Source organism: Actinosynnema sp. NPDC091369 (genome assembly GCF_044757065.1).
In the GTDB taxonomy this organism is placed as follows: domain Bacteria; phylum Actinomycetota; class Actinomycetes; order Mycobacteriales; family Pseudonocardiaceae; genus Actinosynnema.
This window is the reverse complement of record NZ_JBIVUG010000006.1, coordinates 112,845-168,268: the sequence shown is the minus strand read 5'-3', so window position 1 is coordinate 168,268 and position 55,424 is coordinate 112,845. Positions and strand designations below refer to the sequence as shown.

The 55,424-nt window shown below is 72.0% G+C and carries 57 protein-coding genes (2 of these 57 cut by a window edge); 31 read left to right on the top strand and 26 right to left on the bottom strand.

Annotated features, from left to right (window positions below; all coding sequences use genetic code 11):
• The 6 genes from ACIQMJ_RS23895 to ACIQMJ_RS23870 form a co-directional block, all read left to right on the top strand.
• Positions 1-695, top strand: partial view of a VOC family protein gene (locus tag ACIQMJ_RS23895; protein ID WP_499763222.1) — the 3' portion only. It extends 16 nt beyond the left edge of the window; the window shows 695 of its 711 coding nt (coding positions 17-711); the start codon falls outside the window, past its left edge; it ends in the stop codon at positions 693-695.
• 116 nt (positions 696-811) lie between these two features.
• Positions 812-1,936, top strand: a complete 1,125-nt coding sequence (locus ACIQMJ_RS23890; protein ID WP_499763221.1) for a hypothetical protein — start codon at positions 812-814, stop codon at positions 1,934-1,936.
• Positions 1,906-2,313, top strand: coding sequence for a class I SAM-dependent methyltransferase (locus ACIQMJ_RS23885; RefSeq protein ID WP_499763220.1), 408 nt, complete (start codon positions 1,906-1,908; stop codon positions 2,311-2,313). The genes ACIQMJ_RS23890 and ACIQMJ_RS23885 overlap by 31 nt, the downstream gene beginning before the upstream one ends.
• Entirely contained in the window at positions 2,310-2,648 is a 339-nt protein-coding gene (locus ACIQMJ_RS23880; RefSeq protein ID WP_499763219.1) for a hypothetical protein, read from the top strand. Before ACIQMJ_RS23885 ends, ACIQMJ_RS23880 begins: the two co-directional genes overlap by 4 nt.
• An 81-nt stretch (positions 2,649-2,729) precedes the next feature.
• On the top strand, positions 2,730-3,374 hold the full coding sequence (locus ACIQMJ_RS23875; protein WP_499763218.1) for a GntR family transcriptional regulator: 645 nt from the start codon (positions 2,730-2,732) through the stop codon (positions 3,372-3,374).
• Position 3,375: 1 nt separating this feature from the next.
• A complete protein-coding gene (locus ACIQMJ_RS23870) occupies positions 3,376-4,371 on the top strand; it encodes a 1-aminocyclopropane-1-carboxylate deaminase (protein WP_499763217.1) in 996 nt (331 codons plus the stop codon).
• 367 nt (positions 4,372-4,738) lie between these two features.
• Here the strand turns inward: ACIQMJ_RS23870 and ACIQMJ_RS23865 are convergent, their stop codons facing one another.
• Complete coding sequence (locus ACIQMJ_RS23865) at positions 4,739-9,325, bottom strand: ATP-dependent helicase (protein ID WP_499763216.1); 4,587 nt, start codon at positions 9,323-9,325, stop codon at positions 4,739-4,741.
• A 46-nt stretch (positions 9,326-9,371) separates the two neighbouring features.
• On the opposite strand from ACIQMJ_RS23865, the gene ACIQMJ_RS23860 reads away from it, so the two are divergent.
• Positions 9,372-11,270 carry an Hsp70 family protein gene (locus tag ACIQMJ_RS23860; RefSeq protein ID WP_499763215.1) on the top strand — a complete coding sequence of 633 codons (1,899 nt, stop codon included), beginning with the start codon at positions 9,372-9,374 and terminating at the stop codon, positions 11,268-11,270.
• Positions 11,271-11,321: 51 nt separating this feature from the next.
• Complete coding sequence (locus tag ACIQMJ_RS23855; RefSeq protein WP_499763214.1) at positions 11,322-12,539, top strand: MFS transporter; 1,218 nt, start codon at positions 11,322-11,324, stop codon at positions 12,537-12,539.
• Positions 12,540-12,555: 16 nt separating this feature from the next.
• On the opposite strand, the gene ACIQMJ_RS23850 is transcribed toward ACIQMJ_RS23855, so the two are convergent.
• Together ACIQMJ_RS23850 and ACIQMJ_RS23845 are read right to left on the bottom strand one after the other, a co-directional pair.
• Positions 12,556-12,681, bottom strand: coding sequence for a hypothetical protein (locus ACIQMJ_RS23850; RefSeq protein ID WP_498773742.1), 126 nt, complete (start codon positions 12,679-12,681; stop codon positions 12,556-12,558).
• 9 nt (positions 12,682-12,690) lie between these two features.
• Positions 12,691-13,530, bottom strand: coding sequence for a LysR family transcriptional regulator (locus tag ACIQMJ_RS23845; RefSeq protein WP_499763213.1), 840 nt, complete (start codon positions 13,528-13,530; stop codon positions 12,691-12,693).
• 71 nt (positions 13,531-13,601) lie between these two features.
• Here ACIQMJ_RS23845 and ACIQMJ_RS23840 point away from each other — a divergent pair, with 71 nt between their 5' ends.
• The 4 genes from ACIQMJ_RS23840 (at position 13,602) to ACIQMJ_RS23825 (ending at position 16,074) form a co-directional block, all read left to right on the top strand.
• Positions 13,602-14,063, top strand: coding sequence for a cupin domain-containing protein (locus tag ACIQMJ_RS23840; protein WP_499763212.1), 462 nt, complete (start codon positions 13,602-13,604; stop codon positions 14,061-14,063).
• Positions 14,064-14,073: 10 nt separating this feature from the next.
• Positions 14,074-14,268 carry a DUF3046 domain-containing protein gene (locus ACIQMJ_RS23835; protein ID WP_141978196.1) on the top strand — a complete coding sequence of 65 codons (195 nt, stop codon included), beginning with the start codon at positions 14,074-14,076 and terminating at the stop codon, positions 14,266-14,268.
• 171 nt (positions 14,269-14,439) lie between these two features.
• Complete coding sequence (gene recA, locus ACIQMJ_RS23830; protein WP_387488434.1) at positions 14,440-15,483, top strand: recombinase RecA; 1,044 nt, start codon at positions 14,440-14,442, stop codon at positions 15,481-15,483.
• A gap of 114 nt (positions 15,484-15,597) precedes the next feature.
• Positions 15,598-16,074 carry a regulatory protein RecX gene (locus ACIQMJ_RS23825; RefSeq protein WP_499763611.1) on the top strand — a complete coding sequence of 159 codons (477 nt, stop codon included), beginning with the start codon at positions 15,598-15,600 and terminating at the stop codon, positions 16,072-16,074.
• A gap of 244 nt (positions 16,075-16,318) precedes the next feature.
• Here the strand turns inward: ACIQMJ_RS23825 and ACIQMJ_RS23820 are convergent, their stop codons facing one another.
• Complete coding sequence (locus ACIQMJ_RS23820) at positions 16,319-17,029, bottom strand: YqeB family protein (RefSeq protein ID WP_499763211.1); 711 nt, start codon at positions 17,027-17,029, stop codon at positions 16,319-16,321.
• Positions 17,030-17,083: 54 nt separating this feature from the next.
• Between ACIQMJ_RS23820 and ACIQMJ_RS23815 the strand changes: the two genes are divergently transcribed.
• Positions 17,084-17,725, top strand: a complete 642-nt coding sequence (locus ACIQMJ_RS23815) for an HAD family hydrolase (RefSeq protein WP_499763210.1) — start codon at positions 17,084-17,086, stop codon at positions 17,723-17,725.
• A gap of 46 nt (positions 17,726-17,771) precedes the next feature.
• On the opposite strand, the gene eda is transcribed toward ACIQMJ_RS23815, so the two are convergent.
• Positions 17,772-18,410, bottom strand: coding sequence for a bifunctional 4-hydroxy-2-oxoglutarate aldolase/2-dehydro-3-deoxy-phosphogluconate aldolase (gene eda, locus ACIQMJ_RS23810; RefSeq protein WP_141978186.1), 639 nt, complete (start codon positions 18,408-18,410; stop codon positions 17,772-17,774).
• The gene (gene edd, locus ACIQMJ_RS23805; protein WP_499763209.1) at positions 18,407-20,272 is read right to left on the bottom strand and encodes a phosphogluconate dehydratase; all 1,866 of its coding nucleotides are present in this window, start codon (positions 20,270-20,272) and stop codon (positions 18,407-18,409) included. The genes eda and edd overlap by 4 nt, the downstream gene beginning before the upstream one ends.
• A 225-nt stretch (positions 20,273-20,497) precedes the next feature.
• Here edd and ACIQMJ_RS23800 point away from each other — a divergent pair, with 225 nt between their 5' ends.
• From ACIQMJ_RS23800 to ACIQMJ_RS23785, 4 genes are all read left to right on the top strand, one after another.
• Complete coding sequence (locus ACIQMJ_RS23800; RefSeq protein WP_499763208.1) at positions 20,498-20,794, top strand: Rv0250c family protein; 297 nt, start codon at positions 20,498-20,500, stop codon at positions 20,792-20,794.
• A 118-nt stretch (positions 20,795-20,912) separates the two neighbouring features.
• Positions 20,913-21,674, top strand: coding sequence for a succinate dehydrogenase subunit SdhC (sdhC, locus tag ACIQMJ_RS23795; protein ID WP_499763207.1), 762 nt, complete (start codon positions 20,913-20,915; stop codon positions 21,672-21,674).
• A gap of 9 nt (positions 21,675-21,683) precedes the next feature.
• Positions 21,684-23,561 (top strand): fumarate reductase/succinate dehydrogenase flavoprotein subunit, encoded by a 1,878-nt coding sequence (locus tag ACIQMJ_RS23790; RefSeq protein WP_499763206.1) that lies wholly within the window; start codon positions 21,684-21,686, stop codon positions 23,559-23,561.
• 1 nt (position 23,562) lies between these two features.
• Positions 23,563-24,312 carry a succinate dehydrogenase/fumarate reductase iron-sulfur subunit gene (locus ACIQMJ_RS23785; protein ID WP_499763205.1) on the top strand — a complete coding sequence of 250 codons (750 nt, stop codon included), beginning with the start codon at positions 23,563-23,565 and terminating at the stop codon, positions 24,310-24,312.
• Positions 24,313-24,330: 18 nt separating this feature from the next.
• Here ACIQMJ_RS23785 and ACIQMJ_RS23780 read toward each other — a convergent pair whose 3' ends face one another.
• The 10 genes from ACIQMJ_RS23780 to ACIQMJ_RS23735 form a co-directional block, all read right to left on the bottom strand.
• On the bottom strand, positions 24,331-25,494 hold the full coding sequence (locus ACIQMJ_RS23780; RefSeq protein WP_499763204.1) for an MFS transporter: 1,164 nt from the start codon (positions 25,492-25,494) through the stop codon (positions 24,331-24,333).
• Between the two features lie 97 nt (positions 25,495-25,591).
• Positions 25,592-26,182, bottom strand: coding sequence for a TetR/AcrR family transcriptional regulator (locus tag ACIQMJ_RS23775; protein WP_499763203.1), 591 nt, complete (start codon positions 26,180-26,182; stop codon positions 25,592-25,594).
• Between the two features lie 29 nt (positions 26,183-26,211).
• Entirely contained in the window at positions 26,212-26,769 is a 558-nt protein-coding gene (locus tag ACIQMJ_RS23770; RefSeq protein ID WP_499763202.1) for a hypothetical protein, read from the bottom strand.
• On the bottom strand, positions 26,766-27,425 hold the full coding sequence (locus ACIQMJ_RS23765) for an ADP-ribosylglycohydrolase family protein (RefSeq protein WP_499763201.1): 660 nt from the start codon (positions 27,423-27,425) through the stop codon (positions 26,766-26,768). Before ACIQMJ_RS23765 ends, ACIQMJ_RS23770 begins: the two co-directional genes overlap by 4 nt.
• A gap of 47 nt (positions 27,426-27,472) precedes the next feature.
• Complete coding sequence (locus ACIQMJ_RS23760) at positions 27,473-28,309, bottom strand: ADP-ribosylglycohydrolase family protein (protein WP_499763200.1); 837 nt, start codon at positions 28,307-28,309, stop codon at positions 27,473-27,475.
• 57 nt (positions 28,310-28,366) lie between these two features.
• Positions 28,367-28,789 carry a type II toxin-antitoxin system VapC family toxin gene (locus ACIQMJ_RS23755; RefSeq protein WP_499763199.1) on the bottom strand — a complete coding sequence of 141 codons (423 nt, stop codon included), beginning with the start codon at positions 28,787-28,789 and terminating at the stop codon, positions 28,367-28,369.
• Positions 28,786-29,043 carry a type II toxin-antitoxin system Phd/YefM family antitoxin gene (locus tag ACIQMJ_RS23750; RefSeq protein WP_499763198.1) on the bottom strand — a complete coding sequence of 86 codons (258 nt, stop codon included), beginning with the start codon at positions 29,041-29,043 and terminating at the stop codon, positions 28,786-28,788. Before ACIQMJ_RS23750 ends, ACIQMJ_RS23755 begins: the two co-directional genes overlap by 4 nt.
• 272 nt (positions 29,044-29,315) lie before the next feature.
• Positions 29,316-32,168, bottom strand: a complete 2,853-nt coding sequence (locus tag ACIQMJ_RS23745; protein WP_499763197.1) for a vitamin B12-dependent ribonucleotide reductase — start codon at positions 32,166-32,168, stop codon at positions 29,316-29,318.
• Between the two features lie 110 nt (positions 32,169-32,278).
• On the bottom strand, positions 32,279-32,737 hold the full coding sequence (nrdR, locus tag ACIQMJ_RS23740; RefSeq protein WP_499763196.1) for a transcriptional regulator NrdR: 459 nt from the start codon (positions 32,735-32,737) through the stop codon (positions 32,279-32,281).
• Between the two features lie 278 nt (positions 32,738-33,015).
• Positions 33,016-33,513 (bottom strand): LysM peptidoglycan-binding domain-containing protein, encoded by a 498-nt coding sequence (locus tag ACIQMJ_RS23735; protein ID WP_499763195.1) that lies wholly within the window; start codon positions 33,511-33,513, stop codon positions 33,016-33,018.
• Positions 33,514-33,754: 241 nt separating this feature from the next.
• Between ACIQMJ_RS23735 and lexA the strand changes: the two genes are divergently transcribed.
• Complete coding sequence (lexA, locus tag ACIQMJ_RS23730; RefSeq protein ID WP_499763610.1) at positions 33,755-34,432, top strand: transcriptional repressor LexA; 678 nt, start codon at positions 33,755-33,757, stop codon at positions 34,430-34,432.
• A 4-nt stretch (positions 34,433-34,436) separates the two neighbouring features.
• Here the strand turns inward: lexA and ACIQMJ_RS23725 are convergent, their stop codons facing one another.
• The 3 genes from ACIQMJ_RS23725 to ACIQMJ_RS23715 are packed head-to-tail and all read right to left on the bottom strand — an operon-like array spanning position 34,437 to position 37,444.
• On the bottom strand, positions 34,437-35,462 hold the full coding sequence (locus ACIQMJ_RS23725; RefSeq protein ID WP_499763194.1) for a hypothetical protein: 1,026 nt from the start codon (positions 35,460-35,462) through the stop codon (positions 34,437-34,439).
• A gap of 4 nt (positions 35,463-35,466) precedes the next feature.
• Positions 35,467-36,912 carry a GTPase HflX gene (gene hflX / locus ACIQMJ_RS23720; protein WP_499763193.1) on the bottom strand — a complete coding sequence of 482 codons (1,446 nt, stop codon included), beginning with the start codon at positions 36,910-36,912 and terminating at the stop codon, positions 35,467-35,469.
• A gap of 43 nt (positions 36,913-36,955) precedes the next feature.
• Positions 36,956-37,444 (bottom strand): ArsR/SmtB family transcription factor, encoded by a 489-nt coding sequence (locus ACIQMJ_RS23715; protein ID WP_499763192.1) that lies wholly within the window; start codon positions 37,442-37,444, stop codon positions 36,956-36,958.
• Positions 37,445-37,516: 72 nt separating this feature from the next.
• On the opposite strand from ACIQMJ_RS23715, the gene ACIQMJ_RS23710 reads away from it, so the two are divergent.
• The 4 genes from ACIQMJ_RS23710 to ACIQMJ_RS23695 all read left to right on the top strand — a co-directional run bounded on the left by ACIQMJ_RS23710 (position 37,517) and on the right by ACIQMJ_RS23695 (position 40,798).
• Positions 37,517-38,734: an MFS transporter gene (locus tag ACIQMJ_RS23710; RefSeq protein WP_499763191.1), complete on the top strand. Its 1,218-nt coding sequence runs from the start codon at positions 37,517-37,519 to the stop codon at positions 38,732-38,734.
• Entirely contained in the window at positions 38,718-39,266 is a 549-nt protein-coding gene (locus ACIQMJ_RS23705) for an MFS transporter (RefSeq protein ID WP_499763190.1), read from the top strand. The genes ACIQMJ_RS23710 and ACIQMJ_RS23705 overlap by 17 nt, the downstream gene beginning before the upstream one ends.
• Positions 39,267-39,477: 211 nt before the next feature.
• Positions 39,478-39,948, top strand: coding sequence for a hypothetical protein (locus ACIQMJ_RS23700; protein WP_499763189.1), 471 nt, complete (start codon positions 39,478-39,480; stop codon positions 39,946-39,948).
• Positions 39,941-40,798, top strand: coding sequence for an SMP-30/gluconolactonase/LRE family protein (locus tag ACIQMJ_RS23695; RefSeq protein WP_499763188.1), 858 nt, complete (start codon positions 39,941-39,943; stop codon positions 40,796-40,798). Before ACIQMJ_RS23700 ends, ACIQMJ_RS23695 begins: the two co-directional genes overlap by 8 nt.
• Here the strand turns inward: ACIQMJ_RS23695 and dapF are convergent.
• Genes dapF through ACIQMJ_RS23680 form a run of 3 tightly spaced genes read right to left on the bottom strand, consistent with a single transcriptional unit; the run spans position 40,795 to position 43,211 of the window.
• On the bottom strand, positions 40,795-41,601 hold the full coding sequence (dapF, locus tag ACIQMJ_RS23690) for a diaminopimelate epimerase (RefSeq protein ID WP_499763187.1): 807 nt from the start codon (positions 41,599-41,601) through the stop codon (positions 40,795-40,797). The two genes, ACIQMJ_RS23695 and dapF, sit on opposite strands and share 4 nt — an antisense overlap.
• 10 nt (positions 41,602-41,611) lie before the next feature.
• On the bottom strand, positions 41,612-42,514 hold the full coding sequence (miaA, locus tag ACIQMJ_RS23685) for a tRNA (adenosine(37)-N6)-dimethylallyltransferase MiaA (RefSeq protein WP_499763186.1): 903 nt from the start codon (positions 42,512-42,514) through the stop codon (positions 41,612-41,614).
• 4 nt (positions 42,515-42,518) lie between these two features.
• The gene (locus ACIQMJ_RS23680; RefSeq protein ID WP_499763185.1) at positions 42,519-43,211 is read right to left on the bottom strand and encodes a class III extradiol ring-cleavage dioxygenase family protein; all 693 of its coding nucleotides are present in this window, start codon (positions 43,209-43,211) and stop codon (positions 42,519-42,521) included.
• 185 nt (positions 43,212-43,396) lie between these two features.
• Here ACIQMJ_RS23680 and ACIQMJ_RS23675 point away from each other — a divergent pair, with 185 nt between their 5' ends.
• Both ACIQMJ_RS23675 and ACIQMJ_RS23670 read left to right on the top strand, forming a co-directional pair.
• A complete protein-coding gene (locus ACIQMJ_RS23675; protein WP_499763184.1) occupies positions 43,397-44,731 on the top strand; it encodes a DUF349 domain-containing protein in 1,335 nt (444 codons plus the stop codon).
• 138 nt (positions 44,732-44,869) lie between these two features.
• A complete protein-coding gene (locus ACIQMJ_RS23670; protein WP_499763183.1) occupies positions 44,870-45,379 on the top strand; it encodes a hypothetical protein in 510 nt (169 codons plus the stop codon).
• A gap of 252 nt (positions 45,380-45,631) precedes the next feature.
• On the opposite strand, the gene ACIQMJ_RS23665 is transcribed toward ACIQMJ_RS23670, so the two are convergent.
• Together ACIQMJ_RS23665 and miaB are read right to left on the bottom strand one after the other, a co-directional pair.
• A complete protein-coding gene (locus ACIQMJ_RS23665) occupies positions 45,632-46,108 on the bottom strand; it encodes an Rv2732c family membrane protein (protein WP_499763182.1) in 477 nt (158 codons plus the stop codon).
• Complete coding sequence (miaB, locus tag ACIQMJ_RS23660; protein WP_499763181.1) at positions 46,105-47,574, bottom strand: tRNA (N6-isopentenyl adenosine(37)-C2)-methylthiotransferase MiaB; 1,470 nt, start codon at positions 47,572-47,574, stop codon at positions 46,105-46,107. Before miaB ends, ACIQMJ_RS23665 begins: the two co-directional genes overlap by 4 nt.
• A 57-nt stretch (positions 47,575-47,631) precedes the next feature.
• Between miaB and ACIQMJ_RS23655 the strand changes: the two genes are divergently transcribed.
• Together ACIQMJ_RS23655 and ACIQMJ_RS23650 are read left to right on the top strand one after the other, a co-directional pair.
• Positions 47,632-48,579, top strand: coding sequence for a TAXI family TRAP transporter solute-binding subunit (locus tag ACIQMJ_RS23655; RefSeq protein WP_499763180.1), 948 nt, complete (start codon positions 47,632-47,634; stop codon positions 48,577-48,579).
• Between the two features lie 329 nt (positions 48,580-48,908).
• Positions 48,909-49,763 carry a YVTN family beta-propeller repeat protein gene (locus ACIQMJ_RS23650; RefSeq protein ID WP_499763179.1) on the top strand — a complete coding sequence of 285 codons (855 nt, stop codon included), beginning with the start codon at positions 48,909-48,911 and terminating at the stop codon, positions 49,761-49,763.
• Positions 49,764-49,768: 5 nt separating this feature from the next.
• Here ACIQMJ_RS23650 and ACIQMJ_RS23645 read toward each other — a convergent pair whose 3' ends face one another.
• Together ACIQMJ_RS23645 and ACIQMJ_RS23640 are read right to left on the bottom strand one after the other, a co-directional pair.
• Positions 49,769-51,148, bottom strand: a complete 1,380-nt coding sequence (locus tag ACIQMJ_RS23645) for a HAMP domain-containing sensor histidine kinase (protein WP_499763178.1) — start codon at positions 51,146-51,148, stop codon at positions 49,769-49,771.
• Positions 51,149-51,820, bottom strand: coding sequence for a response regulator transcription factor (locus tag ACIQMJ_RS23640; protein WP_233819972.1), 672 nt, complete (start codon positions 51,818-51,820; stop codon positions 51,149-51,151). It lies immediately after the preceding gene.
• A 161-nt stretch (positions 51,821-51,981) separates the two neighbouring features.
• Here ACIQMJ_RS23640 and ACIQMJ_RS23635 point away from each other — a divergent pair, with 161 nt between their 5' ends.
• From ACIQMJ_RS23635 to ACIQMJ_RS23615, 5 genes are all read left to right on the top strand, one after another.
• On the top strand, positions 51,982-52,710 hold the full coding sequence (locus tag ACIQMJ_RS23635) for an amino acid ABC transporter ATP-binding protein (RefSeq protein ID WP_499763609.1): 729 nt from the start codon (positions 51,982-51,984) through the stop codon (positions 52,708-52,710).
• Positions 52,711-52,772: 62 nt separating this feature from the next.
• Complete coding sequence (locus ACIQMJ_RS23630) at positions 52,773-53,657, top strand: glutamate ABC transporter substrate-binding protein (protein ID WP_499763177.1); 885 nt, start codon at positions 52,773-52,775, stop codon at positions 53,655-53,657.
• Positions 53,658-53,733: 76 nt separating this feature from the next.
• A complete protein-coding gene (locus ACIQMJ_RS23625; protein WP_499763176.1) occupies positions 53,734-54,408 on the top strand; it encodes an amino acid ABC transporter permease in 675 nt (224 codons plus the stop codon).
• Entirely contained in the window at positions 54,405-55,253 is an 849-nt protein-coding gene (locus ACIQMJ_RS23620) for an amino acid ABC transporter permease (RefSeq protein ID WP_499763175.1), read from the top strand. Before ACIQMJ_RS23625 ends, ACIQMJ_RS23620 begins: the two co-directional genes overlap by 4 nt.
• A gap of 3 nt (positions 55,254-55,256) precedes the next feature.
• On the top strand, positions 55,257-55,424 hold the 5' end (the start) of the coding sequence (locus ACIQMJ_RS23615; RefSeq protein WP_499763174.1) for an NUDIX domain-containing protein. The gene runs 261 nt beyond the window's last position; 168 of the gene's 429 nt are visible here — the first part of the coding sequence; it begins with the start codon at positions 55,257-55,259; its stop codon lies beyond the right edge, outside the window.

The window sequence follows — 55,424 nt, the reverse complement described above, 5'->3', positions numbered from 1 at the left end:
ACGACGTCGTGGTCGATTCGGCCGACCCCGCCGCACTGGCCCGGTTCTGGGCCGGCGTGCTGGGCAAGCCGATCACCGGCGAGGGCGCGGACGAGGTCGACGTGGCGCTGAGCGACGGCCAGGAACTGGTGTTCGTGCCCGTCCAGGACCCGAAGGCGGGCAAGAACCGGGTCCACCTCGACCTGGCGTCCACCTCGCCGGAGGACCAGGAGGCGATCGTGACGCGGGCCGTGGACCTGGGCGCGCGGCCGGTCGACATCGGGCAGGGCGACGTGCCGTGGGTGGTGCTGGCCGATCCCGAGGGCAACGAGTTCTGCGTGCTGGAGCAGCGTGACGAGTACGCGCGCACCGGTCCGGTCGCCGCGGTCGTGGTGGACGCGCTCGACCCGCGGGCGCAGGTGGCGTTCTGGGCCGGGTTGACCGGGCTGCCGGTGACGCGCGACGACGACGGCTTGTCGGCGTTGACGCAGGAAGCCGGGCCGGCGCTGGAGTTCCTGCGGGTGCGCGAGCCGAAGGCGGTGAAGAACCGGCTGCACCTGGACCTCGTGCCGCCCGCCGACGGCGACCTGGCGACCGAGGTGGCCCGGCTGGAGGCGTGGGGCGCGGTGCGGGTGGACGTCGGTCAGATCGACGTGCCGTGGGTGGTGCTGGCCGACCCGGAAGGCAACGAGTTCTGCGTGCTCACCCCGCGCTGACGACCCCACCCCGGCCGCCGAACCGCCGGTGGCGGACGGGTGGCACCAACCAGCCACCCCTCCCGCGCCGCATGGGTACTGTGCGCACCAGGAGCCGGCCTGGGGGGAGAACGGTGATGCGGCCCGCCTACCTCGAACCGCGCACGGACGTCGACGCGCTGGACGACTGGTCCACCCGCCTGGTCCTCGACCAGTTCCGCGGCTACGTGACCTGGTCCGTCGTCATCGCGGTGGGGCTCCTGGTCGTCGCGGTGAGCCTCGTCGTGTTCCCCGACCCCGCCCCCGGCACCGTGGCGGCGGTGGTCGTGCTCGGGCTGCTGGGCCTCGTGACCGCGATCCCGCCGCTGGCGCACCGCGTCGAGACCGCGCCACGCCGGCGCGGACTGCTCGACCGACCCTGGCGCCGCGTGCCCGCGACCGTCGTCGCCGGTGGCGGGAAGTGGGACGAGGACCGGCTCCTGGTCTTCGCCGAAGACGGGACGGTCGTCCTGCGGGGCCTGCTGTCCGACGGGCTGGACCTGGTGCTCGACCGGCAGGAGGTCTTCCTGTGCGGGCCCGACGAAGGAGGCCGGGCCGTGGTCCGAGTCGCGGGCCTGTGCCGCATGTTCCCGGTGCGGGTCGACACGAGCGAGGACGAAGCCAGGCCACGCGAACGCGAACCGCACGTGATCGGCAGACCTCTGGACGACCCGGCCGTGGCCCGCGCGGCGCGCGGCTTCCGCTGGGGCACCCGGACCCGGGTGTGGTGCGCGCTCGGCGCGGCGGTCGGCGCGGTGCTGGTGGCGTTGAGCGTGCGTCCGCTGTCCCCGGCCGGCCTGGTGGTCGGCGGACTCCTGATCGTCGCCGCCGCCCTCATGACGCCGAGCTCGTTCCTGCTCGACCGGCTGTACCGCGAGGCGGTGGCGGCCCTCGACTCGGCGACCGGGTGGACCCCGGCGCCGATCACGTTGTTCCCGTGGGAGTCCACCGACGAGGTCGCCGGTCTCGCCCAACTGCCGGGCGGCACGGCGGTCGTGCGGTTCCCGCTGCCCGACCCGGACCTGGTCGCCAACATCGCCGACACGGGCACGCTGTGGGTGGCGGGCGACGGCGAGGTCGTCACGGTCGGCCTGCCGCGCGTCCCCGCGCTGATGTTCGCGATGGTCCACCCGGACCGCGACGTGCCGGAGGACACCCCGACACCGTGGCTGCTGCACGTGCTGGAACCGTCGTGGGACGGCGTTCCGGCGCTGCGCGGCTGATCGTCGTGGTCCGGGAGGGGCGAACCGCGTTGCTGGACGACGAGGCGCTGGAGCGGTCGTCGGTCGTGGCGAACTGCGCGATGAACCGGGAACGCGGGCTCACCGGCTCCAACGGCTACGGCCGGGAGCTCGGTGTCGACGTCGCCGCCCTGATCACCGACCGGTTGTCGCGGGGCGCCGGGACGTTCCGCTGGCTCGACCTGTGCTGCGGCACCGGCACGGCGCTGCTGGAGTGCGCCCGGCTGGTGGACGACCCGAGGCTGCGGATCACCGGTGTCGACCTCGTCGACTTCTTCGCCCGCCCGCCGCACTCCGGAGTGGAGTTCGTCACGGGCCCGGTGGCCTCCTTCGTCCCGCGGCACCCTACGACCTGGTGACCTGCGTCCACGGCCTGCACTACATCGGTGACAAGCTCGACGTCCTCACCCGTGCGGCGTCGTGGCTGACCGAGGACGGTCTGCTGGTGGCGAACCTGGACCTCGCCGCGGTCGTGACGGAGCAGGGGCGTCCGTGGGGCCGACGACTGGCCGGGGCGTTGCGGTCGGCCGGGTTCGACCACGACTCGCGGCGGCGTCGCATCAGCCGCGTCGGCCGCGGGGACGTCCGCCTGCCGTTCCGGTACCTCGGGGCCGACGACCAGGCCGGACCCAACTACACCGGCCAACCGGCCGTGAACTCGCACTACTCCGAGGTTTTCGCGCACTTGGAGTAGTGCCGCTCGCCTCGGTCGAGCCTGAGCTCGCGTCTGAGCGTGTCTGGCGGTTTCACGGCAGGCCGTCTACTGTGCGCCAGTATGCAATATATTAGTCGGGCGCTGTTCCGCGATCAGGCGCTGCACGCGATCCGCGAGGCGATCATGGGCGGCGACCTGGCGCCCGGCGCGCCGATCAAGGACGTGGAGCTGGCCGAGCGGCTGGGGCTGTCCCGGACGCCGGTGCGCGAGGCGCTGGCCCGGCTGACCGACGAGGGGTTGGTCGAGAGCAAGCCGCACAGCTACACGCGCGTCACGCCGTTGGACACGGCCGCGGTGCGGGACGCGCACGTGGTCGTCCAGTCGATGCACGCCCTCGCCGCCCGGCTGGCCGTGCCGCGCGTCGTCGAGGCGGACCTGGACGCCATGCGCGCCGCGAACACGACGTTCGCCCGCGCCCTGGCCGCCGGCGACGTGCCCGCCGCGCTCGCCGCGGACGACGAGTTCCACGCGGTGGCCGTGCGGCGGGCGGACAACTTCGCCGTCGCCGCCACCATCGAGCGCTACACGCCGCTCGTGCGCCGCCTGGAACGGCTGCGGTTCGCCGCGCCCACCGGCCGCCACTCGGTGGCCATGCACGACGAGATCACCACCGCCTTCGCCGCGGCCGACGCCGACCTCGCGGCGCGGCTGGTGGAGCGGAACTGGGCGACGTTGGCCGACCTGCTCTCGGTTGAGGAGAACTGACATGGCACTGGGCGATTTCGAGCGCTTCCCGCTGACCTTCGGGCCGTCACCGGTGCACAAGCTGGAACGGCTGACCAAGCACCTCGGCGGCGCGCAGGTGTGGGCCAAGCGGGAGGACTGCAACTCCGGGTTGGCGTACGGCGGCAACAAGACCCGCAAGCTGGAGTACCTGGTGGCCGAGGCCCTGGCGACGGGCTGCGACACGTTGGTGTCCATCGGCGGGGTGCAGTCCAACCACACGCGCCAAGTCGCCGCCGCCGCGGCGCGCGCCGGCCTGAAGTGCGTGCTGGTGCAGGAGAGCTGGGTCGACTGGCCGGACGCCGTGTACGACCGGGTGGGCAACATCCTGCTCAGCCGGTTGATGGGCGCCGAGGTGCGGTTGGTGGAGGCGGGCTTCGGCATCGGCGTGAAACCGGCTTGGGAGCAGGCGATCGAGGACGTGCGCGCGGCCGGCGGCAAGCCGTACGCGATCCCGGCGGGCGCGTCGGACCACCCGCTGGGCGGGCTCGGGTTCGCCGGCTGGGCGGCCGAGGTCGAACGTCAGGAGACCGAACTGGGCGTGCGGTTCGACACGGTCGTCGTGTGCTCGGTGACCGGCAGCACGCAGGCGGGCATGGTGGCCGGGTTCGCGGGCAGCGGCCGGACGATCATCGGCATCGACGCCTCCGCCGAACCGTGCGACACGCGCAGCCAGATCACCCGCATCGCCAAGAACACGGCCGGCCTGCTGGGCGTCGAGGTGACCGACGACGACGTCATCCTCGACGACCGGTTCCACGAAGGCATCTACGGCGTGCCCGGCGAGTCCACCTTGGACGCCATGAAGCTCGGGGCCCGCCTCGAAGGCATGATCACCGACCCGGTGTACGAGGGCAAGTCGTTGGCGGGGCTGGTAGAGCTGGTCTCGACCGGCGAGATCCCGCGTGACGCCAACGTCCTGTACGCCCACCTGGGCGGCCAGCCGGCGCTCAACGCCTACAGCGCCCTGTTCCGCTGAGCCGAGCCCGGTGTCGGCTCGGCACCCTGGTCCTCCGAGCGTTCTGGTCCCTGAGCGTTGGGGGCCGCTGAGCGTCGGGGCCGCTGACCGTCTGAGGGCCGCTGAACCTGAGGGTGTCCGCTGACCGTCCGGGTGTCCGCTGGGCGGTGCGGTGTGGGTGTGCGCTCGGTGGGGCGGGTTGGGTGTGCGGTGGGTTCGCGTCGTATGTGTGGGGTGCGGGCCCTGGGGTGTTGGGCTTGGGGGACGGGTGCCGTGGGCCGCTGCCTCCTTTCATTCCGGCAACTTCAATGGTGTGGCGAAAAGTTCCGGGTCGGCTTCCTCTTTTGGGTGATCTCCATGGGGGCGGTGGGTGGTGCGGGTTGGTGGGTCATGCGCGGAGGCGGAGACCTTTGGGGGTGGCGCGGAAGCCGGCTTCTTGGAGGATGGTGGCCAGGTGGGAGCCCAGGGCGAGTTCGCCGTCGGCTTTTTGCACTGCCAGTTGGCCCAGCCAGCCGTCGCGCACGGCGCGGCTCAGGGCTTGGGCGGCGGCGCGCAGGGAGTCCTCCTCCTCGGTGAACGACAGCAGGGAACGGCCGCCGCGCTCGACGTAGAGGGTGGCCAGGCCGTCCACCATCACGACGAGCGCACCGGACTTGCGGCCCGGCCGGTGCTTGCCCTCGCCCGACAGGTCCGGCCACGCCAGGGCGGCGCCGTAGGGCTGGGCCGGGTCGGTGGCGGCCAGGACGACGGCTTCCGGCTTGCCCACGTGGTCCTGGCCGGGTGGGCGGGATGAGGCGCGCAGCCGGTCCACGGCGCCGCGGGCGGCGAACTGCGCGGCACCCAGCCCTTCCACCACGTAGCCGCGCACGACCTGGCCGGACTCCTCCATGGCGCGCAGCACCCGGTAGACGCCGCTGAAGCCGCCGGTCACCCGCTCGGTGTCCAGCGCGCCCCGCGTCAGCACGCCGTGCCGTTCGAGGAACGCCTCCGCCCGCGCGTGCGCACGCCGGGTCGCGTCCGCGGCGGGCACGACGGCCAGTGACCAGCGGCCGGCGACGGTCGGTGGTCCGGTGCGGCTGGGCAGGTCCGGTCTGCCGGCCCGCATCCGCGCGTAACGGCCCCGCGGCGCGGCCCGTCGCGGTTTGTGGGCCGTGCCGCCGCCGGCGACCAAGGCCCGCAACGGCGCCAGCGTGTCGTTGGTGACCACCCCCGCCCACACCAGGTCCCACAACGCGCCGACGACCTCGCTGTCCGTCGTCGGCCCCTGCAACGACACCCGGTCGACCACCTGCCGGAAGAACAGCGCGCCGCCGCCCAACGCCTCCACCACGGCGGTGTGCAGGGACGATTCCGGCATCGCCTCGGGCACCAGGTCCGGCAGCAGCAGGTCGGCCACGTCGGTCGGCGCCAACGCGATCCAGCCGTCACCGCCCGCCAGCGAACCGCACCCCGTCCACGTCACCTCGCCGGACGCGGTCAGCTCGTCGAGCAGCGCGGGGCTGTAGCCGGGCAGCCGCGCGGGCAGCACCAGCGACTCGACCGCGCTCGCGGGCAGCGGCGCGCCCGCCAACTGCTCGACCACCGAGTACACGTCGTCCACGGTCGGCGCGGACCGCAACCGCCGCCCCACCCCGTGCCAGCTGGGCAGGAACCGGCCCAGCGCCGCGGGCTCCACCGGCTCCACCTCGGCCCGCAACCGGGCCAGCGACGCGCGCCGCAGCCGCCGCAGCACCTCGGCGTCGCAGTACTCGGTGTGCGTGCCGCCGGGTCTGAGCTCGCCGCGCACCAGCCGCCCGGTGGCCGCCATCCGCTCCAGCACCCCGGTCACCACGGCCACGCCCAACCCGAACCGCTCCGCCGCCTCCACCGCCGGGAACGGCCCGTGGGTGCGCGCGTAACGGGACAGCAGGTCGCCCAGCGGGTCGGCCACCGGCTCGGTGAACACCTCCGGCACGCCCACCGGCAGCGCCACGCCCAACGCGTCACGCACCCGGCCCGCGTCCTCGATGCCGATCACCCGGTCCTCGCCCGCGATGCGCACCCGGATCGCCCGCCGCTGCGCCACCAGGTCGGCCAGCCACTCCGGCCGCACGCCCCGCTCCGCCGCCTCGGCCTCCGACAGGTCGCCGAGGAACCGCAGCAGGTCCGCCGCACCCTCCGCGTCACGCGCGTGCCGGTCCGGGGCCAGGCGCTGGAGGTTCCGCTCGACCTCCGCGACCACCTCCGGGTCTAGCAGCTCCCGGATCGCCTCGGAGCCCAGGAGCTCCGCCAGCAGCGCCGAGTCCAGCGACAACGCCGCCGCCCGCCGCTCGGCCAGCGGCGCGTCCGCCTCGTACAGGAACATCCCGACGTAGCCGAACAGCAGGCTGCGCGCGAACGGCGACGGCGACGGCGTCTCCACCTCCACCACGCGCACCCGCCGCGCCCTGATGTCGGTCATCAGCTCACGCAGGCCGGGCACGTCGTACACGTCCTGCAAGACCTCGCGCATGGCCTCCAGCACCACGGGGAAGCTCTCGTACTTCGCCGCCACGGACAGCAGCTGCGCCGCCCGCTGCCGCTGCTGCCACAACGGCGAGCGCTTGCGCGGGTCGCGCCGGGGGAGCAGCAGCGACCGCGCCGCGCACTCCCGGAACCGGGCCGCGAACAACGCCGAGCCGCCCACCTCGGCCACCACGACCTGCTCGACCTCCTCGGGGTCGAGCAGCACGTCGTCCGCTCCCGCCACGACCTGCGCGCCGTCCAGGTCGACCGCGTCGGGCAGCCGGATCACGATCCCGTCGTCGGAGTGCGCCGCCTGCACCTCGATGCCGCGCCGCTCCCGCAGCCGGGCCGCGATGGCCAGCGCCCACGGCGCGTTGACCTGCGCGCCGAACGGCGAGTGCACCACCAGCCGCCAGTCGCCCAGCTCGTCGCGGAACCGCTCCACCAGCACGACCCGGTCGTTGGGCACGTGCCTGGTCGCCTCGCGCTGCTCGCCCAGGTAGGCCAGCAGGTTCGACGTCGCCCACGCGTCCAGCCCGGCCGACGCGGTCCGCTCCGCCGCCGACGCGTCCTCCATCGTGGACACCTCGCGGAGGAACTTGCCCAGCGCCCTCCCCAGCTCCAGCGGGCGGCCCGGCGCGTCGCCCTTCCAGAACGGCATCCGCGCGGGCTGGCCGGGCGCGGGCACCACGATCACCCGGTCGTGGGTGATGTCCTCGACCCGCCACGACGACGTGCCCAGCAGGAACGTGTCGCCCACCCGCGACTCGTAGACCATCTCCTCGTCCAGCTCGCCGACCCGCGAGCCGGGGCCGCGCTCGGACGGCGGCGTCATCACCGCGAACAGGCCGCGGTCGGGGATCGTGCCGCCCGACGTCACGGCCAGCCGCTGCGCACCCGGTCGGCCGCGCAGCTCGCCGGTGATGCGGTCCCACGTGATGCGGGGCCGCAGCTCGCCGAACTCCTCGCTCGGGTACCGGCCCGCGAGCATGTCCAGCACCGCCTGCAACGCCGACTCGGGCAGCGCGGCGAACGGCGCGGCCCGCCGCACCAGCCCGGCCAGCGACTCGACCGTCCACGGCTCCATCGCCACCATCGCCACGACGTGCTGCGCCAGCACGTCCAGCGGGTTGCGCGGGTACCGCACGGCCTCGATCGCACCGTCCCGCATGCGCTCCGCCACGACCGCGCACGACACCAGGTCGCCCCGGAACTTGGGGAACATCACGCCCCGCGACACCGCGCCGACCTGGTGCCCGGCCCGGCCGACGCGCTGCAGGCCCGACGCGACCGTGGGCGGCGCCTCCACCTGCACCACCAGGTCGACCGCGCCCATGTCGATGCCCAGCTCCAGCGACGACGTGGCCACCACGCACGGCAGCCGGCCGGACTTCAGCTCCTCCTCGACCACCACCCGCTGCTCGCGCGACATGGAGCCGTGGTGCGCGCGGGCGATCGCGGCCGAGCGCTGGGTGGTCACGCCGGACTGGCCGGCCGCCTCGGCCGGGAACCGCTCCGGCTCGGCGACCTCGTCCGCGGTCTCCTCGGCGAGCTCGTTGAGCCGCGCGGTGAGCCGTTCGGCCAGCCGGCGCGAGTTGGCGAACACGATGGTCGACCGGTGCTGCCGGACCAGCTCCAGCACCCGCTGCTCCACCGACGGCCAGATCGACGCCCGCTGCTCCGCGCCCGCCGCCGAGCCCGACACCTCGCCGGTCGGCTCGCCGAGGGCCGACATGTCCTCGACCGGGACCTCGACCCGCACTTCGATCGTCTTGGCCGTCTTCGGCTGCACGACCCGCACCGGCCGCCCGCCCGCGAGGAACGCGCCCACCTCCTCGACCGGCCGGACCGTGGCCGACAACCCGATCCGCTGGGCGGGCCGCTCCAGCAGCGCGTCCAGCCGTTCCAGCGACAGCGCCAGGTGCGCGCCGCGCTTGGTGCCCGCCACCGCGTGCACCTCGTCCACGATCACCGTCTCGACGCCGCGCAACGAGTCCCGCGCGGCCGAGGTGAGCACCAGGAACAGCGACTCGGGCGTGGTGACCAGCACGTCCGGTGGTGTCCGGGCGAACGCCCGCCGCGCGTCCGCGGGCGTGTCGCCGGTGCGCATGCCGACCGTGATGTCCGGCTCGGGCAGCGACAGCCGGTGCGAGGCTTGCCGGATGCCCGCCAACGGGGCGCGCAGGTTGCGCTCCACGTCCACCGCCAGCGCCTTGAGCGGCGAGACGTAGAGCACCCGGCACCGCCGCCTGGGCTCGGCGGGCTTGGGCGTGGCCGCCAGCCGGTCCAGCGCCCAGAGGAACGCGGCCAGCGTCTTGCCCGACCCGGTCGGCGCGATGACCAGCGCGTGCTCGCCCGCGGCAGCGGCCTCCCACGCCCCCGCCTGCGCCGCCGTGGGCGCGGCGAAGGCCCCGGCGAACCACTGCCGGGTCGCGGGGGAGAAAGCGGCCATGACGTCCACACCCGACATCTTGAACCAGCGGTCCGACATTTATCGGTTGTGGCACGATCACCCCGTTCGAACCGAAGGGGTGACCGTGCGCGTCCTGTCCGTCGACCTGGGCACTTCCAACACCGTCGCGGTGCTCGCCGCGCACGGCAGGCCGCCCCGGGTCGTGGAGGTCGACGGCTCGGCCACCATGCCCTCGGCCGTCTACTGCGAGGAGGACGGCACGCTGGTCGTCGGCCGCGACGCCGAGCGCCGCGCCCGCCTCGACCCGGCCCGCTTCGAGCCCAACCCCAAGCGCCGGGTGGACGACGGCGTGCTGCTGCTGGGCGACAACGTCGTCCCGGTCACCGACGCGCTGGCCGCCGTGCTGCGCCGCGTGCTGGACGAGACGACCCGCCAGCTGGGCGGTGAGCCGCTGGACGAGGTCCGCCTCACCCACCCCGCGCAGTGGGGTCCGACGCGCCGCAACGTGCTGCTGTCCGCGGCCCGCCTCGCGGGCGTGAGCGCCGAGGTCGTGCTGGTGCCCGAGCCGGTCGCCGCCGCCTCCCACTACGCGTCGCTGTCGGTCGGCCAGGCGCTCGCGGTCTACGACCTGGGCGCGGGCACGTTCGACGTGGCCATCGTCGGCGCCACCCAGAGCGGCTTCACCGTGCTGGCCGAGGACGGCTTGCAGGACCTGGGCGGCCTGGACGTCGACCAGGCGCTGCTGGAGCACGTCGGCCGGCAGGTCTCGCACCGCGACCCGGCGGCCTGGCAGCGGCTGCTGCGCCCGGAGTCCACCGCGGACCGGCGGGCCCGCCGCACGTTGCAGGAGGACGTGCGCGCGGCCAAGGAGTCGCTGTCGCGGCACGCGCACACCGAGGTGCCGATGCCGGAGCCGTTCGAGGACGTGCTGGTCAACCGCTCCGACCTGGAGGCGCTGGTCCGGCCGAGCATGATGCGCAGCGTGGAGCTGCTGGAGTCCACGATCCGCTCCACCGGCATGGCGCCCAACCAGCTCGCCGGCATCTACCTGGTCGGCGGCGCGAGCCGGATCCCGCTGGTCGCGAACATGATCGCCGAGCAGGTGCGGATCGTGCCGACGAGCCTGGACCAGCCGGAGACCGCGGTCGCCCTGGGCGCGCACCACGTGCCCAAGAACGGCATCACGCCGCGCTCCCAGGAGCCGACCCGGCCCAAGGAGCCCGACACGGTCGTCACCAAGCCGGTGACGCCGCCCGGCGGGGTGTACCAGGCCAACCCGGCGGTCAGCGGCGCGCACCCGGTGAACCCGGCCGTGAGCGGCCCGTACCAGGTCAACCCCGGCACCAGCGGCGCGTACCAGGTCAACCCGGCGGTCAGCGGGCCCTACCAGGTGTACCCGCAGACCGGGCCGCAGCAGTTCAACTTCCCGACCGTCGGCACGCGCGCGCCGGCCGAGTCGAAGAAGAAGCCCGACCGCAAGATGCTGCTGATCGCGGCGGGCGCGGTCGTGGTGCTCGCGCTGGCCGTGGTCGGCGGGATCTTCGCGCTCAGCGGGGTCGACGTGCCCAGCGCGCAGGAGTGCAAGAACGACACCCAGCAGGACGACAAGGGCTTCACCGAGTGCCTGCGGCTGCTCGCGGGCACCATCCCGGACACCAGCACGTGCAAGGCGGGTGGCACGCCCGGCGTGGGCGGCGTCAACGGCATCAAGGGCACCGTGGTCAGCTGCGCGGTGAAGGACGACTACTCGGTCCAGTACGTGCTCACCGAGACCGTCATCGGCGCGCAGCACGGCGCCGAGGCCGTGGTGCGGTCCCTCAAGACCGACATGGTCGAGGCGCAGTGGGCGGGCAACGGCCTCACCGGCAAGTACCGGGCCGCGGCGGACGGCGGGCTGGGGCTGCTCGTGTTCACCGCGGACAACCTGCCGCTGCTGGGCATCGTGACCAAGAGCGGCGGTGAGGAGCTGACCGCCGACCAGGTCGCGGACTTCTTCGAGGCTGCGGTCCAACCCGGCACCTGAGACCCGGACGGTGGCTGGTCGGGCCCGGTCCCGGCCGGCACAGTCAAGATCATGACTGTGGTCGACGCCGTGCAGCGCAGGGTCCTGCGGGTGCTGGCGGTGACCCAGGTGCTGGGCGCGGCCGGCGTCACCATCGGCCTGGCGGTGAGCACGCTCATCGCGGCCGTGCTGGCCGACTCCGACGCGGTCGGCGGGATGGCGCAGACCGCGGCCGTGCTCGGTGCGGCGGTGTTCGCGCTGCCCGCGGCCCGGCTGGCGGCCCGCAGCGGACGCCGTCCCGCGCTGGTGCTGGGCTACGGCGCGGGCGCGGTGGGCGCGGCGGTGGCGGCGTGCGCGGTGGTGCTCGGCTCGTGGCAGGTGCTGCTGGTGGCGCTCGTGCTGTTCGGCGCGGCGTCCAGCGCGAACCTCGCCGCCCGGTACGCGGGCGCGGACCTCGCCCATCCGCACCGCAGAGCGCGCTCGGTGGCGTTGGTGGTGTGGGCGGCCACCGTGGGTGCGGTGGCCGGGCCGAACCTGGCCGACCCGGCGGGCCAGGTGGCCGTGCGGCTGGGCTTGCCGGTGGGCTCCGGGCCCTACCTGATGTCGGCGGTGCTGTTCGGCCTGGCCGCGGTGGTCGTGCTGCGGTTCCTGCGGCCCGACCCGCTCGTGCTCGCGAAGTCCGCCGTCGCGCCCTCGGTCGGCACCAAGCGGTCGGTGGCGGTGTGGCGGTCGCTGCCGCCGGCGGGGAAGCTCGCGCTGGGCGGCGTGACGCTGTGCCACACCGCGATGGTGGGCCTGATGTCGATGACCCCGGTGCACATGGAGCACGCGGGCTCGTCGCTGCGGGTCGTGGGCGTGGTGATCAGCCTGCACGTCGCCGCCATGTACGCGGCCAGCCCGCTGTTCGGGTGGATGGCCGACCGGCTCGGCCGGGTTCCGGTGCTGGCGATCGGCGCGGCGCTCGTGGTCGCGGCCTCGGGCATCGCGGGCATGGCGCCGTCGCACGACGCGCCGCAGCTGGCCGCGGGGCTGGCGCTGCTGGCGTTCGGCTGGTCGGCGGGCATGGTGGCGGGGTCGGCGCTGCTCACCGAGTCGGTGGCGGTGGTGGACCGGCCGGCCGCGCAGGGGCTCTCCGACCTGTGCATGAACGCGGGCGGCGCGCTCGGCGGCGTCGCGGCGGGCGTCGTGGTGACCGCGTGGTCCTACGCCGCGCTGGGCCTGGTGGTCGGGTTCACCGCGCTGCCGCTGCTGGTCACGTGCCTGTTCGCGTCGTTGCAGCGGGTGCGGTGACCGCTCGCCCGGGTGGTCAGCGCTTGCGGTTGTACCAGAGCGCGCGCAGGCCCACCACGATTGCCGCGACGAGCCCGGCGATCACCGCGACCGTGGCGATCGGCGAGGACATGCCCGTGGGGTCTTCCTGCAACAACAGCACAGGTCGAGGTTAGCGCGCCGCCGCCGCGAACTCGCGCACCCGGGCCGTCTCGCCCGCCGTGCGCCAGACCAGGCCCCAGGCCAGCCGCGGCGCGCCCACCAGCGGCAGGAATGCGATCCTGGGACGGGCGAAGTAGCCGGCGGCGTGCGCGCCCAGCGGGCAGACGCCCTCGCCGGTGGCGATGGCGGTCAGCAGCTCCTGGAACGTCGTGACGTCCCGTCCGCGCTTGATCGGCGCGCCCTTGGGTGTCGTGTCACGCCAGTAGGCGGCGCGGAAGACCGTGTCGCGGGCCAGGTCCTCCAGGGTCACGGACTCCTGCCGCGTGAACGGGTGTGTGTCGGCCACCGCGAGCACCAGTGGCTCCTCGAAGAGGACCGGACCGGCCGTCAGATCCGGTTCGCCGACCGGGAACAACGTCACCAGCACGTCCACCTCGTCGGCCCTGAGCAGCGAGAACGGGTCGGTGAACGGCGCTTCGCGGACCAGCACCTCGCTGTCCGGGTGCCGGGCGCGGAACCTGTCCAGGACGTCGGTGACGAGGTCGGCGACGGCCGGCGCCTCGAACCCGACGCGCAGCAGCGACGTGCCGCGTGCGGCCTCCACAGCGCGCGCTATGCCGTCCACGATCTGCTGGTAGGCGGGTGCCAGGTCGTCACGCAGGCGTCGGCCGATGGGCGTGAGCGCGACCCGGCGGCTGGTCCGCTCGAACAGCGGCGCGCCGATGCGGCGTTCCAGCTGCTTCACGGACTGGCTGACGCGCGCCTGGGAGACGTGCAGCCGCTCGGCGGTGCGGCTGAAGTGCAGCTCCTCCGCCAGGGTCAGGAAGACCTCCAGGTCACGACGTTCCATAACCGCCAGGTTATCGTTCCATCCGATCTCCGCCGTTGTTCGGATCCCGTGCCGCGACGAGTCTCGACGTCATGGAAAACCCGCTCCTCGTCCGCGCCGACCAGGCCGACAAGCTCGACGCCGACCCCGCCGCCGTGGTCACCCTCCTCGCCGACCTCGACGGCCTGACCAGCAACCGCTCCACGTTCCGCGACGGCTCCGACGGCGCGCCGCCGCACTTCCACACCCGCGCCTCGGAGCTGTTCTTCGTGCTCGACGGCACGCTCCAAGTGCTGCTGGACCAGGACGTGGTGACCCTGGAGCGCGGTGACTTCCTCGTCGTGCCGCCACGCGTGCCGCACGCGTTCGGCGCGCTCAAGGGCGCGGACGCGGACGTGCTGTTCGTCTTCACGCCGGGCATGGGCCGGTTCGACTACTACCGCCTGCTCGACCGCGTGCAGCGCGGCGAGGCGAGCCCCCAGGAGATCCGCGACTCGCAGGACCGGTTCGACAACCACTACGTCGACAGTCCGGTGTGGAAGGCCGCGCGCTAACCTGGGCCCGATGCGCATCACGATGTTCCGCAAGCTGATGGCCAACGAGTTCGGCCAGGTCAGGGCGGAGATGGTGGCCCGGGACCACGTGCTGTCCGCCCTCGGCGGCCGGACTCCCGACCAGGCGTTGGAGGCGGGCCTGCCGGCCAAGGAGATCTGGCTGGCCGTCTGCGACGCCTTCGACGTGCCGGAACAGCGCCGGTGACCCGGTGTGTCGACCAGGTGGTCGAACACCTGTTCGGCTACACTCGCCGACACGACCGGGTGACAACACCCCGCAGGTGACCTGGTCCCCGCCGAAAAATGTCGGACCCCACCCGTAACGTCGGCCCCGACATCGCACCGCGACCCCAAGACACTCCGAGGTGGACTCCAGATGGCACCCCAGGCACCCGACCGGGACAAGGCCCTCGAACTGGCCCTGGCCCAGATCGACAAGCAGTTCGGCAAGGGCTCGGTCATGCGGCTCGGCGAGGAGACCCGCGCCCCGATCCAGGTGATCCCCACCGGCGCGATCGCCCTCGACGTGGCGCTCGGCATCGGCGGCCTGCCCCGCGGCCGCGTGATCGAGATCTACGGCCCCGAGTCCTCCGGTAAGACGACGGTGGCGCTGCACGCCGTGGCCAACGCCCAGCGCAACGGCGGCATCGCCGCGTTCATCGACGCCGAGCACGCGCTCGACCCGGACTACGCGAAGAAGCTGGGCGTCGACACCGACGCGCTGCTGGTCTCGCAGCCCGACACCGGCGAGCAGGCGCTGGAGATCGCGGACATGCTGGTCCGCTCCGGCGCGCTCGACATCCTGGTCATCGACTCGGTGGCGGCCCTGGTGCCCCGCGCCGAGATCGAGGGCGAGATGGGCGACAACCACGTGGGTCTGCAGGCCCGCCTGATGAGCCAGGCGCTGCGCAAGATCACCGGTGCGCTCAGCAACTCCAACACCACCGCGATCTTCATCAACCAGCTGCGCGAGAAGATCGGCGTGATGTTCGGCTCGCCCGAGACCACGACCGGTGGCAAGGCGCTGAAGTTCTACGCGTCGGTCCGGCTGGACGTGCGGCGCATCGAGACCCTGAAGGACGGCGGCGAGCCGGTCGGCAACCGCACCAGGGTCAAGGTCGTGAAGAACAAGGTGGCCCCGCCGTTCAAGCAGGCCGAGTTCGACATCCTCTACGGCCAGGGCATCAGCCGTGAGGGCTCGCTCATCGACATGGGCGTGGACCAGGGCATCCTGCGCAAGTCGGGCGCCTGGTACACCTACGAGGGCGACCAGCTGGGCCAGGGCAAGGAGAACGCGCGGAAGTTCCTGCGCGAGAACCCGGACGTGGCCAACGAGATCGAGAAGCGGATCAAGGAGAAGCTGGGCATCGGCGCCACCCTCGACGCCGAAGAGGCCGCTGCGGCTCCGGTCGAGTTCTAAGCGGGCGTGGCAGGACGAGGTGGCCGTGGTCGCGGGCCGGCCCGCGACCGTTCGGCCGACGAGGACGAGCCGCGCCCGGTCGACCCGGCGAAGGAGCAGCGCAAGGCGACGGACATCTGCTACGCGCTGCTCACCGCACGGGCCCGCACCCGCGTGGAGCTGAAGGACGCGCTGCTGCGCAAGGGCATCAGCGAGCAGACGGCCGAGCTGGTGCTGGCCAAGTTCGACCGGGCGGGCCTGATCGACGACGTCGCGTTCGCCGAGGTCTGGGTCCGCTCGCGGCACACCTACCAGGGCCTGGCTCGCCGTGCCCTGGCCATGGAACTGCGCCGCAAGGGCGTGGCGGACGAGGTGGCCGCCGAAGCCGTCGCCGCCGTGGACGACGAGGCCGAGGAAGACCGCGCCCGTGACCTGGTGCGCAAGAAGCTGCGCACCATGGCGGCCTTGGACGACACCACCAAGATCCGCCGCCTGGTCGCCGCCCTGGCCCGCAAGGGCTACGCGGAGGGCCTGGCCTACCGCGTGGTCCGCGATGAACTGCGCCGGGCCGGCGAGGACACCTCCACGTTGGACGACCTGAACCAGTACTGACTCCGGGACCGGGTGCGGCGACCGGTCACCGCGGGTCGAGGACGGGCTTGAGGCTGAACAGGTCGTCGGTCGGGTCGACCACCGCGTCGAACGGCGGCACGTCGTCGCCGCTGATGCGCAGGCTCAGCACCGATGTGGTGGGCCTCCTCGTGGTGGACCAGCATCGCGATGATCATGGCGAGCCACAACCGCCCGCCCGCGCCGTCGACCTCGGCCTGCCTGGCGGTCCGGTCCCCGCCGGCGATCACTGATGGGCTGGTCCGCGCTCACGGGAGCGGTCGGCCAGGCGCCAGTACTGGCGCTTCTTCTCCTCCCGCACCACGACACCGAGCCGGCCCAGCTCGTCGCGCAGCTCGTCCGCGTCCCCGGTGTCGCCCTTGCGCAACGCCTCGGCCCGCACCTTCAGCAGCGCGTTCGCACCCGGCGGGAGGTCCGGCGTCCCGTCGACCCACCGCCGGTAGTCCTCCCGGTACGGGTCGCCGTCCAGCCACTGGTAGCCGTGCGTCTGGAACGCCTCGGCCAGCTCCTCCGGCTTCAGGTCGTGGGTCTCCCGCGCCAGCTCACCGGTGTCCACGCCGAGCAGCACGAGCTTCTTGCCGTCCAGGAACACCCCGGACACCAACGTCCGGTCGAAGCTGCGGTGCCGGCCGCCGCGCAGCAGCTCGACGCCCTCGTTGAACACCTCGACCACCAGCCGCTCGTGCGCCGCGATCCCGGCCACCAGCAGCCCGAGCACCGCCCCGACGGCCACCGAGCCGATCGTCGCCCACGGCTCCGGGATGGACGCCACCAGCCGGAACGGCCCCTGCATCGGCGCCCACGACAGGTCGGCCACCCACCCGGCGATCGACTTCAAGCCCCACACCACGAGCGCGCCCAGCAGCGGGAAGCCGACCGAGACCAGCGCCACCTGCCCGCGCGGTTCGGCGACCACCGTGGTTCGTCGCGCGTCCATCCCCCACTACCTCCCCAGAAGTGAGCCCTCAACTTATCGCCGTACCCTGTAGCGGTGCGGATCAGGGCCGACCACGTCGTCTGGGACTGGAACGGAACCCTGTTCGCCGACAACGACGCGGTGCTCGCCGCGGTCAACCGGGTCTGCGCCGACTTCGGCCACGCGGCCGTCACGCTGGAGCACTGGCGCGAGGTGTTCAGCCGCCCCATCAAGACCTGCTACGAGCAGATGTTCGGCCGTCCGCTGACCGCGGCCGACTGGAACCGCATCGACCTCGTCTACCACGCCGAGTACCGGGCCGCGATGGACCGGTGCGGGCTGGCCGCGGGCGTGCCCGACCACCTCGCCGTGCTGCGCCACAGCCAGTCGCTGCTGTCCATGTGGTTCCACGACGAGCTGGTCCCGCTGATCACCCGCTTCGGTCTGCACGAGCTGTTCCGCCGGGTGGACGGCCTCAAGGCCGCGGGTGACGGCGGTTCGAAGGCCGAGCACCTCGCCGAACACCTGGACGCCCTCGAGCTGCGCCCGAAGGACGTCGTGCTGATCGGCGACGTGGCCGACGACGCCGAAGCCGCCCGGCACGTCGGCGCGCAGGTCGTCCTGGTCGCCACCGGCACCAGCTCCCGCGCCGTCCTGGAACGCACGGGCGCGCCGGTCGCCGACTCAATTCCCGAAGCCCTGGCCCACCTGGCATGACGAAGGGCGTCTCCCACCGTGCAGGGGAGACGCCCTCAGCCGTGCTCTATAGCGCCGAAGCGGCCCGTGCCAGCTCTTCGACCCGCGCCCAGTCACCGGACGCCAGCGCGTCCTTGGGCGCGAGCCACGACCCGCCGACGCAGCCGACGTTCGGCAGCGCCAGGTAGTTCGGCGCGGTCGCGGGCGTGATGCCGCCGGTCGGGCAGAACCGCAGGCCGGGCAGCGGGCCGCCGATCGACTTCAGGTAGTCCACCCCGCCCGCGGCCTCGGCCGGGAAGAACTTCAGCGAGGTCAGGCCGCGCTCGGCCAGCCGCATCGCCTCCGACACGGTCGCCGCGCCCGGCAGGAACGGCAGCCCGGTGTCCTCTGCCGCGTCCAGCACCCGGTCCGTCGACCCCGGCGTCACGAGGAACGCCGCACCGGCCTTGGCGGCCTGCTCGGCGTGCTCGGGCGCGGTCACGGTGCCCGCGCCGATCACGATGCCCGGCACCTCCGCCGCGACCCGCTCGATCGCGGCCAGCGCGGCGGGCGTGCGCAGCGTCAGCTCGATCACGCGGACGCCACCGCGCAGCAACGCCTCCGCCAGCGGCACGGCGTGCTCGGCGTCGTCCACGACGACGACCGGGATGACGGGGGACAGCGCGAGCAGGTCCGCCGCCGTCGCATGAGCCGGCGCGTTGGTCACCGGGACACCTCCTGGTTGAACTGGCCTTCGAAGTGCGAGGCCGCGATCGGTCCGAACACGCTCGCGCCCCGGTCGGCGGGCCCGACGGCCCGGCGCAGCGCGGCGAACAGCTCCCGGCCCGTGCCGGTCCACGCCTGCGCGTCCGGCGGGAAGTCCACCAGATCGCGCGCGGCCAGCTCCGCCGGGTCCACGAACACCTCCAGCGTGCCGGTCTCGGCGTCCAGCCGCAGCACGTCGCCGTCGCGCACGCGGGCCAGCGGGCCGCCGACGGCGGCCTCCGGGGTGAGCTGGATGGCGGCCGGGATCTTGCCCGACGCGCCGGACATGCGGCCGTCGGTGACCAGCGCGACCTTGAAGCCCCGGTCCATCAGCACGCCCAGCGCGGGCGTCAGCTTGTGCAGCTCGGGCATCCCGTTGGCCTGCGGACCCTGCTGCCGCACCACCACGACCACGTCCCGCTCCAGCTCACCGGCCTGGAACGCGGCGCTGAACGCCTCCTGCGAGGTGAACACGCGGGCGGGCGCCTCGACGACCCGGTGCTCGGGCTTGACCGCCGACACCTTGATCACCGCGCGGCCCAGGTTGCCCGACAGCATGCGCAGCCCGCCGTCCGCGGCGAACGGCTCCGACACCGGCCGCAGCACGTCGGTGTCCAGCGACTGCGGCGGGCCGGGCCGCCACTGGAGCACGCCCTCGACCAGCACCGGCTCCTGCCGGTAGCGGTCCAGGCCGTCGCCGGCCACGGTCTTCACGTCGGCGTGCAGCAGGCCCGCGTCCAGCAGCGTCGAGACGAGGAACTGCACGCCGCCCGCGGCCTGGAAGTGGTTGATGTCGGCCGAGCCGTTGGGGTAGACGCGGGCCAGCAGCGGCACCACCGAGGACAGCTCGGAGAAGTCGTCCCAGCTCAGCTCGATGCCGGCGGCCGACGCGATGGCGACCAGGTGCATGGTGTGGTTGGTGGACCCGCCGGTGGCCAGCAGCGCGATCACGCCGTTGACCACGGACTTCACGTCCACCACGTGCCCGATCGGGGTGTAGTCCTCGCCGCGGCTGATCTCCACCGCGCGCCGCGCGGCCTCCTCGGTCAGCGCCTTGCGCAGCTTGGTGCCCGGCGGCACGAAGCTCGCGCCGGGCAGGTGCAGGCCCATGACCTCGACCACGAGCTGGTTGGAGTTCGCCGTGCCGTAGAACGTGCAGGTCCCGGGGCTGTGGTAGGACTGCGCCTCGGCTTCGAGCAGGTCCTCGCGGGTGGCCTTGTTCTCCGCGAACAGCTGCCGCACCCGCGCCTTCTCCGAGTTCGGCAGGCCGGAGTGCATCGGGCCCGCGGGCACCAGGATCGCGGGCAGGTGCCCGAACGACAGCGCGCCGATCAGCAGGCCGGGCACGATCTTGTCGCACACGCCGAGCAGCAGCGCCGAGTCGAACATCTCGTGCGACAGGGCGATGCCGGTGGCCATCGCGATGACCTCGCGGCTGAACAGCGACAGCTCCATGCCCGCGCGGCCTTGGGTGATGCCGTCGCACATGGCGGGCACGCCGCCCGCGAACTGCGCCACGCCGCCGACGGCCCGCGCCGCGTCCTTGATCCACGCCGGGTACTCGTTCATGGGCTGGTGCGCGGACAACATGTCGTTGTACGCGGACACGATCGCCACGTTCGGGCGACGAAGTGCCCGGAGGAGGTCTTTGTCACCGCCCGTGATCCCGGCGAAGCCGTGGGCCAGGTTGCTGCACGCCATGTCCCGACGGGCGGGGCCCTCCTGCTGGGCCTGGGCGAGTCGTTCCAGGTAGGCGGACCGGCCGGCGGCGCTGCGGGCGGCGATTCGAGCCGTCACTTCGGCGACGACGGGATGCACGCTCATGGTTCGCTGTCTCCGGTGGTGATCACGGGCCGTGGTGGGCCCGGTGGGACGACAGCGCTGGCGTCGCACGGACGGACGTGACAGCAAGCACACTATGTCACGACACATGATCGTGACAAAAACGATTCAGATCCTGAGACGCAACTCGGACACCTGTGGTGCTTGTCACAGCGCCTTCCACTTGGCAGAGTCGGCACACGGACCGACCCGAGGGAGGTGCTGACCATGACGTCCTCCGAGATCGTGGAGCTGCGCAGGGCGCTTGGCCAACTGCGCCACTGCGTCGGCGGCCTGCGTGCGCGCTACGGCGACGTGGCCGCGGTGCAGAGGCTCGCCAACGACGTCGAACGCCTGGACATCGACGCGACCGAGCTGGTGGACCTGGACAGTCCGCCGCGCCAACGCGAAGCCCCCCGGGTCGAGCGGGAAGTCGTCGTCGTCCCCGACACGCCGTACGACCCGCAGCTGTGGCGCGACGCCGACGACGAAGGGCTCGGCGGCTACCGCAGCCATCGAACCTGAACCCAGGAGCAGACCGGCCCCCGCGTGAGAACGCGGGGGCCGCTCCCGTTTCAGGGCCGGTGATGTGTCCCAAACCACAATGTGTCCCGCACCACAACGACGTGGAACGAGGTGAGGTATGAGGGCGCAGATCGCCCAGCGCACGTTGCGCACAGACCGGTGGTGGCTGCCGCCGCTGGCGACGTTCGCGGGCCTGCTCCTGATTTCGATCTACGCGGCCGTGCGGACCTTCATGGGCGACTACTACTGGGTGGACGAGTACCGCTACCTGACGCCCATGTACTCCCCGTGCCTGACCGAGGAGTGCCTGCCGAACGCGGCGCACTTCGGCCGCCTGCTGCCCGAGCTGCCGGGGTTCCTCACCCCGCCGGTGATCATCATCCCGTTCCTGCTCGGCTTCCGGGTGACCTGCTACTACTACCGCAAGGCGTACTACCGGGCGGCGTGGATGTCCCCGCCCGCGTGCGCGGTGGCCGAGCCGCACGCCAAGTACACCGGTGAGACCCGGTTCCCGCTGATCGCCCAGAACCTGCACCGCTACTTCTTCTACGCGGCCTCGCTCCTGCTGCTGATCAACGTCTACGACGCGTTCTACGCGTTCAGCACCGGCATCGGGCTGGGCAACATCGTGCTGCTGGTGAACGTGTCGCTGCTGGCGGCCTACACGCTGTCGTGCCACTCGTGCCGGCACATCGCGGGCGGGCGGTTGAAGCACTTCTCCAAGCACCCGGTCCGGTACTGGGCGTGGACGCAGATCTCCAAGCTCAACGCCCGGCACATGCAGCTGGCCTGGGCCTCGCTCATCTTCGTCTGCGTCACGGACCTCTACGTCGCGCTGGTCGCCTCCGGGACGATCGCCGACCTCCGATTCGTCAACTGAGGAGTGGTTTTGCCCGAGCTGGAACGGCATTCGTTCGACGTGCTCGTGATCGGTGCCGGTGGTGCGGGGTTGCGCGCCGCGATCGAAGCCCGCGAACACGGGATGCGCACGGCGGTGCTGTGCAAGTCGTTGTTCGGCAAGGCGCACACGGTGATGGCCGAGGGCGGCATCGCGGCGGCCATGGGGAACGTGAACTCGAACGACAACTGGCAGGTGCACTTCCGCGACACGATGCGCGGCGGGAAGTTCCTGAACAACTGGCGGATGGCCGAGCTGCACGCCAAGGAAGCGCCCGACCGGGTGTGGGAGCTGGAGACCTATGGCGCGCTGTTCGACCGCACCAAGGACGGTCGGATCAGCCAGCGCAACTTCGGCGGCCACGAGTACCCGCGGTTGGCGCACGTCGGTGACCGCACCGGGCTGGAGCTGATCCGCAGCCTCCAGCAGAAGGTCGTCTCGCTCCAGCAGGACGACCACGCCGAGACCGGCGACTACGAGTCGCGGCTGAAGGTGTTCCAGGAGTTCACCGTCACCGACCTGGTGCTCGACGGCGGCAAGGTGGCCGGCGCGTTCGGCTACTGGCGCGAGTCGGGCCGGTTCGTGCTGTTCGAGGCGCCCGCCGTGGTGCTCGCGACCGGCGGCATCGGCAAGTCGTTCAAGGTCACGTCGAACTCGTGGGAGTACACCGGTGACGGCCACGCCCTGGCCCTGCGCGCGGGCGCGTCCCTGATCAACATGGAGTTCGTGCAGTTCCACCCGACCGGCATGGTCTGGCCGCCGTCGGTGAAGGGCATCCTGGTCACCGAGTCGGTCCGCGGTGACGGCGGCGTGCTGCGCAACTCCGACGGCAAGCGGTTCATGTTCGACTACATCCCCGAGGTGTTCAAGGACAAGTACGCCGACAACGAGGCCGAGGCCGACCGCTGGTACACCGACCCCGGCAACAACCGGCGACCACCGGAGCTGCTGCCGCGCGACGAGGTGGCCCGTGCCATCAACTCCGAGGTCAAGGCCGGTCGCGGCTCCGAGCACGGCGGCGTGTTCCTGGACGTGTCCACGCGCCTGCCCGCCGAGGAGATCATGCGGCGGCTGCCGTCGATGCACCACCAGTTCAAGGAGCTGGCCGACGTCGACATCACCGCGCAGCCGATGGAGGTGGGGCCGACCTGCCACTACGTGATGGGCGGCGTGCAGGTCGACCCGGACACGGGCGCGTCGTCGGTGCCGGGGCTGTTCGCCGCGGGCGAGGTGTCCGGCGGGATGCACGGCTCGAACCGGCTGGGCGGCAACTCGCTGTCCGACCTGCTGGTGTTCGGTCGCCGCGCGGGTGCGGGCGCGTCGGACTACGTGGGCGGGCTGTCGGCTCGGCCGGTGTGCTCGGACGAGGCCGTGGCCGAGGCCGAGCGGACGGCGGTGGCGCCGTTCTCCGGGGCCGAGGGCGGCGGCGAGAACCCGTACACGCTGCACATGGAGTTGCAGCAGGCGATGAACGACCTGGTCGGCATCATCCGCCGGTCCGAGGAGATGGAACAGGCGATCGGACGGCTGGCGGAGCTGAAGCGGCGGGCCGCGACCGTGGTGGTCGAGGGGCACCGGCAGTTCAACCCCGGCTGGCACCTGGCGCTCGACCTGCGCAACATGCTGGTGGTCAGCGAGTGCGTGGCGCGGGCCGCGCTGCTGCGCACGGAGAGCCGCGGTGGGCACACGCGGGACGACTTCCCCAGCATGGACGCCGAGTGGCGGCGCAAGTTGCTGGTGTGCACGCTGTCCGGCTCGTCGGTCGAGGTGGTGGAGGAGCCGCAGCTCCCGATCCGGCCGGACCTGCTGGAGCTGTTCGAGCACAGCGAGTTGCAGAAGTACCTGACCGCCGACGAGCTGGAGGGCTGACATGGGGTACCAGGGGCACTTCCGGGTGTGGCGCGGTTCGGACGAGGGCGGCGGCCTGGAGGACTTCACCGTCGAGGTCAACGAGGGCGAGGTCGTGCTGGACGTGATCCACCGCCTCCAGGCGACGCAGACGCCCGACCTGGCCGTGCGGTGGAACTGCAAGGCGGGCAAGTGCGGGTCGTGCTCGGCGGAGATCAACGGCAAGCCGCGGTTGCTGTGCATGACGCGGATGTCGGTGTTCGCCGAGGACGAGACGGTGACCGTGACGCCGATGCGCACGTTCCCGGTGATCCGCGACCTGGTCACGGACGTCTCGTACAACTACAAGAAGGCCCGTGAGATCCCCGCGTTCAAGCCGCCGAAGGGCGTGGCGCCGGGGGAGTACCGGATGCAGCAGGTCGACGTGGAGCGCTCGCAGGAGTTCCGCAAGTGCATCGAGTGCTTCCTGTGCAACAACACCTGCCACGTCATCCGAGACCACGAGGAGAACAAGGAGTCGTTCGCCGGGCCGCGGTTCCTGATGCGCGTGGCCGAGCTGGAGATGCACCCGCTCGACGAAGCCGACCGGGTGCAGGAGGCGCAGTCGTCGCACGGCCTGGGCCTGTGCAACATCACCAAGTGCTGCACCGAGGTGTGCCCCGAGCACATCAAGATCACCGACAACGCCCTGATCCCGATGAAGGAACGCGTGGCCGACCGCCGCTACGACCCGATCGTGTGGCTGGGCAACAAGCTGTTCCGGCGGTCCTGACGGCGGACCCGCGTTGCGTCACACCCGGTGGCGCAACGCGGGGCGGCGGGCGGCCCGTCGCAGGTCGGGGACCAGGCTGACGAGGCCGAGCACCGCGAGACCCGCGCCCAGCCACAGCGGCGCGCGCAGGCCGTGGTCGGTGATGAGCAGGCCGCCCAGCCACGAGCCGACGATGATGCCGAACGTGATGAACGAGCCGTGCACGGTGTTGACCAGCGGGCCGGCGTTGCCCGCGCGCTGGACGCGGGTGACCAGCGCCGGGTTCATCGTGACGCCGACCAGGCCGATGCCGAGCAGGCTGACCACGGCGGGCAGCGCCAGGTCGGCGAAGAGGGCGAAGCCGGTGAGGAACGCGGCGTTCAGGCCCAGGCCCACGACCAGCGCCGGCAGCGCGTGCCGGTCGGCGAAGCGGCCCACCACGTGGTTGCCGACGACGGTGGCCACGCCGTAGGCGACCAGCAGCAGCGGCACGGTGCTCGCGGCGAACCCGGTGACCTCGGTGAGGATCGGGTTGACGTAGCTGAACGCCGAGAACGTGGCGCCGATGACGAACGTGCTGGTGGACAGCACCAGCCACAGCTTCGGCCGGGTGACCGAGCGCAGTTCGGCCCGCACGGTCGTGCCGCCGTCCACGCGCTCCAGCCGCGGCACGCCCGTGAACGTGCTGGCGGCGGCCACGACGGTCAGCACCGCGATGCCCCAGAACGCCGCACGCCACCCGAGGTGCTCGCCGAGGAACGTGGCCAGCGGCAGGCCCAGGAGCGTGCCGAGCATCAGGCCGTTCAGCACGGTCGCGGTGGCCCGGCCGCGCAGGTTCTCCGCGACCAGGGCGGAGGTGACCGAGATCGCCACGCCGAAGAACGCCTGGGACGCCGCGCCGGTGACGAGCCGGGCGGTGAGCATCACGCCGTAGTCGGAGGCGGTGGCGGCCAGGACGTTGCCGGCGAGGAAGACGGCGAACAGCGCCATCAGCGCGGACTTGGGCCGCAGCCGGAGCATCAGCACGGTGAGCAGCGGACCGCCGACGGCCATCGCGGCGGCGAACGCCGTGATCAGGTAGCCGATCTCGGGGATGGTGACGTGCAGGCCGGCGGCCATCTGCGGCATGAGGCCGGCGACGACGAACTCGCTGGTGACCATGGCGAAGATGCCGAGGGCGAGCAGGTGGACGACACGGGGCATGGCGGTGCTCCTGTTTTGTATTGATCTGTCCAAAACTTCGGCGGCGGCGGGCGCGGCCCCGTTCGGGGGTTTGTTCAGAGGTTCGTTCGGCGGGCTGTCAGAGGGCTTCCAGGGCGGTGTCCGCGATGGCCTTCAACGTGGGGATGTCCGCGCCGCCCTGGCCGGCGACCCGGATGCCCGCGATGACGGCGTTGAGGAACCGCGCCAGCTCCGCCGGGTCGCGCCCGGACCGGAACTCGCCGTCGCGCGCGCCGGTCGCGATGACCGCCCGCAGCGCGTCCAGCCTGCGTCGCTGGTCGCGGTCGACCAGCTCGGCGGCCTCGCGGTCGCGTCCGCCCAGCTCCACGGTCGTGTTCACGGTCAGGCAGCCGATCCCGCGCTCGTCCCGCCGGTTCTCCACCTCGCCCGCGATGATCGCGTCGAGCAGGTCGCGCAGGCGTTGTCCGGGTGATCGCGTCTCGTCTTCGAGCAGCGCGACCTGGTTGGCGGTCATGAGCTCGGTGTAGCGGACGAGGGCGCGCTTGAAGAGCTCGTGCTTGCTGCTGAACGTGTTGTAGATGCTGCTGCGGCCCAACCCGGTGGCGCGGCACAGGTCTTCGGTGGACGTGGCCTCGTAGCCGTTCACCCAGAACGTCCGCATGGCGGCGTCCAGCGCCTGCTGCTCGTCGAACTCCCTGGGGCGGGGCACGGGCCGAGCGTAGCAGGTTTTGGATCGATCTATCCAAAACTGGCGAGCCGGGCCGCCACCCAGAAGAACACCTTCGGGTCACCCAGCCCGGAGGCGGTGAGCCAGTCGGCCGCCACCCGCGCCCGCTCCTCGTCCTGGACGAGCCCCCACCGGCCCGGACGGACGCCCGTCGCCCGCCGCACGTCGTCGACCAGGCCGCCGAGGCACGTCCACGTGTGCCAGGTCCCGCTGTCGTAGCCGACCAGCTCGAACCCGAGCACGTCCGGCGCGGTGACGGGCTCGGCGCGGGCCAGGCGGTCCGGCAGGCTGCCCGCCGACACGTCCCAACCGCCCTCGCGCACGTCCGCCAGCAGCGGCTCCACGTCCCGGGCGGCGATCCCGACCTCCAGCACGTGCAAGTCCGCCCGGCCCGTGCGGGCCCGTTCGGCGGACGCCGGGTCACCGAACCACTCGTCCCAGTCGTCCGCCACGACGGTCGTGACGCAGCCGCTCAACGACACCAGCTCGCCCTGCGGCAGACCCGCGTCCTGCCAGTCGCGCCGGGCGTCCCGCGACGCGACGCGGTAGCCGGCCAGGACGTGGCTCACCGGTCCCACCCACGTCCGAGCGCGGCCGGCTCGGCGCCGTGCTCGATGCGCTCGGCCCACTCCGCGGGCCACGCGTCGAAGCCGTGGGTCGCGCCCGCGAACGCGCCGGTCAGGCACGCGATCGAGTCCGAGTCGCCGGACGTCGTCGCGGCCCGGGACAGCGCGGCCACCGGGTCGTCGCGGAACAGCAGGAAGCAGTGCAGCGCGGTGGCCGGCGCCTCCTCCGCCACCCAGCCCGCGCCCGCGGCCAGGCACGGGTCGGCGTCGCGGTCCGGCGCGGCGGCGGCCAGGACGTCGAGCGCGGCCGCGCACTCGTCCCAGCCCCGGGCTTCCCGCCACGGCAGCCCGGCGGCCAGCCTCTCGCACGCCTGCAAGCACGTCATGCCGGGCGCGCGGTTGTTGTCCGGCGACTCCCACCACCGCACGAAGTGGTCGCGCAACGCGTCCGCGATGCCGTCCAGCCCGCCGACCAGCGCCCGTGCGACGGCCAACGTCATCTGGGTGTCGTCGGTGACGAGAGCGGGGTCGCCTTCGAGGTCACGCGGACCGCCGGGGCCGTAGCGGTGCTCGATCTCGGCGACGGTCATGAACTCGGTCGGCGCACCCAGGGCGTCCCCGTACGCCAACCCCGACAACGCACCGCTCGCCCGCTCCACGGCGACATCGTAGGTGCGGAGCGCTTCGGGAAGCGCCTGATAAACGGCTACGCGCGGGGCAGCGGCTCGCGCCGTGCCAGCCAGTCACCCGGCACGTCCGCGCGGCAGGCCACGATGCCGCCCACCATCGCCGCCGTCGTGTCCATGTCCCCGCCCGCTTCGACGCAGGCTGTGATGGCGGCCGGGTAGTCGTCGGCGTGCGTCGCGGCCACCCAGAGCACGAACGGCACGGAGTCCTGCGCGGTCGAGTGCGACCCGTTGCCCAGCTCGTAGGCGGCTTCGGCGGTCGTGCGCCCCAGGAGTCGACGCGCGTCCTCGACACCACGCCGAACCTGCCCGTCGTCCAACCGGTCCAGCACCGCGTCGAACAGCTCGGGCCCGGGCACCGCCGTCGCGACGGCCACCGCCACCGCACCGGCGATCCCCTCCGGGTGCAGGTGCGTGACCTCCGCCGACCGAACCGCCTGCGTCACCACGGCGTCCAGGTCGTCGGCGAAGAACGCGCCCAGCGGCGCCACCCGCATCGCCGCCCCGTTCCCGCACGACGCCTCACCCCGGTACGCCGTCGCCGCCGCCTCCCGCCACGGCACCCCGTCCCGAATGCGGTGCAACACCACCACCGCGCCGGGCCCGTACCCCCGGTACGGGTCGCAGTGCTCGGCGAACGCGTGGGCCAACCGGTCCCGGTCGACCTCGCCGTGATCGCTGAGCTCGGCCAGCAACAGGGAGGCCATCTCGGTGTCGGCCGTCCACGGCCACGGCCCGTCGGGCACCACACCCGCGGCGAACTCGGCACGCGACCGGCCGGGAACGAAGAACTGCGCGCCCAGGGCGTCACCGACGGAAAGCCCGTCCAACGACCGCCGTGCGAGGTTCCCACCCATCACCGTGCAGCCTAAGCCCTCCCCGGACAGCACAACGCCCGGACGGGGGAGCCACCGCTACGGACGGTCGTCCGGGGTGAAGGGATTCAGAAGACGTGCCCCGGTCGTGGCGACGTCACCGACGTTCCGCGTGACGAGCGTCCACCCGTTGACGAGAGCGGTCGCCGCCAGGAGGCCGTCGACAACGGGCAGTGGGTCCGGGACGTTGAGCCGTCCCCACACCTCGGCCACTTCGGCGGTGACGGGTGCGATCCGGTCGCCGTAGACGTGGATCAACTGCTGGAGCCACCTGTCGACGGCACCGGCCTGCGCGGGATCCCGCCTGGCCAGCCGCTCGATGCCCTGCCTGATCTCGCCGACCACCATCACGCTCAGGAACAGCTCACTCGCCGGAACAGCGGCGAACCAGGCTGACACGCCGGCGTTGGGGACCTCCTTGCGGATCTCCGACACGACGTTGGTGTCGAGGAGGAAGCTCACTCACCCTCGCCGAAGTCGACGGTTCGCGCGGGCGCGGAGGGCCGGTCGACCTCCAGGTCGAAGTCCGGTGCGGCCCGCAAGAATGCCTTGAAGTCGTCCTCGCCACCCCGGAGACGGCGGTACTCGGCGATGTCGATGACCACCGCGACCTCCTCTCCGTGCCTGGTGACGAACTGCGGGCCGTCCGTCTCGACCGACCTGATCAGCTCGCTGAAGCGCTGCTTGGCCTCCTGCAACTGCCAGTGTCCGGTCATCGCGCAGCCTCACCTTCTGTCTGGACAGACTAGACGGATAGCGCGTGGGAGGGCGAGCGTGAGGCCCACCTCCCACCCGATCGGGCCTGCCCACCGGCGCGGCGAACCGCCGTCGGCGAGCAGGTCTACCGGCTACTTCTTCTTGGTGGGCGTTCGGTCCGGCCCCTGCGACGGACGTGATGCACGTGAGGGCCGGGACGCATCCGTCCCGGCCCTCACGTCGCCGTGGAATTCTCAGCCGCGCCTCACCGCACGTGGCTTCCCCTGGTCGATCAGCTGCAGCCCGAGGTGGAGCCGCAGCCCTCGCACAGGTAGCACGAGCCGGCCGGGCGCATCTTCGTGCCGCAGGTCATGCACAGCGGGGCGTCGGCGGCCTTGCCCAGGTGCAGTTCGAGCAGTTCCGTGGAGCTGCCCACCTTGATGTCCTGCGGCTTGGACTTCTTCTCCGCGGGAGCCGGGGTGGTGGCGGCGGACGGGGCCGCGTCGACCGACGTGCGCAGACCCTCCAGGTCGACGTCGGAGCCCGTGCCGTAGTCGGACGAGACCTGCGCGGTGCGCTCGTCGGCGGTGAAGATGCCCAGCTGGGCGCGCTTCTCGAACGGCAGGTAGTCCAGCGCCAGGCGGCGGAACAGGTAGTCCAGGACGCTGGTCGCGATGCGGACGTCCGGGTCGTCGGTCATGCCCGCCGGCTCGAAGCGCAGGTTCTGGAACTTCGAGACGTAGAACTCCAGCGGGATGCCGTACTGCAGGCCCACCGAGATGGACATGGAGAACGCGTCCATCACGCCGGCCAGCGTCGAGCCCTGCTTGCCCAGCTTGACGAAGATCTCGCCCAGGCCGTCGTCGGGGTAGGACCCGGCGTGCAGGTAGCCCTCCGCGCCGCCGACCGTGAACGACACCGTCTGCGACGGGCGCTTCTTCGGCAGGCGCTTGCGCACCGGGCGGTACTCCACGACCGTCTCCGGCTTGGCCTCCGCGGTCGTGGACGCCTTGGCCGACTTGCCCGCCGACAGCGGCTGGCCGACCTTGCAGTTGTCGCGGTAGATCGCCAGCGCCTTCAGACCCAGCTTCCAGCCCTGGTAGTAGATCTCCTCGACGTCCTCGACGGTCGCCGTCTCCGGCATGTTCACCGTCTTGGAGATCGCACCCGAGATGAACGGCTGCACCGCGGCCATCATCCGCACGTGGCCCATCGGCGCGATCGACCGGTCGCCCATGGCGCAGTCGAACACCTCGTAGTGCTCCGGCTTGAGGCCGGGCGCGTCGACCACGTGGCCGTGCTCGCCGATGAACTCGACGATCGCCTCGATCTGCTCCTGCTGGTAGCCCAGCACCCGCAGCGCGCGCGGCACGGTCTGGTTGACGATCTGCATCGAGCCGCCGCCGACCAGCTTCTTGAACTTCACCAGCGCCAGGTCCGGCTCGATGCCGGTGGTGTCGCAGTCCATCATCAGGCCGATGGTGCCGGTGGGCGCGAGCACGCTGGCCTGCGCGTTGCGCCAGCCGTTGCGGGCGCCGACCTTCTGGCACTCCTGCCACGCCTTGGTCGCGACCTTCTGCACCGCGCCGTCGTTCGCGTGGTACGTGCGCAGCATGTCGTTGGCGGCCGAGTGCTTGCGGATGACCCGCTGGTGCGCCTCGGCGTTGCGGGCGTAGCCCTCGTACGGGCCGACGATGCCCGCCAGCTCCGCGGACCGCTTGTACGCCACGGCCTGCATCAGGGACGTGATCGCGGCGGCCAGCGCGCGGCCACCCTCGGAGTCGTACGCGTGGCCGGTCGCCATGAGCAGCGCGCCCAGGTTCGCGTAGCCGATGCCCAGCTGGCGGAACGCGCGGGTCGTCTCGCCGATCGCGGGGGTCGGGAAGTCCGCGAAGCAGATCGAGATGTCCATCGCGGTGATGATCAGCTCGACCGACTTGGCGAACAGCTCCGCGTTGAACGTGCCGTCGTCGGACAGGAACTTCATCAGGTTCAACGACGCCAGGTTGCAGCTGGAGTTGTCCAGGTGCATGTACTCCGAGCACGGGTTCGAGGCCGTGATGCGGCCCGACTCCGGCGTGGTGTGCCAGTCGTTGATCGTGCCGTCGTACTGGATGCCCGGGTCGGCGCACTCCCACGCGGCCTGCGCCAGCTTGCGGAACAGGCCCTTGGCGTCGACGTGCTCGATGACCTCGCCGGTCATGCGGGCGCGCAGGCCGAACTGGCCGCCGTTCTCGTAGGCGTGCATGAACTCGTCCGACACGCGGATCGAGTTGTTCGCGTTCTGGTACTGCACGGACACGATGTCCTTGCCGCCCAGGTCCATGTCGAACCCGGCGTCGCGCAGCGCGCGGACCTTGTCCTCCTCGCGCGCCTTCGTCTCGATGAACTCCTCGACGTCGGGGTGGTCGACGTCCAGCACGACCATCTTCGCCGCGCGGCGGGTCGCGCCACCGGACTTGATGGTGCCCGCGGACGCGTCCGCGCCGCGCATGAAGGACACCGGGCCGGACGCGGTGCCGCCGGAGGACAGCAGCTCCTTGGACGAGCGGATGCGCGACAGGTTCAGACCCGCGCCGGAGCCGCCCTTGAAGATCAGGCCCTCCTCGCGGTACCAGTTCAGGATCGACTCCATCGTGTCGTCCACCGACAGGATGAAGCAGGCGCTGACCTGCTGCGGCGAGGTCGTGCCGACGTTGAACCACACCGGCGAGTTGAAGCTGAACACCTGGTGCAGCAGCATCCAGGTCAGCTCGTGCTCGTAGATCTCGGCGTCGTCCTCGGTGGCGAAGTAGCCGTGCTTGACGCCCGCCTCGACGTAGGTCTTCACCACGCGGTCGATGAGCTGCCTGAGGCTGTGCTCGCGCTGCGGCGTGCCCACCGCGCCGCGGAAGTACTTGCTGGTGACGATGTTGGTGGCGTTGACCGACCAGAAGTCGGGGAACTCGACGCCGCGCTGCTCGAAGTTCACCGAGCCGTCGCGCCAGTTCGTCATGACGACGTCGCGGTGCTCCCAGGTGACCTCGTCATAGGGGTGCTTGCCCGCGGTGGTGTAGACGCGCTCCACCTTCAGCTTGGCGTTCTTGTCCCCCGCGCCGTTGCGGGTGGCCGTCTTCTTGCTGGAGCCACCGACGGTCTCGGTCATTCCCCGTGCCCTCTTCCCGTTATCCCTGGTTCTCGAAAGTCTCGGTGCGCGACCACGTCCGGGCTCCCCCCGTCCGAGGCGGCCGCGCGGTTGTCCTGCGTCGCGTCCGCTCAGTCGTCAGTGCGCTGGGCGGTGCGAAGATCGGCGATCTCCTTCTCGAAGTCCTCGACGGACGAGAAGGAGCGGTAGACGGAGGCGAACCGCAGGTAGGCCACCTCGTCCAGGTCGCGCAGCGGGCCGAGGATGGCCAGGCCCACCTCGTGGCTCGGGATCTCGGCGTTGCCGCCCGAGCGGATGGACTCCTCGACGCGGTGGGCCAGCTGCTGCAGGGCGTCCTCGTCCACCGGCCGGCCCTGGCAGGCGCGGCGCACGCCGTTGACGACCTTGTCGCGGCTGAACGGCTCGGTGACGCCGGAGCGCTTGACCACCGCGAGCACGGCTTCCTCCACGGTGGTGAACCGGCGGCCGCAGCTCGAGCAGGAACGCCGGCGGCGGATCACCTGGCCCTCGTCGACCTCGCGCGAATCGACCACGCGGCTGTCGGCGTGGCGGCAGAACGGGCATCGCACGGCTGGTCTCCCCTCCTCCGCGCAGCATCCATCGCGTCAGCCCACGTCATGGGGAAAACCCCAACCTGTGGACTAACTACAACGGTGTAACCACTAGATGTAGGGGTCAACCTATGCCCAACGCCCACAGCGCTGCAAGTCGGAACGGCGCGTTTCCCGTCACCCGGACGGAGGAACCGGGCGAGGCCCCCAAACCGTGCGAACCGCGCTCGCGGAGGACCGGGAGCGCGGTTCGGCGTGGCTGAGCAGCGGACGCTCCGGGAGCGCCGCGGGGAACTCTAGGGGGTGCCGTGGGGGACGACGAGGGACTGGCCGGGGACGACGTCGGAGGAGGGGAGGGAGTTCAGCTCGACGATGCGCGCGACAACGGCGTCGGGGTCGCTGGCGGGCGCGCTGCGCTCCGCGACGTCCCACAGGGTCTCGCCCACCTGGACGTGCACGACGTTGGTGCGTTCGGGGACGGTGGTGGCGCCCGACAGGTGGAGGTAGAGCAGGCTCAGCAGGGCGGCGAACACCGCCGCGACGGCCGCGTGGGCGGCGAACTGCACGGCCGGGTGGCGCTGGGGCCGGACCTCGCAGGCGACCGGCTCGGGCGCGGTCTGGCGCACGGCGAGCGGGCGGGGGCGGGTGGCCGGGCGGCGGTTGCCCTTGTCGTGTACTTCGAACCGGCGAAGGACCCGTGGTCCGGGTCGCAATCCCGCGCCGAGGGCGACATCCTCGACACCGGCACCGTCCACCAGTTCGAAGCTGTTCCGGGTGCCAATGACCACCGCCATGATGTCCTCCAACGCAGGTCATCCGATCATGATCGAACCTGTGTTCGATCGAACGTCCGTGCGAATGTGTACCACTTCGTCGGGCGAAATGGCCAGGACACGCCGGGGTTTACTTCGAACAGGTGTTTGATCTGGACAACGAACGCGACTACCGTCCACAAGTGAAGATCGTCGGAGAGCCGGCCTGGGCAATCGGGACCGGTGAGGAGGAAGCACCGTGGCACGCAAGACCAGCGAAGACCTGCGCACCGCCGATGTGCCCTCCGCGCCCGAACCGGCGGACATCGCGGGCAACGCCGGGCTCACCCTGCGCCAGCGCAAGGTGCTCGACGTGATCCGCGACTGGCTGGACCGGTTCGGCTACCCGCCCAGCGTGCGGGAGATCGGGGAGGCGGTCGGTCTGACCTCCACCTCCTCGGTCGCCCACCAGCTGCGCGCGCTGGAGCGGAAGGGGTACCTGCGCCGCGACCCGAACCGGCCGCGCGCGGTGGGCGTGCTGCCCGCGGAGATCGTGACCGGCCTCGACCCGGCGTCCAAGCCGACGCCCGCGTACGTGCCCATGCTGGGCCGCATCGCGGCCGGTGGGCCGATCCTGGCGGAAGAGGCCATCGAGGACGTGTTCCCGCTGCCGCGCGAGATCGTCGGCGAGGGCGACGTGTTCCTGCTGAAGGTCGTGGGCGACTCGATGGTGGACGCCGCCATCACCGACGGCGACTGGGTCGTGGTCCGTCAGCAGCCGACGGCGGACAACGGCGAGGTGGTCGCCGCGATGATCGACGGCGAGGCCACCGTGAAGACGTTCAAGCGCAAGGAAGACGGGCACGTGTGGCTGATGCCGCACAACGACGCCTACCAGCCCATCCCGGGTGACGACGCGTCGATCCTGGGCAAGGTCGTGGCGGTCCTGCGCCGGCTGTAGACCCTCACGCCCGACGGCGGCGCGATCGGCGCACGAGTGCTCCCACCAGCACCAACGCCACCGCGCCGCCGCCCACCACCGGCCACGGCGACCGCGCGTCGCCGGTCGGGGGAGTGGCGCCGTCCGCCGCCGCCGGGGCGTTCTCGGACGTGGTGGTCGTGGTCGGCGGGGGCGGCACGGCCAGCGCCGTCGCGCCCGCCACCGCACGCAGGGCCGACGACGTGCCCGTGCTGCCGAACTCGGACGCCGACAGCAGCGTGCCGTCCGGGTCGAACGCGATGGCCTCGCCCTGCGGCTCGCCGGCCAGCGGCACCCGCACCGGGTCGCCCTCCAGCGCCTTGGCCAGGTCGCCGTCCGGCACCGGGAACAGGTACGCGTCGGTGTAGGTGCGCAACGCCGCCACCCGGCCGTCCCGGGCCATCGCGCCGCCCGTGACCAGGCGCGTCACCACGGAGTTCTGCAACGGCCCGCCGGGCGTCTCCGTCGTGCTGATCGACACCCGCGCCACCTGCTCCAGCGGCGTCGGCGCGCCCTCGCTCAACCCGGACGCCGGCCGGTACACCAGAGCCGATCCGATCGTTTCCTTGGTGACGATGTGCGGAATGCCGGAACCGTCGATCAACAATGCCTCGGCGTCGTGCTTTCCGTCAGGATAGGTGAGTCGGTACAGACGAGCGCTGCCGTTCGGCGAAACCGCGTGCAATGCCACGGTTTCGCGGGTTTTACCGTTGTCCCCGGTGTCCGCCGCCCACAGGGTTCCGTCAGGAGCCAGGGCGAGGTCTTCCACGTCGAACGGATTGTTCGGCGCGGTGATCGTGCGGGTGATCGCGCACGTCCGGTCGAGCACCTGCACCTGCAACGCGCCGTTGTCGCTGTCGTTCACCGCGAACAGCTGCGCCCCGTCGGACGCGAGCCCGGACAGCTCCTCCAGCCGCTGGTCGGTCACCGCGCACACGTCGGCGACGGCCGGCTCCGCCACAGCGGAACCGGCCGTCACCATCAGGCTTGCGACCAGCAGGAACGCGCGCAACGGCTCAGGCGCGGCTTCCGTTCACGGCGAACGCCTCCAGCGCACCCGCCAGGTCCGGTCGGACCCGGGCGGACAGCTCCGTGCCCTCCTCGGTGTGCCGCTCCTTGAGCACCTCGCCCTCGCGGTGCACGCGCGCGACCAGCTCGCCCCGCGCGTACGGCACCAGCGCGTCGACCACGACCTCCGGCCGCGGCGTCATGGCCGCGATGCGCTCGCGCAGCTCGGCGATGCCCTCGCCGGTGTGCGCGGAGACGAACACCGCCGTGGGGAACAGGTGGCGCAGCCGGGCCATGCCCAGCTCGGCCACCGCGTCGATCTTGTTCACCACGAGCAGCTCGGTCGGCATAGGGTCGTCGCGCCGCGACGAGATCTCGCTGATGACCTCGCGCACCGCCTGGACCTGCTTCTCCGGCATCGCGTCGGACCCGTCGACCACGTGGACCAGCAGGTCCGCGTCGGCGACCTCCTCCAACGTCGACCGGAACGCCTCGACCAGCTGGTGCGGCAGGTGCCGCACGAAGCCGACCGTGTCGGTCAACGTGTAGGGCAGGCCCTCGGGCGTCTCGGTGCGCCGCGTGGTCGGGTCGAGGGTGGCGAACAGGGCGTCCTGCACCAGCACGCCCGCCCCGGTCAGGGCGTTGAGCAGGCTGGACTTGCCCGCGTTCGTGTACCCGGCGATGGCCACGTTCGGCACCGAGTTGGCCACGCGGCGGTGCCGCTTGGTCTCCCGGATGACGCTCATCGCGGCGATCTCGCGGCGCAGCTTCGCGATGCGCGCGCGGATGCGCCGGCGGTCGGTCTCGAGCTTGGTCTCACCGGGACCGCGCAGACCCACGCCGCCGTTGCCGCCGCCGGCGCGACCACCGCCCTGCCGGGACAGCGACTCACCCCAACCGCGCAGCCGCGGCAGCAGGTACTGGAGCTGGGCCATCTCGACCTGGGCCTTGCCCTCGCGCGTGGACGCGTGCTGGGCGAAGATGTCCAGGATCAGCGCGGTGCGGTCGACGACCTTGACCTTGAGCTTCTCCTCCAGCTGCCGCAGCTGGCCGGGGGAGAGCTCGCCGTCGCAGATCACCGTGTCCGCGCCGGTGGCGATCACGATGTCGCGCAGCTCGTGGACCTTGCCGGAACCGATGTAGGTGGCCGGGTCGGGCCGGTCGCGCCGCTGCACGAGACCTTCCAGCACCTCGGAGCCCGCGGTCTCGGCGAGCAGGGCCAGTTCCGCCAGGGAGGCGTCCGAATCGGCCGCCGTGCCCTCGGTCCACACGCCGACCAGCACGACCCGCTCCAGCCGGAGCTGGCGGTACTCGACCTCGGTGACGTCCTCGAGCTCGGTGGACAACCCGGCTACGCGTCGTAGCGCGGCACGCTCCTCGAGCGCCATGTCGCCGGTGGACAGCTCGTCCTCGTGGTCGAGCCAGTCGTTGCTGCTGTACGTGTTTTCCGTCATTTGCCCTTCATCGTCCCACGGCACCCCTGCCCGGTCCGAGTGGTTAATCGCCTGGGTAGAGCGCCAGGTAGATCGCCACGCGTTCCCCGTCGGGGTGGGCCGGCTCGGCTGCCAGCTCATCCAACAACGTCTGGAGGCGCCGTTTTAGTTCCCCGCGGTCGACCCGGGCCACCAGCCGGAACTGGTTCAGGGCGGCCGGCCCGACCTCCGCGACCTCGCCGAGGAACGCCTCGAACACGGCCTCGCTGGTCTCTTCCGGGTACCGGGTCTTGGTGAGCCGCCAGGACAGGCCCGTCGACCTGTACGGGATCTCCCGCGCGCCGCGGTTGCCCACGCGCGCCTCCTGCGCCTCCAGGAAGCCCGTGGCGACGAGTTTGCGCACGTGGTGGAGGGTGGTGGCGGGGTCTTTGCCCAGCCGATCGGCGATCTCCTTGTTGGTCATCGCGCGGTCGTAGGTGAGCCGGATGATGCGCAGTCGCACGGCCGAGGCCAGGGCGGCTGCTTCGGCGTCGGTGGCCGGGCGTCGCTGCACCGCACCAGCATAAGGACCGGTGCCGACCGAAGTGATTGACACTTTCCAATCACTCCCGCGAGACTCCTCGTCGTGTCCCTCTGGTCTCATCGCGACTTCCGCCTGCTGTGGGCAGGCGACACCATCAGCCAGTTCGGCTCCGCGATCGGCCGCACCGTGCTGCCGCTGCTCGCGGTGGGCGCGCTGGCCGCCACGCCGTTCGAGATGGGCGTGCTCTCCGCGGCGGGCACCGCCGCGTTCCTGCTCATCGGGCTGCCCGCCGGGGTGTGGGTGGACCGGCTGAGCCGCCGCCCGGTGATGCTGGTGGCCGACTTCACCCGCGCGGCGCTGCTGCTGTCGGTGCCGGTGGCGTGGTGGCTGGGGGTCCTCACGCTGGCCCAGCTCGTCGTGGTCGCCCTGCTGGTGGGCGCGGCCACGGTCCTGTTCGACATCGCCTACCAGTCGTACCTGCCCGCCCTGGTCGGCCGGGACCAGCTGGTCGAGGGCAACTCCAAGCTGGAGGCCAGCCGGGCCGTGGCGGAGGTGTCCGGCCCGGCCGCCGCCGGCGGGGTGGCGCAGGCGGTCGGCGCGGCGTTCGGCGTATTCGCCACGGCCGTCGGGTACGTGGCCTCGGCGGTGTTCCTGCTGCGCATCCGCACGGTCGAGCCGCCACCGCGACAGCCCGACAAGCCCGGGTTGCGCCACGAGGTCGCCGAGGGCCTGCGGTTCGTCTTCGGGCACCGGTCGCTGCGCGCGATCGTCGGGTGCACGGGCACGGCGAACTTCTTCGGCGGCATGGCGGCGGCCGTGCTGATGCTGTTCCTGGTGCGCGAGCTGGGCCTGTCCGAGGGCGTGGTCGGCCTGGTGCTCAGCACGGCGGGCATCGGCGGCGTGCTCGGCGCGCTGACCGTGAACCGGTGGAACGCCCGGTTCGGCCAGACCACCGTGATCTGGCTGTCCGGCCTGGTCACGTGGCCGTTCGGGGTGCTGGTCCCGTTCGGCGCGGCGGACTGGCGGATCGTGTTCGTGCTCCTCGGCGAGGCGGCGGTGGCGTACGGGGCGACGGTCTACAACATCGCCCAGGTCAGCTACCGGCAGTCCATCTGCCCGGACCACCTGCTCGGCCGGATGAACGCGAGCATCCGGTTCGTGGTGTGGGGCGCGATGCCGCTGGGCGGGCTCGTGGGCGGCGTGCTCGGCGGCGGCATCGGGGTGACGGCCACGCTGGCGGTGGGCATGGCGTGTCAGGCCGCGTCCGTGCTGTGGGTGGTGCTGTCGCCGCTGAGGGGCCGCGATGCCGTTGCCGCGTGACTTCCGGCTGTTCTGGGGTAGTGACGCGGCCAACCAGTTCGGCACGGCGGTGTACACGTTCGTGTTGCCGGTGGTGGCGATCGAGGCGTTGGCCGCGTCGGAGCTCCAAGTCGGGCTGCTGACCGCCGCCGGGACGGCCGCGTTCCTGGTCATCGGGCTGCCCGTGGGCGTCTACGTGGACCGGGCGCGCAAGCGGACCGTGCTGGTGTGGAGCACGGTCGGCCGGGCGGTCGCGCTGGCCACCGTGCCGGCCGCGACGTGGCTGGGCAGCCTCACGTTCACCCACCTGCTGCTCGCCGCGCTGGTGGCGGGCGTGCTGACGGTGTTCTTCGAGGTGGCGTCCCAAGCCTGCCTGCCCGCGCTGGTCGAGCGAGGCGGCCTGGTCGACGCCAACCGGCGGTTGGTGTCGACGCAGCAGGCGGCGCGGCTGTCCGGGCGACCGGTCAGCGGGCCGTTGGTGCAGGTCCTGGGCAGTGCGAACGCGGTCCTGGCGATCACGTCCTCGTTCCTGGTGTCGGCGCTGCTGCTGTGACGCATGCGCACGCCGGAACGGGCCGTGGAGCCGCGCGAGCGGGCTCTGCGGGCGGACATGGCCGAAGGGCTCCGGTTCGTGTTCGGGCACCCGCTGCTGCGGCCGGTCGCGCTGTGCACGACGTGGTTCAACCTGGCCAACGCCATGTGGGGCGCGGTCTCCGTGCTCTTCCTGCTGCGGGACCTGGCGCTGTCGCCGGTGGTCGCCGACGGTGCTGATGGGGCTGGGCAGCACCGGCGGCGTGGTGGCGGGCCTGGCCACCGGCCGGTTGGCGCGGTTCGGCCAGGTGCGGCTGGTGTGGCTGTCGCTGCTGGTCACGCAGCCGGCGTGGGTGCTGGTGCCGCTGGCCGAGCCGGGGTGGCGGGTGGTGTTGTTCGCGGTCGGCACGCTGGTCACGTCCGCCGGGGTGGTGGTCTACAACGTGGCCCAGGGCAGCCTGCGGCAGGCGTTGTGCCCGGACCGGCTGCTCGGCCGGATGAACGCCAGTGTCCGGTTCCTGACCTGGGGCGCGATGCCGGTGGGCGCGGTGGCGGGCGGCGCGCCGGCCGAGTGGGCGGGCGTGCGGGCCACGCTGTGGGTCGCGGCGGCCGGGATGGTGCTGTCCGCCTTCCGGGTGGTCCTGTCACCGCTGCGGTCGATGCGCGACCTGCCGGTGATCACTAACCTCGACCGGCATGGCTGACACCACCCTGCTGCGCGACGGTCTCCGGTTCGGCGAAGGCCCGCGGCAGGGGCCCGACGGGCGGTTGTACTACTCGGACTTCTACGACCACGAGGTGCGCGCGCTCGACCTGGCCACGGGCGAGCAGGAGGTCGTCTGCGAGGTGCCGGGGCAGCCGTCGGGGCTGGGCTGGCTGCCCGACGGGCGGCTGCTGGTGGTGTCGATGCGCGACCGCAGGGTGCTGCGGCTGGAGGACGGCGGGCTGGTCGAGCACGCCGACCTGAACGGGATCGCCACCTTCCACGCGAACGACATGCTGGTCGACGCCGAGGGCCGGGCGTACGTCGGCAACTTCGGCTTCGACCTGCACGCAGCCATCGCGGCGGGCGGCGAGGCGCCGATGCTGGAGCCGGGCTGGGTCGCGCCGGGCACGTCGTTGGCGCTGGTCCGGCCCGACGGGTCGGTGGAGGTGGCGGCCGAGGACCTGAAGTTCCCGAACGGGACGGGGCTGCTGCCGGACGGCCGGCTGGTGATCGCCGAGACGCTGGCGTTCGGGCTGACGGTGTTCGACGTGGCCGCCGACGGCGCGTTGTCCGGTCGGCGGGTGTTCGCCTCGCTGCGGGAGCACGGCATCGCGCCGGACGGCATCGCGGTGGACGCCGACGGCGGCGTGTGGGTCGCGCCGGCGCTCCAGCCGTTCGTGTTCCGGGTCGAGGAGGGCGGCGGGATCACCCGGAAGGTGGAGACCAGCCAGGTCTGCTTCGCCGTGGCGATCGTCGGCGACCGGCTGGTCTGCTGCACCGCGCCCAGCTCGCAGCCCGAGGTCGTGTCGCAGGCCCGGTTGGGCAAGCTGGAGGTGGTCGGGCTCTAGTTCCCGAGCCCGTCCCACCAGGTCTCGTCGAGTTCGCCGCGGGCCAGCAGCACGGCCGGGCCGGTGAGCGTGGAGCCGTCCTCCTCGATCACCACGGACACCTGTCCACCCAGGACGTCCACAGTGGCCTTGCCGGTGCGCCGACCGGACCCGTACAGCCACGACGCCACCGACGCGACCGTGCCCGTGCCGCACGACCGGGTCTCGCCCACGCCGCGCTCGTGCACCCGCATCCGGAGAGCGCCCTCGTCCAGGACGTTGATGAACTCGACGTTCACGCCGTGCGGGAACTGCACCGGGTCGTGGCCGGGCGGCAGCTTCAGGTCGAGCTCGGCGACCGGCACCTCGGTCACGCACGCCAGGTGCGGGTTGCCGACGTCCACCGCGACACCGCCGAACGCGCTGCCGCCGACCGTGGCCGTGCCCGTGCCGGTCACCAGCACGCGACCCATGTCGACGGTCACCGTGCCGTCGTCGTGCACGGTGACGGGCCGCTCGCCGGCACGCGTGCCGACGGTGAACTCGCCCGCCGGCATCAACTCGGCCTCGACCAGGTACTTCGCGAACACGCGCACCCCGTTGCCGCACATCTCGGCGATCGAGCCGTCGGCGTTGCGGTAGTCCATGAACCACGGGCCGAAGTCCGGCCGCACGACCCGCAGCACGCCGTCCGCGCCCAGGCCGCGCCGCCGGTCGCACAGCGCGCGCACCCGCGACTCGGTCAGGTCCAGCACGCCGTCCGGGTCGGGCAGCACCACGAAGTCGTTCTCGGTGCCGTGGCCCTTCAGAAACTCGACTCCCACGCCCACCAGGCTACGGCGTGACGAGTGTGAGCACGTCGTCGGCCAGGGTCGGCTCGGCCGCGTCGAACCACGTCACCCGCTGGTCGCGGCGGAACCAGGACCGCTGCTTGCGCACGAACCGGCGGGTGGCCTGCGCGGTCGTCGCGGCGGCCTCCTCGATCGAGCACTCGCCGTCGAACGCGGCCAGCACCTGCTGGTAGCCCAGCGCGCGGGACGCCGTGCGGCCGTCGCGCAGCCCCCGGGCCTCCAGCGCCCGCACCTCGTCGACCAGGCCGTCGTCGAACATCCGGGCCACCCGGGCGTCGACGCGCTCGTCCAGTTCGGACACGTCCCGGTCCAGGCCGACGAGCACGGTGCCGTAGCGGGCGGGGCCCGGCTTGGGCAGGGTGGCGGAGAACGGCTGACCGGTCAGCTCGATGACCTCCAGCGCCCGGACGACCCGGCGGCCGTTGCTCGGCAGGATCGCCAGGGCCGCGGCCGGGTCGAGCTGCGCCAGCCGGCCGTGCAGCGTCTCCGCCCCGAACACGGCCAGCTCCTGCTCGAGCTGGGTGCGGATCTTCTCGTCCGTGCCGGGGAACACCAGGTCGTCCAGCACGGCCTGCACGTACAGGCCCGAGCCGCCGACCAGGACCGGCGTGCGGTCCTCGGCGAGCAGCCGTTCCACGACGGCGCGCGCTTCGCGCTGGTAGGCGGCCACCGACGCGGTCTCGGTGACGTCGAGCACGTCCAGCAGGTGGTGCGGGACGCCGTGCCGCTCGGGTTCGGTGATCTTGGCCGTGCCGATGTCCATGCCCCGGTAGAGCTGCATCGCGTCCGCGTTCACCACTTCGCCGCCCAGTTCGACGGCCAGCCGCACGGCGAGGTCCGACTTCCCGGTGGCGGTGGGCCCGACGACGGCGATGGGGGTCTTCACGGGCTCAAGCCTCCCAGACGGCGACGTGGTAGCCGACGCCGAAGGGGGCCAGGAACGTCGACCGGGCGCAGCGCCACGGGCCCGGGACACCCGCGGCCACCTGCCACGCGGCCCGGCCGGTGGCGCCCAGCTCGGCGGCCAGGGCGGGGTCGAGGGCGCGCAGCGCGGCGGCGTCGGCGGTGGCCAGGGCCTTGCGCACGTCGTCGTCGAACGGCCCGGCGCGGTCGTCGGGGCGGCCCACGGCCAGCTCGCCGTGGCGGTGCGAGCCGTCTCCGAGGACCAGCAGGGCCGCGGAGCCGGCCAGTCGTTCGCCGAGGGCGACGCAGTCGGCGGTGGGCAGGTCGGGCGGGACGAGGTGGACGCGGACGGAGCGCGCGCCCGCGTGCTCGCGCAGCCAGGCGGCGATCAGGACGGGAAGGGGGAGGTCCCGGTCCGGCTCGTCCACCGGGGGCGGGGCGGTGGAGAGGGAGGCGCGCACGTCCACCCCGAAGCCGTGGAACGTGCCCGTCACGCCCTCGACCACCCGCGGGCCGGACGGGTCGACGCCCACGGCCACCCAGTCCGGGGAGCGGGCGGCCAGGTCCCGTGCCGCGGCCAGGCACGCCGAGCGCACCGGTTCGGTGTCCCGGACGGCCCCGGAGACCAGTTCGGGCACCAGCAGCGGGGGGTGCGGCACGACCACCAGGCGCGAGATCATGGCAGTCCACGCTACTCATCGGCCACCACCGGTACCGATGCGAGCCTTGACCTGTTTGAATGCGCGCGAGGTACTGGGCACTCTTAGGGAGCGTCGCGGTACTCGGGTGCTGGGCCCCGTCGTAGGCGGGGCGCCCGTGGTCGGCACGGGCACCACGAAGTGGGCAGGCGAGGAGGAAGCCGGCGATGACGGAACACGAGACGACACCGGGAACCACTGGCGACAGTGGTGCGGGGGCGGTGGTCGAGGAGACCCGGGTGGAAACGACGCCGGTCGTCGCGCCACCGGCGGTCCCCGTGGCGTCGGACCACCCTGACCGCTGGGGGCGCGTGGACGCGGACGGCACCGTCTACGTCAAGACGGCCGAGGGCGAGCGGGTCGTCGGTTCCTGGCAGGCGGGCGAGCCCGCCGAGGGCCTGGCGCACTTCGCGCGCCGGTTCGACGACATCCGCACCGAGGTCGAGCTGCTGGTGACGCGGCTGACCTCCGGCGCGGGCGACCCCAAGCACGCGCTGACCAGCGCGAAGCACGTCCAGGAGAGCCTGGCCGACGCGGCGGTGGTCGGTGACCTCGCCGCACTGGCCGCACGCGTCGAGTACGTGCTCGTCCTCGCCGAGAAGGGCCTGGAGGCCGCGAAGGCCGCCAAGGACGAGGCCCGTGCGGCGGCGGGGGCGCGCAAGCAGGAGCTGGTCGAGGAAGCCGAGGCGCTGGCCAACGAGTCGACGCAGTGGAAGGCGGCGGGCGACCGGCTGCGGCAGATCCTGGACGAGTGGAAGACCATCCGGGGCGTCGACCGCAAGACCGACGAGCAGCTCTGGCGGCGGTTCTCCAAGGCGCGTGACGCGTTCAACCGCAGGCGCGGGTCGCACTTCGCGGACCTGGACCGGCAGCGCAGCGTGGCCAAGAACCGCAAGCAGGAGCTGGTCGAAGAGGCCGAGAAGCTCATCGAGTCCGACGACTGGGGCCCCACGGCCGGTCGGTACAAGGAGCTGATGGTCGAGTGGAAGGCCGCCGGGCGTGCGCCCAAGGAGGCCGACGACGCGTTGTGGCAGCGGTTCCGCGCCGCGCAGGACGCGTTCTTCGCCAAGCGGTCGGAGGCGTTCAGCGAGCGTGACGCCGAGTTCGCGGCCAACGCGAAGCTGAAGGAGGAGCTGCTCGCCGAGGCCGAGCGGATCGACCCGTCGGTGGACCTGGAAGCCGCGCGGCAGCAGCTCTACAAGATCCAGGAGCGGTGGGACGCGATCGGCAAGGTGCCGCGCGAGCGGGTCCGCGAGCTGGAGGGCAAGCTCCGGACCATCGAGGAGCGGGTGCGGGGTGCGGTCGACGCGCAGTGGCGTCGGTCGGACCCGGAGGCCGAGGCCCGGGTCGCGCAGTTCCGCGAGCGGGTGGAGCAGTTCGAGGCGCAGGCGGAGAAGGCGCGGTCGGCCGGGGACAAGCGGCGGGCCGAGCAGGCCGAGGCGCAGGCCAAGCAGTGGCGTGAGTGGTTGGCGGCGGCCGAGCAGGCAGTGGCCAGCCGCTAGTGCTGACGATCAGGCCCCGTGCCGTTCCCCTCCCGGAGGGGAGCAGCACGGGGCCTGATCGCACCCGGACACCCGGCGCGGCCGCCGAAGCACGAGAACTGCGGTAATCGTCCTGGCACGGGCCGTTACCTTGGGCGGGTGGAATCGGAACAGGCGTCGTCGAGTGCGCACAACGTCGTGAGCGGTCGGGTGGACGGCCCCGTGACGATGGCCCACACGATCGGCTCGACGGTCTACGGCCTCCCGTGGACCAGGGTCGTGCTGGTCGTCCTGGCGATCCTGATCCCGGTCTTCTCGATCTTGCTGCTGGCCGGCTACACGGTCTACCGCGCGATCACACCCGTCGCGCCGACGACGGTGGTCTCGGTCGTGCCCGCCCCGCCGTCCTCCGCACCTCCGTCGACGTCCGCGACGACATCGCCCGCGACCACCGCCACCTCCGCCGCACCGGACCCGGTAGCCCAGGTGGTGCTGCCCGTCGCCACCACCACGATCCGCCCGGCCGTGAACGCGCCTGCGCCGACTACCACCGCACCCACCACGACTGCGCCCACGACGAACCGGCCCGGCGAGCCGACCACGACGACGACCAGTGCGGCCGGGAACCAATGCACCGGCAACCCACCCTGGCTCAACTGCGTGCCGTGACCCCAGCGCGGCCGGCCCGCGGCGGACATCAGAATTGGTCCGTCCCGGCCGGACCAGCTGTTCGGCGCGGGTCAGGCAGGCGTTGAGCGCCACCCGTTGCGAGGTGGTGTCGGCGAGACGCACCCGGACCACGACCGGGTAGTCGTGCAAGCGCGGGCCGCGGTGGATCTCGTGCACCGCACCACGTCGTCCGCGAGCGGCGGCCGCAACGTCAGCCGCTGGGTGCCCAGCTCCCCGTCCCGCCTCCGGCGGTCACTGCATCGGGGGGCGGGAGGCGGCCAGTTTCATCCACTTGATCAGCAGGATGACGATGGCGACCACGGCGAGGATGAGGCCGGCGCCCGGGCCCGGGCCGGGGTGGTGGCCGGTGGTGGTTTGGGTGGTCCAGATGGAGAGGACGCCGGCCACGGAGGCGGCGAACGAGGTCAGGGCGCAGATCCAGGCCAGGGTCCAGCGGCGCAGGGCCAGGGTCAGGGCGGGGAGCAGGACGCCCACGACGACGGCGGCGTAGGCGAAGAGCTCGGGGAGACCTCCGCCCTGGCCGAAGAGCAGGCTCAGGCCCTGGATGTCGTCGGTCCACGGGAGGATCAGGGACACCAGGATGGCCAGGGAGGCGACGGCGATCGTCAGGGCACCGGAGCCCGGGTCGAAGCGCCGGGCGGCGGAGCGGCCGACGTCGTCGATCTCCTCGCGGAGGCCGGCCAGGTCGTCCGGGTCGTGCTCGCTCATCCGACCGCGCACCCGCCGACCGCCGCGGGCAGGGGGGCGGGCTTGCCGAACGACGGCAGGCCCAGCGTCACGCCCGGTGTCTTCGGCTTCAGGCCCGCCTCGGAGCGGTCGCCCGCCTTGGTGCGGCGGTGGGACAGCAGGGGGCCGTCGGCGATCAGGTTGTGCGGCGCGCCGTAGGTCACGACGGTCTCCACGACGTCACCCGGGCGGACGTGGGCGTCGCCGGGGGTGAAGTGCACGAGGCGGCCGTCGCGGGCGCGGCCCGTCATGCGGTGGGTCTCGGCGTCCTTGCGGCCCTCGCCGGAGGCGACCAGCAGCTCGACCCTGCGGCCCACCTGCTCGCGGTTGAGCTCGTGGGCGATCTCGTTGACCAGGGTGACCAGGCGGTCGTAGCGCTCCTGCACGACCTGCTTGGGCAGCTGGTCGGGCAGCTCGGCGGCGGGGGTGCCGGGGCGCTTGGAGTACTGGAACGTGAACGCGGAGGAGAACCGCGCCTCGCGGACGACGTCCAGGGTGGCCTGGAAGTCCTCCTCGGTCTCGCCGGGGAAGCCCACGATGATGTCGGTGGTGATGGCGGCGTCGGGCATGGCCGCGCGGACGTTGTCCAGGATGGACAGGTACTTGGTGGTGCGGTACGAGCGGCGCATCTCCTTGAGGACGCGGTCCGAGCCCGATTGCAGCGGCATGTGCAGGGAGTGGCACACGGCGGGCGTCTCGGCCATCGCGGCGATGACGTCGTCGGTGAAGTCCTTCGGGTGCGGCGAGGTGAAGCGGACGCGCTCCAGGCCCTCGATGCCGCCGGTGGCGCGCAGCAGCTTGCCGAACGCGAAGCGGTCGCCGAACTCGACGCCGTAGGAGTTCACGTTCTGGCCCAGGAGGGTGACCTCCAGCACGCCCTCGTCGACCAGCGCCTGGACCTCGGCCAGCACCTCGCCGGGGCGGCGGTCCTTCTCCTTGCCGCGCAGCGACGGGACGATGCAGAACGTGCACGTGTTGTTGCAGCCGACGGACACCGACACCCAGCCCGAGTAGGCCGAGTCGCGGCGGGCGGGCAGCGTCGAGGGGAAGGTCTCCAGCGAGTCCAGGATCTCGACCTGCGCCTCGCGGTTGTGCCGGGCGCGTTCGAGCAGCACGGGCAGCGAGCCGATGTTGTGCGTGCCGAAGACCACGTCCACCCACGGCGCGCGCTTGACGATCTCGCCCTGGTCCTTCTGCGCGAGGCAGCCTCCGACGGCGATCTGCATGTCGGGGTTCGCGGACTTGGCGGGCGCGAGGTGGCCGAGCGTGCCGTAGAGCTTGTTGTCGGCGTTCTCCCGCACGGCGCAGGTGTTGAACACGACGACGTCCGGTGTGACGTCGCCTTCGGCGGGCGTGTAGCCCGCGTCCTCCAACATGCCGGCCAGGCGCTCGGAGTCGTGCACGTTCATCTGGCAGCCGAACGTGCGGATCTGGTAACTGCGAGTCACTGCACCTAGTCCTTCCGTCGGGTCCAGCGTAGAGCGTGGACGTGCGACGATGCGCAGGTGTCGGGAACGCTCCTGCGGTTGCACGCGGTCGGGGCCGCATTGGCCCTGGCCACCCTGTCGTTGACGGCGTGCGCCGACGACCTGGACCAGGTCAAGCTCACCATGGCGGCCGGCAGCCCCGGCGGGGTCTACCACAAGCTGAGCGTGGCCCTGGCCGACGCGTGGACCCGGGAGCCGGGCATCCCCCGGCCGCAGGTGGCGAACACGGCGGGCTCGGTGGACAACCTCGACCGGCTGCGGGCCAACCAGGCGCAGGTCGGGTTCTCCGCGGCCGACGCGGCGGAGGAGAAGCAGAAGGGCGACGGCGGGCACAAGCTGTACGCGCTGGCCCGGATGCACGACGACTACCTGCAGCTGATCGTGCGCGACGACCTGCCCGCGACCAAGCTCGCCGACCTGAAGGGCCTGCGCGTCAGCGTGGGCGCGCGCGACTCCGGCGTGTGGCTGATCGCGCAACGGCTGCTGAAGGCGGCGGACATGTCGCCGGAGGCGGACCTCAAGGTGCAGTACATGGACCTGCCGACCAGCGTCGAGGCGATGCGCGCCGACGCGCTGGACGCGTTCTTCTGGTCCGGTGGCGTGCCGACGGACGCCGTCACCGACCTGGCGACCACGGTGAAGCTGCGGATGCTGGACCTGGGCGACGTGCTGCCGGAGCTGCGGGAGCGGTACCCGGTGTACGGCTCGGCGACCCTGCCCGCGTCGGCCTACCGGCTCGAGGGCGGACCGGTCGTCACCCTGGTCGTGCGCAACTTCCTGCTGGTCAACGACACGATGTCCGAGGACGTGGCGGAAGCGCTGGTCAGGGGCCTGTTCCAGGCGCAGTCGGACCTGGTCGCGGCGAGCCCGGTGGCGAGGTCGATAGAGGTCCGCTCGGCGATCGAGACGACCCCGATCGAATTGCACCCCGGCGCCATGCGCTATTACCGGGACGTGAAGGTTTAACCGCTGGAACATCATTCCTGCGGTGGAACCGGCACGCCTGGCGGCTCGCCCAAGTCGGGGTCAAGCGTGAGATCGCACGGTGCTTTTTCCTGCTGGGCCGTTAGGGTGACGGCAAGCGCGGGAGCAGCGGTGGGCCGCGCGGCATTCGACACCGAAGCGGGGAGCTCATGTCCGTTCACTCGGTACGCGCGCGCATTCGCGAAAAGGATTATCCGTTCTTTGCCCGACCGGTATTCCCCCGACTGGGAGTCGTCGTCGCGATTCTCGCGGTGCTGGCCGGCACCGGTTTCGACGCCTCACCCAGGTGGCCGACGCGCATTCAGGTGTTCGTGGCCAACAGCGGTTCCGACAACGTCACCGTGTACGACACGCGGCTGGGCGAGGTGACGGCCACCATCGGGGTCGGCGCCTACCCCGCCGGTGTCGGCGCGCACCCGTCGGGCCACCGCGTCTACGTCGCCAACGAGTCGTCCGACACCGTCTCGGTGATCGACACCCGGTCCCTGGCCGTGGTCGCCACCGTGCCCGTGGGGACCAACCCGTTCGGCGTCGCGGTCACGCCGACGCACGCCTACGTGACCAACTTCGGCTCCGGCGACGTCACGGTCATCGACACCGCGACGAACGCGCCGGTCGCCGCGATCCCGGTGGGGCGGTTCCCGCACAGCGCGGTCGCCAGTCCCGACGGGGCCCGCGTGTACGTGACCGTCAACGGCGGCGACAGCGTCACGGTCATCGACACCTCGACCAACGCGCCGGTCGCCACGATCCCGGTCGGGGTCTTCCCGTCGGGCATCGCCCTCTCGCCCGACGGGAAGCTGCTCTACGTGGCCAACACGGGCGACGACACGGTGACCGTCATCGACGCCGCCGCCAACCGGCCCGCGGCGACGGCCAAGGTCGGGAACGCGCCCCTCGGCGTCGCGGTCACCCCCGGCGGCCGGGTCCACGTCGCCAACACCGGCTCGAACACGGTCAGCATCCTCGGGCCGACCGGCGACCCGCTCGGCCAGGTCAAGGTCCAGCGCATGCCCGAGGGCGCCGCGGCCGCGCCCGACGACAGCTCCGCCTACATCACCAACACGGGGTCGGACACCGTCTCGGTCATCGACGCGGCGAGCGGCAAACCCGTCGCCCGGTTCGCCGTGGGCAAGGGGCCCGAGGGCGTGGCCGTCACGTCGTGACCGGTTCAGACGGCCGGGAACTCGACGGTCACGCGCAGGCCGCCGCCCTCCGGTGACTCCAGCCGGATCGAGCCGTGCACCCGTTCCACGATCTGCCGCACGAGGGCCAGCCCCAGGCCCGAGCCCTGCACGTTCTGGTGGGCCGGGCTGCGCCAGAACCGGTCCGTGGCGCGGTCGAGCTCGTCCGGCGCCAGGCCGGGCCCCTCGTCCTGCACCGACAGCCGCACCACGCCGTCGCGCCGGCGCACGTCGACGCGCACCAGGGTGCCGTCGGAGGTGAACTTCAGCGCGTTGTCCAGCAGCGCGTCCAGCACGGTCTCCACACCGCGCGGCGGCACCAGCGCCCGGCCGCCCGGCTCGCCGTCCAGCACCAGGTGCACGTCACGGGCCGCGGCGGCGGGCTGCCAGGCCGACAGGCGACCGGCCACCGCGCGGTCGACGTCCACCGGAACCGGGTCGACGGACGGCGCGCCCGCCCGCGCCATCGACAGCAGCTCGTCCAGGATGCGGTTGAGCCGGTTGGCCTCGTCCAGCGCCGCCGCCTGGTGCGCCGCGCCCTCGCCGGCCACGTGGTCCTCCAAATTGGACAGACGCAGCTTCAGCGCGGTCAGCGGGTTGCGGAGCTGGTGCGAGGCGTCGGCGACGAACGCCCGCTGCGCCGCCAGCACGTCGCCCACGTTGGCGGCCATCTGGTCGAACGACCGCGACAGCTGGCGCAGCTCCGGCGGCCCGTCGGACGAGCCGACCGGCTCCACGGGCTGCCCGGACACCACCGCGGCCAGCAGCCGCCCGGTCGCGTCGTCCAACCGCCGCACGGGCCGCAACGTCCACCGGACCAGCGGCAACGCCACGAACACGCCCAGCGCGAGCACCAGCAGGCTGCCGCCGAGCAGCACCGACCACCACAGCAGCACCTCGCCGCGGGTCTTCGACGTCGGCGAGAACGTCACCACCGCGCCCCGGACCTCGCCCGCCTCCAGCACCGGCTCGGCGAGCACCAGCTCGGTCGACTCCCACGGCATGACCAGCTCCGGCGCGACCGGCTGGCGACCGGCCAGCGCGCCGCGCACCAGGTCGGCCACCTCGGGCGCGGACACGTCCACGTCGTCCGAGGACGCCGCGACCACCTGCCCGTCCCGCCCGAGCAGGGCCACCCGGATGCCGTACAGCTCGTGGTAGCGGCGCAGCTCCGGCTTGAGCACCTCGGGCTGGTCGTCGATGAACGGCCGCTGCGCCACCGACGCGAACCGCGTGGTGTCGGTGAGCCGGTCCAGGAACATCTCCTGCTGCTCGGCCTGGGCCATGCCCCGGCCCAGCGGGACGCCGAGGCCGAGCAGGACCAGCACGACCAGCGTCAACACGATGCCCAGCAGCCGCGACCGCACTCAGCCCCCGCTCAACCGGTACCCGACACCGCGCACCGTCTCCAGCAACGAAGGACGCCCGAGCTTGGTCCGCAGCGTGGCCACGTGCACGTCCAGGGTCCGGTTGGCCCCCGCCCAGGTGCGTCCCCACACCTCGGCCAGGATGCGCTCCCGGGTGCACACCGCGCCACCCGCCGCCACCACCAGCGCCAACACCTGGAACTCCTTGCGCGACAACGCCACGGGTTCACCCGCCACGGTGACCTCGTGGCGGGCCAGGTCGACCCGCACGTCGGCGACCTCGAACACCTCGGTGCCGGTGCCTCCGACGCCGACCGGGTCGCCGCGCCGCCGCCGCACCGCGTGCACGCGGGCCACCAGCTCGCCCACGTCGTAGGGCTTGACCAGGTAGTCGTCCGCGCCGGCGTGCAGGCCGAGGATGCGGTCGTCGATCTCGCCGCGGGCCGACACGACGATGATGGCCACGTCACTCGCCGCACGGATGTGCCGGCACAGCGTGACACCGTCCACATCGGGCAGGCCCAGGTCGAGCAGCACCACGTCGACCCCGGTCAGCCGATCGAGCGTCCCCCGACCGGTGGCCTGCCGGTCCACCGTGAAACCGCGCCGCGTCAGCGCCGGCACCAGCGCTTCTGCCACCCGGTCGTCGTCCTCGACCAACAGCACGCGCACCGTGGAGCCTCCCCGATAAGTGTCGCCACCCTGTGACAGAGTTGAGACCCTAAGTCTTGCTCAACCGCCTGGACTGGTGTGGTGATTCACACCTAGGTTTCCGCCATCGCTCAGGAACCCCTACTGGAGGACTGATGACCGCCGCCACTCCTGCTCCGCCGATGATCCGGATGGCGGGCGTGGACAAGTTCTTCGGACCCCTGCACGTGCTCAAGGGCGTGTCGCTGGAGGTGCCGAAGGGGCAGGTCGTCGTGGTGCTCGGGCCGTCCGGCTCGGGCAAGTCCACGCTGTGCCGCACGATCAACCGGCTGGAGCCGATCGAGTCCGGTGTCATCGAGGTGGACGGCCAGCCGCTGCCCGCCGAGGGCAAGGAGCTCGCCCGGCTGCGCGCCGACGTGGGCATGGTGTTCCAGTCGTTCAACCTGTTCGCCCACAAGAGCATCGTCGACAACGTGATGCTCGCGCCGGTGAAGGTCCGCAAGACCCCGGCGGCCCAGGCCCGCAAGACGGCCATGGAGCTGCTGGAGCGGGTCGGCATCGCGAACCAGGCGGAGAAGTACCCCGCCCAGTTGTCGGGCGGGCAGCAGCAGCGCGCGGCGATCGCCCGCGCCCTGGCGATGCGGCCCAAGGTGATGCTGTTCGACGAGCCGACCTCCGCGCTGGACCCCGAGATGGTCCAGGAGGTGCTGGACGTGATGACGACCCTGGCCAAGGAGGGCATGACCATGCTCGTGGTCACCCACGAGATGGGCTTCGCCCGCAAGGCCGCGGATCGCGTCATCTTCATGTCCGACGGCGAGGTCGTCGAGGACTCGACGCCGGAGGCGTTCTTCTCCGCGCCGAAGTCCAACCGCGCGAAGGACTTCCTTGGCAAGATCCTGACCCACTGAAGTCCCACGACCGCGGCGCTGAGCCTGGCGCCGCTCTACCGAACAAGAGCAGGAGAAGGACGATGAGGGTTCGCACCCTTGCGGTGGCGCTGCTGGCCGGCGGCCTCGCCCTGACGGCATGCGGCAAGGAGGGTGGCCCCGGCGACACCGGCACGCCCTCGCAGCAGGTGGCCGCCGACGTGAAGGTCGAGGGCTCGCCGACCTTCGACAAGATCAAGTCGCGTGGTCGCGTCGTCATCGGCGTCAAGGAAGACCAGCCGGGCCTGGGCTACAAGGACCCGACCAGCGGCAAGTTCACCGGCTTCGACATCGAGATCGCGAAGCTGGTCGCCGCCAAGCTCGGCTACGGCGACGACAAGATCGACTTCAAGGCGATCCCGTCCGCCGGTCGCGAGCAGGCCCTGATCAACGGTGACGTGGACTACTACGTCGGCACCTACACGATCAACGCCAAGCGCAAGGAGCAGGTCGCGTTCGCCGGCCCGTACTTCACCGCCGGGCAGGACCTGCTGGTGAAGAAGGACGACAACTCGATCACCGGCAAGGACGCGCTCAAGGGCAAGAAGGTCTGCTCGGTGACCGGCTCCACGCCGATCCAGAAGGTCAAGTCCGAGGGCCTGACCGAGCCGGAGAACATCGTCGAGCTGCAGAACTACTCGCAGTGCGTCGAGCAGCTGGAGCAGGGCGCCGTCGACGCCGTCACCACCGACGACGCGATCCTGAAGGGCTACGCCTCGCAGTCGCCCACCACGTTGAAGGTCGTCGGCAAGACGTTCTCGAACGAGCCGTACGGCATCGGCCTGGCGAAGGACGACAAGGCGCTGCGCGACAAGGTCAACGACATCCTCCAGGCGGCGCTGGACGGCGGCGACTGGCAGAAAGCCTACGACACCACCCTGGGCAAGTCGGGCTCCACGACCGAGAAGCCCGTGCTCGACCGCTACTGATCACGGCACGCGGCCGGTCGTCGGTGCTCCGGCGGCCGGCCGCACCACACCACCCACCACCTAGCCGAGGAAGCCGATGGACGTCCTGCTCGACAACCTCGACCTGTACGGGCCCGGGTTCCTCAACACCGTCGAGCTGTTCCTGATCTCCGCGGTCGGGTCGCTGGTGTTGGGGACGATCCTGGCGATGCTGCGGGTCGCGCCGGTACCGGTGATGCGGGCCATGGGGGCCGCGTACGTCACGATCGTCCGCAACACGCCGCTGACCCTGGTGTTCTTCTTCTTCGCCTTCGCGTTCCCGCTGCTCAAGATCGTGGACGCGGACACGTTCGGCGGCTCGGCGGCCGGCTACTACTTCAGCGCCGCCCTCGCCGCGCTGATCCTCTACACGGCGGCGTTCGTGTGCGAGGTCGTGCGGTCGGGCATCAACACCGTGCCGGTGGGCCAGGCCGAGGCGTCCCGCGCGCTGGGCCTGACGTTCGGCCAGATGCTCGGGTCCGTGGTGCTGCCGCAGGCCACCCGCGCGGTCGTGCCGCCGATGATGAGCACGATGATCGCCCTGCTCAAGAACACCACCATCGCGGCGGGCTTCTCGGTGTTCCAGGCGGGCTCGATCAGCGCCAACCTGTCCGAGCGCGGGGAGAACCAGCTGATCGGCCTGCTCTGGGTCGCGGCGTTCTTCGTGGTGCTCGTCATCCCCATGACCCTGCTGCAACGCAGCCTCGAGAAGCGGTGGAGCATCGCCCGATGAGCTCGGTCCTGTTCGACGTCCCCGGGCCCCGTGCCCGGCTGCGCCACCGCCTCTACGCGGTCCTCGGCGTCGCCGCCCTGGTCGCGCTGATCGGCTTCGTGGTCTACCGGTTCTACGAGAGCGGCCAGTTCGAGGGCGAGAAGTGGACCTGGATCCAGTACGAGAAGGTCCAGCTCGACCTGGTCGACGCGCTGCTGAACACGCTCAAGGCGTTCGCCGCGGGCGCGGTGCTGGCGCTGCTGTTCGGCGCGATCTTCGCGGCGGGCCAGCTGTCGGACCACAAGGTCATCCGCGTGCCGTCGATGCTGGTCGTCGAGCTGTTCCGCGCGGTGCCGCTGGTCGTGCTGATCTTCGTGTTCCACTACGGCGTGTCCCTGGGCGCGCCGTTCTACTCGGTGGTGCTCGGCCTGACGCTCTACAACGGCTCGGTGCTGGCCGAGGTGTTCCGCGCCGGCGTGCTGTCGCTGCCCCGCGGGCAGAGCGAGGCGGCCTACGCGGTCGGGATGCGCAAGACGCAGGTCATGAACTACGTGCTGCTGCCGCAGGCGGTGCGGGCGATGCTGCCGGCGATCATCAGCCAGCTCGTCGTGCTGCTCAAGGACACCGCGCTCGGCTTCCTCATCACCTACGAGGAGCTGCTGCGCTACGCCCGGTACGTGGGCAGCATCTTCGAGTTCGGCCGGCCGCTGGTCCCGGTCACGATCGTGGTGGCCGCCATGTACATCGCGATGTGCCTGCTCCTCACGTGGCTGGCGACGTACCTGGAGAAGCGCAACCGGCGTGACAAGAAGGTCGTCGAGCTGGAGAAGAACCCGGCCGAGGACGTCGTCGCGGCGGCGGTCTGACGGGTGGTGCTCGCGGCGTCCGGCGCGTTGTTCCTCGACGCGCTGGGCCGCGTGCTGCTGGTCGAGCCGACGTACAAGGACCACTGGGAGATCCCCGGCGGCGCGGTCGAGCCCGGCGAGACGCCGCGCGAGGCGTGCGCCCGGGAGGTGCTGGAGGAGCTGGGCCTGGCC

What these genes read in the sequence shown, in the direction of transcription:
- ACIQMJ_RS23855 (WP_499763214.1), top strand. Translation starts at nt 11,322, where the DNA reads ATGACTGTGGTCGACGCCGTGCAGCGCAGGGTCCTGCGGGTGCTGGCG.
- ACIQMJ_RS23750 (WP_499763198.1), bottom strand. Translation starts at nt 29,043, where the DNA reads ATGACCGGACACTGGCAGTTGCAGGAGGCCAAGCAGCGCTTCAGCGAG.
- ACIQMJ_RS23800 (WP_499763208.1), top strand. Translation starts at nt 20,498, where the DNA reads ATGACGTCCTCCGAGATCGTGGAGCTGCGCAGGGCGCTTGGCCAACTG.
- edd (WP_499763209.1), bottom strand. Translation starts at nt 20,272, where the DNA reads ATGAGCGTGCATCCCGTCGTCGCCGAAGTGACGGCTCGAATCGCCGCC.
- ACIQMJ_RS23845 (WP_499763213.1), bottom strand. Translation starts at nt 13,530, where the DNA reads ATGGAACGTCGTGACCTGGAGGTCTTCCTGACCCTGGCGGAGGAGCTG.
- ACIQMJ_RS23680 (WP_499763185.1), bottom strand. Translation starts at nt 43,211, where the DNA reads ATGATCTCGCGCCTGGTGGTCGTGCCGCACCCCCCGCTGCTGGTGCCC.
- ACIQMJ_RS23870 (WP_499763217.1), top strand. Translation starts at nt 3,376, where the DNA reads ATGGCACTGGGCGATTTCGAGCGCTTCCCGCTGACCTTCGGGCCGTCA.
- recA (WP_387488434.1), top strand. Translation starts at nt 14,440, where the DNA reads ATGGCACCCCAGGCACCCGACCGGGACAAGGCCCTCGAACTGGCCCTG.
- ACIQMJ_RS23785 (WP_499763205.1), top strand. Translation starts at nt 23,563, where the DNA reads ATGGGGTACCAGGGGCACTTCCGGGTGTGGCGCGGTTCGGACGAGGGC.
- ACIQMJ_RS23735 (WP_499763195.1), bottom strand. Translation starts at nt 33,513, where the DNA reads ATGGCGGTGGTCATTGGCACCCGGAACAGCTTCGAACTGGTGGACGGT.
- ACIQMJ_RS23620 (WP_499763175.1), top strand. Translation starts at nt 54,405, where the DNA reads ATGAGCTCGGTCCTGTTCGACGTCCCCGGGCCCCGTGCCCGGCTGCGC.
- ACIQMJ_RS23665 (WP_499763182.1), bottom strand. Translation starts at nt 46,108, where the DNA reads ATGAGCGAGCACGACCCGGACGACCTGGCCGGCCTCCGCGAGGAGATC.
- ACIQMJ_RS23630 (WP_499763177.1), top strand. Translation starts at nt 52,773, where the DNA reads ATGAGGGTTCGCACCCTTGCGGTGGCGCTGCTGGCCGGCGGCCTCGCC.
- ACIQMJ_RS23625 (WP_499763176.1), top strand. Translation starts at nt 53,734, where the DNA reads ATGGACGTCCTGCTCGACAACCTCGACCTGTACGGGCCCGGGTTCCTC.
- hflX (WP_499763193.1), bottom strand. Translation starts at nt 36,912, where the DNA reads ATGACGGAAAACACGTACAGCAGCAACGACTGGCTCGACCACGAGGAC.
- ACIQMJ_RS23835 (WP_141978196.1), top strand. Translation starts at nt 14,074, where the DNA reads ATGCGCATCACGATGTTCCGCAAGCTGATGGCCAACGAGTTCGGCCAG.
- ACIQMJ_RS23780 (WP_499763204.1), bottom strand. Translation starts at nt 25,494, where the DNA reads ATGCCCCGTGTCGTCCACCTGCTCGCCCTCGGCATCTTCGCCATGGTC.
- ACIQMJ_RS23695 (WP_499763188.1), top strand. Translation starts at nt 39,941, where the DNA reads ATGGCTGACACCACCCTGCTGCGCGACGGTCTCCGGTTCGGCGAAGGC.
- ACIQMJ_RS23820 (WP_499763211.1), bottom strand. Translation starts at nt 17,029, where the DNA reads ATGGACGCGCGACGAACCACGGTGGTCGCCGAACCGCGCGGGCAGGTG.
- ACIQMJ_RS23745 (WP_499763197.1), bottom strand. Translation starts at nt 32,168, where the DNA reads ATGACCGAGACCGTCGGTGGCTCCAGCAAGAAGACGGCCACCCGCAAC.
- sdhC (WP_499763207.1), top strand. Translation starts at nt 20,913, where the DNA reads ATGAGGGCGCAGATCGCCCAGCGCACGTTGCGCACAGACCGGTGGTGG.
- ACIQMJ_RS23705 (WP_499763190.1), top strand. Translation starts at nt 38,718, where the DNA reads ATGCCGTTGCCGCGTGACTTCCGGCTGTTCTGGGGTAGTGACGCGGCC.
- ACIQMJ_RS23635 (WP_499763609.1), top strand. Translation starts at nt 51,982, where the DNA reads ATGATCCGGATGGCGGGCGTGGACAAGTTCTTCGGACCCCTGCACGTG.
- ACIQMJ_RS23875 (WP_499763218.1), top strand. Translation starts at nt 2,730, where the DNA reads ATGCAATATATTAGTCGGGCGCTGTTCCGCGATCAGGCGCTGCACGCG.
- ACIQMJ_RS23890 (WP_499763221.1), top strand. Translation starts at nt 812, where the DNA reads ATGCGGCCCGCCTACCTCGAACCGCGCACGGACGTCGACGCGCTGGAC.
- ACIQMJ_RS23675 (WP_499763184.1), top strand. Translation starts at nt 43,397, where the DNA reads ATGACGGAACACGAGACGACACCGGGAACCACTGGCGACAGTGGTGCG.
- ACIQMJ_RS23865 (WP_499763216.1), bottom strand. Translation starts at nt 9,325, where the DNA reads ATGTCGGACCGCTGGTTCAAGATGTCGGGTGTGGACGTCATGGCCGCT.
- ACIQMJ_RS23760 (WP_499763200.1), bottom strand. Translation starts at nt 28,309, where the DNA reads ATGGGTGGGAACCTCGCACGGCGGTCGTTGGACGGGCTTTCCGTCGGT.
- ACIQMJ_RS23840 (WP_499763212.1), top strand. Translation starts at nt 13,602, where the DNA reads ATGGAAAACCCGCTCCTCGTCCGCGCCGACCAGGCCGACAAGCTCGAC.